This window comes from Janthinobacterium sp. C22, assembly GCF_057919405.1.
On the sequence record NZ_CP193659.1, the window covers coordinates 6,338,484 to 6,393,269 of the forward strand.

The window sequence follows — 54,786 nt, forward strand, 5'->3', positions numbered from 1 at the left end:
CAGTCGAACAGCTTGACCTTGGCCGCCTCGTAGGCCGCCATGTCGCCATGGTAGTCGAGATGGTCGCGCGTCAGATTGGTAAACATGGCGACGTCGAAGTGCATGCCGGCCGCGCGTTCCTGGTCCAGGCCGATCGACGACACTTCGATGGCGACGGCCTTGGCGCCAGCATCGCGCATGGCGGCCAGTTTGCGCGCCAGCAGCACGGCGTCCGGCGTGGTGTAGCCGGTGACGTCGAATTCGATGGCGCCGCGCGGCTTGCACAGGCCCACGCCCAGAGTCCCGATGACGGACGATGGCTCGCCCAGGCGCGCCAGGGCTTGCGCCAGCCAGAGCGCGCACGATGTCTTGCCATTCGTGCCCGTCACGCCGGCGCTGAACATGGCGCGATCGGGCATGTCGTAGAAAGCATGCGCCACGGGGCCGGCCAGGCGTTTCAGGTCGCTGACCAGCAGGTGCGGCACGCTCCATGCGGCGTTCCATTCCACGGCGTCATGCACGATGGCGGCGGCGCCCTGCCCGATGGCGGCGGCGATGAAATCGGTGGCGCCCGCATAGGCGAAAAACACGTCGCCGCGCTGCACGCGGCGCGAATCGGACGTCAGCTGCCCGGACGGGGCAGCCGCTTTGATCCACAAACTGATGTCTTGTATGGTCATGAGTGACTTCACATGGCCTCCGGGCCGGCATTGGCCGGGACCACGATTTCGGTAACGGAGGAATCTGGCGGTACGTTCATCGCGCGCAGCGCGTTGGTCGCAATCGCCGCGAAAGCGGGAGCGGCGACCTGGCCGCCGTAGTGGGCCGGGCCGGTCGGTTCATCGATCATCACCGCAATGATGAAGCGCGGCGCCGACATCGGCACCATGCCCACGAAAGAGCCGATGTATTTGCGCGGCATCGCGTAGCGGCCGTTTTCCACCTTATAGGCGGTACCCGTCTTGCCGCCCACGCGGTAGCCGGCGACCTGGGCGCGCTTGGCCGAGCCGTGCGCGCCGGAGACCACCAGTTCGAGCATGGCGCGCATTTCGGCGGCCGTCTTCGGCTTGATCACCTGCTGGCCCACGGGCAGTTCATTGACCTTCTGGAACGACAGGGGAATCGTGTCGCCGTCGCGCGCGAACATCATATAAGAGCGCGCCAGCTGGATCAGCGACACGGAAATGCCGTTACCGTAGCTCATGGTCGCCTGCTCCACCGGGCGCCACGATTTATACGGACGCACGCGGCCGGCCACGGCGCCGGGGAAGCCCCATTTCGGCTGCTGGCCAAAGCCCACCTTGGTAAACATTTCCCACATTTCCTGCGACGGCATGCCCAGCGCGATCTTCGAGGTGCCGATGTTCGACGACATCTCGATGATTTCGGAGACATTGATCACGCCGTGCGGCTTGGTGTCGGTGATCGTGCGGTCGGCGATGGTGTAGCGGCCCGGGCCCGTGTCGATCAAGGTGGTCGGCTTGACGCGGCCCGTGTCGAGCGCCAGCGAGACCGTGATCGGTTTCAGGGTCGAACCGGGTTCGAAGGTATCGGTCATGACGCGGTTGCGCAGCTGCTGGCCGGTGAGCTTGCGGCGGTCGTTCGGGTCGTAGCTGGGGTAATTGGCCAGGGCCAGCACTTCGCCCGTGTGCACGTCGAGCACCACGGCGCCGCCGGCCTTGGCATTGAATTTCTCCACCGCTTCCTTCAGCTGCGTGAAGGCGATGTACTGGATCTTGCTGTCGACGGACAGGGTCAGGTCCTTGCCGTCATGCGGTTCGTGGATGAAGCCGATGTCTTCGACGATGTGGCCCAGGCGGTCCTTGATCACGCGGCGGCTGCCGGTGGTGCCGACGAGGGTTTTCTGCTGCGCCAGCTCCATGCTTTCCTGGCCCACGTCTTCCACGTTGGTAAAGCCCACCACGTGGGTCATCACTTCACCCTGTGGGTAGAAGCGCTTGTACTCCTTGCGCTCGTCGATGCCGTCGATGCCCAGCTTGGAAATCTTGTCGGCCACGTCCATCTCGACCTGGCGTTTCAGGTAAACGAAGCTGCGGTCCGAATCGAGCTTCTTGCGCAATTCGTTGACGTTCATTTCCAGCAGGCCGGCCAGCGCATTGATTTTCTCGGGAGACGCCTGCAGCACGTCGTCGGGAATGGCCCAGATGGCTTTCACGGGGACGGACGAAGCGAGCACCTGGCCGTTACGGTCGGTGATCTTGCCGCGCGTGGCGGGCAATTCCAGCGTGCGTTCATAGCGCGCCTTGCCCTGCTTTTGCAGAAACTGCGTCGACACGCCCTGCAGCCACAGGGCGCGTGCGCCCAGGCCGGCGAAAGCGAAGAACAGCAGGAACAGCACGACGCGCGAACGCCAGACGGGCAGACGCACCGCCAGTACGGGGTTCTTCGAGAATGGCACGCCTTTCGATGCCGCCACCCGGCCGTTGCTATTGCCGCCCAACTTCATTATTCGCCCTCCGTCAGGTATTGCGTACGCGCCGCCGTCAGCGGCGTCATGCTCAGGTCGCGCCGCGCGATCGATTCGATGCGTTCATGCTTGCCCAAAGTGGACTGGTCCAGCTGCAGTTGCGCCCAGTCGATGTCGAGCTGGCGCGACAGCGCTTGCGCGCGTTCCAGGTCGATCAGCAGGTGGCGCGACTGGTACTGCGCGTTCACCAGCGACAGCCCGCAGCACACCAGCAGGGCCGACAGCAGGACACACAGCTTGCCAGTCATCGGGCGCCGCCGTTTGCAGGGGCGGCCAGCGGCAGGCGCTGCGCCACGCGCATCACGGCCGAACGCGAACGGGGATTGCCCTCGACCTCGGCGTCGGACGGCTTCATCTTCGAAATCAGCTTCATTTCCGGCTGCGGCAAGTCCACCGCGCGGATCGGCAGGCGGCGGTCAGGCTGCTCCACGTTCGCCTTCGAGGCGAAGAAGCGCTTGACCATGCGGTCTTCCAGCGAATGAAAACTGATCACGGCCATGCGCGCGCCGGGCGCCAGGCAGGCATATGCCTGGTTCAGACCGATCTCGAGATCCTCGAGCTCTTTGTTAATGAAAATGCGGATTGCCTGAAAGGTGCGGGTAGCGGGGTCCTTACCCTTCTCGCGGGTCTTGACGGCGCCTGCCACGATGCCGGCAAGCTGTCGTGTGCTTGAAATTGGCTGGACTGCCCGGCCAGCAACAATCGCCTTTGCAATCTGAAAAGCAAACCGTTCTTCCCCATAATCGCGTATCACTTTCTCTAAATTCTGCTCGGTTTCCACCGCCAGCCACTCGGCCGCGGAAATGCCGCGCGTGGTATCCATGCGCATGTCCAGCGGTCCGTCGTTACGGAAGCTGAAACCGCGCGCCGCGTCGTCGACCTGCGGCGACGAGATGCCCAGGTCGAGCAGGATGCCGTCCACCTGCCGCACGCCGCGTTCGGCCAGACTGGCCGTCATGGTGGCAAAGCTGTCATGGACGATTTCAAAACGGGGGTCGCCGATCTGTTCGGCCGTGGCGATGGCTTGCAAGTCCTTGTCGAAGCCGATCAGGCGCGCGTCATCGGCCAGGCGCGACAGGATCAGGCGGCTATGCCCGCCGCGGCCAAACGTGCCGTCGACGTAAATGCCGTGCGCGCGGTCGCCCGTCAGGTCGAGCGCATCGACCGCCTCATCGAGCAGCACCGTGCGATGCTGAAATTCCGGCACCGTGAGTTGTGTCATTACGGAGCCTTAGAAAGAAAAATTGGAAAGTACATCGGGGGTGCCGGCATCGATCGCCTGCTGTTCTTTGTCGGCCAACTTGGCGGCATCCCATATTTCAAAGTGGCTGCCCATGCCGATCATCATGACTTCGCGCGCCAGTCCGACGGCGTTGCGCAATTCGGGCGAGATCAGCACGCGGCCCGCCGAGTCCAGCTCGACGTCGACGGCGTTGCCGAGGAAGATGCGCTGCCAGGCGCGCGCCGACATGGGCCAGGCGGCGATTTGCTGGCGGTGGCTTTCCCACACGGGACGGGGGAAAAACAGCAGGCAGCCATCGGGGTGTTTGGTCAGGGTCAAACGGCCTTCGCATTGGATCGCCAGCGCGTCACGGTGCTTGGCAGGGATAGACATCCTGCCTTTGGCATCGAGATTGATTGCGGACGCGCCTTGAAACACGGAAGACCTTTTTGAGCTTGGGTTGCGACGCTTGCGCATCGCGATGAAAAGGGAAAATTTCCCACAAAAACACACTTTTTCACACAGTTGCCCACTTTAGAGGAAGCAAAGATAGTGGTCAAGCGGTTTCCGATTGGCAAAACAGGAATTTTATTAATGAAATTAAGGACTTAGCGCATATCGTTGAAGGAGTCTCAAATAAAAATATATCGATAAATTAGATACTTATGAAAGATAGTGAATGTGCTACCTCATCTGCACACATGTGTTTTCCTACCGTAAACATCGAAAAAAACGAAATCGAAAAATTGAATTTTTTACAGTTAGTTGACACATGACAATACTTTCGTCATCCAGGCACAACGGTAGCCAGCCGCAGCGAAAGACTTGGTTTAAAGCAAAAAATAATCGCCCATGGCGCGTACCGGCCCTGTTTTCCGGGCCTGGCCTGATACGGGAAAACTATTTTTGCAATGCAGCAATTAATTGAAAACCGGAAACTTTAACCAATTGTCCATCTTTAGTTGTATATACAACTTTATCTCAAGCACTATATTTTTAGAAACAAAAAAAGCCCCGTTGCGGGGGCTTTTGGCGCGGCGTGCAGCGTGAAAACCGCTGCGGCCGAGACGCTCCCTGGCGAGCCAGGGAGCAGGAATTCAAGTGAAGCAGGCCGGTAGGCCGGATTTTGTTACGGCGCCTTCCCTTGCAGGTCGGCGCTATGACAGTCATTCCTCTAGGCGCCAGATTACTCGGGCGCTCAAGCTTTCTACCCGCACGCTCCGCGAGCAGCATCATCGCGTGCCTATTTGAAATTGCACCAGGTGGAGGTTACCGCGTTTCACCGTAACTTAATACGCTCGTCTCTGTGGCCCTATTCCTCGCCTTATACCTTGCGGCTTTCAGCGGACGGCCGTTAACCGTCACCCCGCTCTATGGAGTCCGGACCTTCCTCCCGCCAGCGCATTGCTGCGCCGGCCAGCGACTGTCTGGCCTGCTTCACCCGCCATTGTACCGCGCCGCAGCATGTTTCTGCAAAAGCGCGGCGTGGCCGTCGAGGGATTGTGTAATTCGGTGTCGCCATTTCAAAAGCCGGGCCAAATCGGCTCACATAGAATGGGGCAAGCTGCTTGCATGCAAGCGCATGCGCACCGCTTGCCCCATTTCTTTGCCACCCACTAGAATATAAAGAGCCGAACATGACGCAACAATCCCGTACCGGCGGCCAGATCCTGGTCGATGCCCTGCAGATCCACGGTGTCGACACCGCTTTTGGCGTGCCTGGCGAAAGCTACCTCGATGTGCTCGACGCCCTGCACGACTCGGGCATCCGCTTCATCATCAACCGCCAGGAAGGCGGCGCCGCCTTCATGGCCGAAGCCTACGGCAAGCTGACGGGCAAGCCGGGCATCTGCTTCGTCACGCGGGGACCGGGCGCCACCAACGCCTCGATCGGCGTGCACACGGCCTACCAGGACTCCACGCCGATGATCCTGTTCATCGGCCAGGTGGGCAATGATTTCATCGACCGCGAAGCGTTCCAGAAATCGACTACCGCCGCATGTATGGCCAGATGGCCAAGTGGGTGGCGCAGATCGACCGCGCCGAGCGCATCCCCGAATACCTGGCGCGCGCCTTCCAGGTCGCCACCAGCGGGCGCCCCGGCCCCGTCGTGCTGGCATTGCCGGAAGACATGCTCATTTCCATGGCGACTGTCGCCGACACGCGCGCCTACCAAGCCGTGCAGGCAGCGCCATCGGATGCCCAGCTGCAGCAGCTGCGCGCCATGCTGGCGACGGCGAAGCAGCCGCTGGTCTTGCTCGGGGGCACCACCTGGACACCGCAAGCATGCGCCGACCTGCAGCAGTTCGCGGAAAGCAATCACCTGCCCGTCGCCTGCGCCTTCCGCTTCCAGGACTTGCTCGACAATGCACACCCGAACTACATCGGCGACGTCGGCATCGGCATCAACCCGAAACTGGCCGCGCGCGTGAAAAATGCCGACCTGGTCATCGCCATCGGCCCGCGCCTGGGCGAAATGACGACGGGCGGCTACACCCTGTTCGAGTCGCCCGTGCCGCGCCAGCGCCTGGTGCACATCCATACGGATGCCGAGGAACTGGGCAGCGTCTACCAGGCCGAGCTGATGATCAACAGCGGCATGCCGCAGGTGTGCGCCATGCTGGCCACGATGGCCCCCGTCGATGCTTCCGCATGGAAACATACGCCGGCCGAAGCCAAAGCCGAGCTGGCCGCCTACCAGGAGCGCCCGCCCATCTTCCAGGATGGCCAGGCGCCGCTGGATCTGTGGCAAGTCACGCAAGAGATCATGGCGCAGGCCCCCGCTGACACCATCCTGACGAACGGCGCCGGCAATTACGCCTCGTGGGCGCACCGTTTTTATCGCTACGGCGGCATGCGCACGCAACTGGCGCCGACGAATGGCGCCATGGGCTACGGCGTGCCGTCGGGCGTGGCGGCGAAGATCGTGCATCCGGAGCGCACCGTGATCACGTTCGCCGGTGATGGCGAATACATGATGAATGGCCAGGAACTGGCCACGGCCGTGCAATACCAGGCGGGCGTCGTCATCATCATCTTCAATAACCAGATGTTCGGCACCATCCGCATGCACCAGGAGCGCGACTACCCGGGCCGCGTGTCGGGCACGACCCTGCACAACCCGGATTTCGCGGCGCTGGCGCAGGCATACGGCGCGCATGGCGCAGTGGTGAATACGACGGAAGAGTTCGCCCCTGCCCTGCAGCGGGCGCTGGCGCACGCCAGGGCGCACAACTTGCCGGCCCTGATCGAGCTGCGCTATGACGGCAACCTGATCACGCCGAACGCGACACTCGCCACCATCCGTGCGAATGCGGAAAAGGCGCAGGCGGCCCAATAGGCCTCTTGCCTAGCGAGAAATAACAAAGGCCCGGTCGATACCGGGCCTTTTTCATGTGCAAGTCACAACCGCGTCAGGCGGCGGGCGCCTCGGCGCTGTCCTGCGCTGGCGCCTGCGCCGGCGCTTCCGGCATCGGCGGGCATGGCGTGCAGTTTTTCAGCGGACGGCCGAAATCGCGCACGCGGCTCAGTTTCATCGGCATGCGCACGTTGCCGCCGCAGTAATCGCCTTCCAGGGTCAGGGTCTGGCCATCTTTGGAAAACTTGCCGACGATGGTGCGCTCTTCGCTGTCGGCGCCGGCGATGGTGAAGTCGAAGGCCCCCGTGGCGGCGTCCAGGTTGACGTCGCTGGCCACGATGGGCCAGCTCAGGGCGCCGGCCGTGAATTCATAGATGACGGAATCGGCTTCGGCAAAACGGTGCAGGGTGACGCGCTGGCCGCCGATTTCACCGCTATCCTTCTGCAGGCACAGGTCGGAGTAGACGGCCACGCCGTAGCGCTCCAGTCCGGCCGCCTTCTTGCCCTTGACGGCAGCGACAGCGGCGCCCGTGGCGCCAGCGAGCAGCAGCGCGGCCAGCATGGCGGCCAGGCGCGGCGAGGTGAATGGATACATGGCATTCCTTTACTTGAGTAACGGCGCCATTATAACTGGCGCCGCCCATGCAAAAACGCGCCGCCAGGACTAGCCTGGAGACGCGTTTCCTTGCCTATCAGCATCCCCGAAGGGATGCCGGCAGCGGTACTAAGCTTCGCTTGCGCGAATATTAGAACGAGTGACGAACGCCAACGTTGAAGGCTTTGTCGCCCGTACCAACATTGCTGTTGTTACCAACGGTGTAGCCAGCGTTGTTTTTGTTCTTGATTTTAGCGTACGAAGCGTAGGTGCTGGTGCGCTTCGACAGAGCGTACGAGTAGCCCAGTGCCCATTGATCAGCGTCAGCATTGGCGTTGGTTTTGTCGTTCGTGCGGATGAACGAAGCCATTACGGTGCCAGCTGGGCCAACAGGTACGGTTGCGCCGACCAGGATGTTGTTGCTGTCGGTGCTGTAGCCAGCCGAAGTGTAGTTAAACGCGTTCACATTGCCGTTGTTGCGGATGGCGCTGTTGTTGCCTTTGTTCACGCCATAAGCGACGTAAGCTTTTGCAACTGCGAAGTCGTAGTTAGCTGCAGCCAGGTAGTTACGGCCGCTGCCGGTTTCGGTCAGCGCGGTGTCGTTGCTGGTGTTGTTGTAAGCGATACGAGCGTTCAGAGGACCGTTCGAGTAGCCAGCCGACGCGCCGATTTTGCGGCCGATTTTGTTCGACTCAGCGTTTTCGCCGAAGGTGTAAGCCACGTCAGCGTCAAAGCCGTTGAAGTTTGGCGAGGTGTACAGCACGGTGTTGCTGGTGCGGGTGTTCGCTGGGAACAAGTTTTTAGCGGAACCAGCGTAGCCAGCTGCGAATGGATCAGCAACTTTCGACAGGGTGTTGTACCAAGGGGTGTATTGACGACCCAGGGTCAGGGTACCGGTCGTTTTGCTGCTCAGACCAACGTAAGCTTGACGATTGAACAAGGTACCTGCAACGTCTTGTTGACCGTTGTCAACGCCGAAGCCCGATTCCAGAACGAACAGAGCCGACAGGCCGCTGCCCAGATCTTCGGTGCCTTTGAAGCCGATACGGGAAGCCGAAGCAATGCCGCTGTCCAGTTTGTTAACGTTGCCGTTAACACCGCCGCGCTCGCTGACGAAACCAGCGTCAACGGTACCGTAGATAACAACGCTCGATTGAGCTTGGGCTACGCCAGTGGCTGCTGCCAGAACTGCCAGGGTGATCAGAGTTTTTTTCATTGCGATTTCCTTTAATTTTTGAAGCAAAAAGTAATACAGCCTATGCATCTCGAGCTGCGCTCTAACAGAGCGCTTTTTATGAGTGAGGGCAAGGTCTCCACCTGCCACATTGCTGTTCCGGTCAGGGGAACATTCATATCGGTATCGGCACGCTATTGCACCGATAAGCTTGAAGGCTGCATAACGACCGTCATTCGTGCGCCGGTTCGGTGCTCAAAGGGCACCGGAAGCGGCACTATAACGACCGTTTCACATTCCATCAAGTTCCAACATGTTACTTCCGGTACCAGGCCGGGGGCTTTTTCAGGCATCCCGACCATCGCCAACCGTACTACGCGACAGAGCCAGTGCCCCTTGCCAACCAATGCATTGGCCTGATTGACCATTCCATCATAGCGCATGGCATGCTGGCACCCGTTGTATTAGTGCAACAGTATCAGGCGAGTGATTAAAACGTCAACATGCTTTACCCATCATTTTCCCTCGAATATTTACGCGACAAAGCGCACAATTTGTCAGGCGATAATGGATAAACGGGACGAAGCATACACGGCATCGCCAATGTTTGCTGCCGAACGCCCAAAAACGGGAATTCATGCGCCCGCTTTTGGTGCGTTGCCGCATTATTCAGGGGCGTAGGCGCCATTTTCGACGTCGGCGCGCGCGTCAGGAAAATAGGCAAAGTGACAATACAATTACTGACTTTCCGGTAATTTAAATTGCTCACATAGAAATGTTTTCCATGTTTTCCAGCCAACGCCGCAGCGCGCCGATTTGAACGGATGAGGACGACTCTTGCTTGCAAATTGCACATCAGTTGAAACAATTTCTTACAATGTTGCCTTCTCAATATTTTGACATATTTGTGTCCAAAAAACGACACTTTGATTGAAATCAAGTTTTCGTCAGCCCCATTCCGCACAATTTACTTTTTCTTTTTCGCATTTTTTGCTTAAAAGCATCAAGAAAAATGCTAGTTCCGGCTTGCGCGCCGGAGCAGGCGCATGAAAGGGCCCAGCAACGGCAGTTTTTCATACAATTCTTCCGCCGCATCCCAATAATCGCGGTGTACGACCACCCGTCCCTGCGCATCGAAGCGCACATGCGTTGCGCCACGAATGCACTGTTCGCCAGATACCAGGCGTTTCATGCGGAAATGAAACTCCCATGTCAGGAACGCCTGCTCCCCCTGCCCCAGGCTTTCCAGCACGACAAACCGGGGCGCATCGACTTGCACGAACATGTGTTCGAAGATGGCCAGGATGGCGGCATGGCCCACCACTTCGTTGAACGGGTCCTTGAAGCGGGCGTCCGGCGCGTACACGGCGCCCAGCTGGGCCAGGCTTTCCAGGCTCAGGTGCTCGTAAAACGCCACCAGGCGCGCCAGCGGGCCGTCCATGGTTGCGTTCATAGGCCCGTCACCTTGCGGATCAGCCAAAAATAGGCGCGGTACGGCAACAGCCGCGCCAGGCGCATGGTATTCGTGAAGCGTTTGGGGAAATGGATGTGGAACTGGCCCCGTTCGATGCCGTCGAGCATGGCGGCGGCCGCGTCCTGCGCCGTCATCAGCGCAGGCATGGTGAAATCGTTGCCCGCCGTCAGCGGCGTGGCGACAAAACCAGGGTTGATTTGATACACGTCAATCCCCCACCCATGCAAATCCAGATACAGCGATTCCGTCAGATTGATCAGCGCCGCCTTGCTGGCGCCATACGCGAGCGCCTTGGGCAAGCCGCCATAGCCGGCCACCGAGCCGACGATGCCGATGCCGCCGCTGCCCTGGCGCAACAGCCACGGCAGGGCCTGCTCCAGGCAATTGAAGACGCCGCCCACGTTCAGGGCCAGCAAGCCCTGCGCCGCTTCCAGGTCGAAACTGTCGGCGCGCATGGCCTGATAGCCGCCCGCCACGACCAGGATCAGGTCGATATGCGTCCACTGCTGCTGCAATGCCACGCAGACGGCCCGCACTTGCGCATGCTGGGTGATATCGAGCGGCAAGGCCTGCGCCAGCGGCTGTCCCTCGCACAGTTGCTCCAGGCTGGCGCGGTGGCGGGCCGACAGGGCCACGCAGGCGCCCTGCTGCAGCAGCAAGGTGGCACAGGCGGCGCCGATGCCGCTCGACGCGCCGATGATCCACACGCGCTTGCCGGCCCAGCTGGTGATCTTGCGATTCATGGGGCCGCCTGTGGACGCTTGCTGAACGATAAAGTGACGGCGCCCAGGCTGAAGCCGAACTTGCTCATGGCGGCGCGGTTGAGCATGACCTTGTCATCCATCAGGAACATCCAGTCCTCGAAGTCGACGTGGTAGACCGTGCCATCGACGGGCAACGCCAGCACGTATTGCCAGCGCAGCGCATTGCCGGCCACTTCGCCGACGGCTTCCCCGATCACGTCGGGCGCCGTGCCGATAAAGCGTCCGGGCGCCGTCTTGCGCAAGGTCCACACGCGCCGTTGCCGGCTACCATCCGCATACGTGAAATCCTCGTCCAGGGTGCCGATCTCGCCCGCCCAGCTGGCCCGCATCACCACGGTGAAGCGTTTCACGACCTTGCCGGAGCGGTCCTGGAAGATGCCATGCGCGTCCAGCGTGCCGTTGAAGTACTGCTGCAGATCCAGCTTGGGTGTTTCCTGCGCGTACGTGGCAGGCGTGGGCGGCGTGGAGCAGGCGGCCAGCGCCAGCAGCAAGGCGGCCGCCATGCCGCGTGCATACAATGTCATGAGGCGCATGCGTGGTTCTCCCGATGTTCGCTATATATGTTGCAAGGGCGTCCGCCACAGCAGCAGCGCCGCCAGCAGTTTCAAGGCGCAAGGCAGCAAGGCGTACGCGGCAGACAAGGCCGGCAAGCCTTTGCTGCCGCCCGGCACATAGCCGAGCCAGCCCAGCAGGGGCAAGGCGATGCCGGCCGCCAGCGCCAGGCTCATTTGCACGCCCCAGTTCCACCAGCCGAAATACGCCGCCTCGTGCCGCCCGGCATGACCGGCCGCGCCGATCAACCCTGCCAGCAGGGCCGGCGGCAAGGCCAGGTCGGCGCCCAGCGCCAGGCCCGACAGCAGGCAGATGGCGGCAAAGCCCCAGGCGGCGCCCGCGCCCAGGCCATATGCCCAGACAAACACGGCCGCGGCCAGCAGCATGGCGCCGCCCCAGGCGCGCGCCTCGCCAAAGCGGCGCGCCAGCGCCACCCACACGGGCATCGAGGCGGCCGCCGCGCAAAAATAGACGATCAGGAACGGCCCCGCGTAATGGCCCAGGCGCAAGTAGTCGCCGGCAAAGAACAGGAACAGGGTGGCGGGAATGGCGGCCGCCACGCCATTGACGAGCAAAACAGAGAACAGCCAGCGGAACGCGCGCTGGCGAAACGGCAGCTTCCAGCCATTGCCGGAAACCGCTTCCCCGGCGCTGCGCAACGCGGGACGCGGCGCGCGCGCCAGCAGCAGCGCACCCGCCGCCAGCAGGCAGAAGGCAAAGGCCAGCGACAAGCCGTCATAGCCAAGCACGGAAGTCAGCCCGGCCGCCAGGACCACGCCGAGCAAGCCGCAGCCTTCGCGCACGGCCGCCACGCGCGCCCGCTGCGTGGGCGCCTGGGTGAGCGCCGCGCCCCAGCTCTGGTGCGCGATGCCGGCCAGGCCATAGGCGGCATACACGAGCAGCAAGGCTGCCAGGAACCAGGCCAGGGTGGCCGCCTCCTGCATGGACGGCGGATGGAACAGGGCGCCAAAGCCCAGCAGCAGCAAGGGCAGCGCGGCGCCGACATACACGGCATACGCGCGCCCGCCGCGCGCCATCCAGGCGCCGAGGGCAGGGTCGATGAAGGCGGCGGCGATGCGGGCCGCCAGCAGCACGGCGCCGATCTGCGCCAGGTCTAGACTGCTGCGCTGCGCATAGAACGGCGCCACATAGATATAGATGGGCAGCGCCAGCATGGCCAGCGGCAAGCCGAACAGGCCATAACTGAACAGGGCAGGCAAGCTCAACGCGCTGGCCCCGGCGTTCATGGCAGCGGCGCCGCACTCTGCAGCAAGGCCGCGCGCAGCTTGGGCGCCGTCGATTCGGGCGCCAGCCAGATGGCAAAAAAGGCGCGCGCGAAATCGCCATCGCTCACGTCGGCCAGCACCTTGCCGTCGAGGTAAAGCGCACGCCGGGCGCGATGCCGGCCCGGTAGGCGCCCGCGATGCGCTGGCCTTCCTTCACATCCGGGAAGATGCGCTGCATGCTGCCCAGCCACGCCAGGCGCTGCTCCGGCGTGCCGGCGCCGATTTTCTGCATCTGTTCATAGCTGGCCTCGGCGATCTTCTTGCCGTCGAGCGAACGCGCGTAGCGCAATTCCAGCACGAAAGGCGCCGTTGCCGACGCCGCGCCCTGATAACCGTTCGCGCCCACCCACAATTGCGCCCGATAAATACGCATGCCGAACCACGTGTATTCGCCCTCCCCCGCCAGCCGGGCTTCGGGCACGTCGGCGGCGACAAAGGCCGGCGGCGCGGCCGCGGCGCCCAACATGGTCAATGACAGCACAACGGTGGCAAGCAGGCGGCGCATGGTCAGTCCTTCACCAGGGTAAATTGCATCACATCCGTGTTGTGCGCCTGAAAGGCGGCCTCGCAATACGCGAGGTAAAACTCCCAGGTCAGCAGGAAACGGCCATCGAAACCCTGTTTTTCCAGGGCCGTGCGCTGGGCCAGGAAGCTGGCGCGCCACTGGCGCAGGGTTTCCGCGTAATCGAGGCCAAAGCGGAAGGCGTCTTCCACGCGCAAGCCCTGCACCTCGGCGGCGCGGCGGAACTCGGCCGGCGACGGCAGCATGCCGCCCGGGAAGATGTACTGTTGAATGAAATCCGTGCTCTTGCTGTAGCGCTCGAACAATTCGTCGGCGATGACAATGGTCTGGATACAGGCCCGTCCGCCCGGCTTCAGGTTGCGCGCCACGCAGGCGAAATAGCCGGGCCAGTAGCGTTGCCCCACGGCTTCGAACATCTCGATCGAGGCGATGGCGTCGTACTGGCCATCGCTGTCGCGGTAATCGCACAGCTGCAAGTCGGCCTGCGCCGCCAGCCCCGCGTCCCGCAGGCGCTGGCGCGCATACGCCAGCTGCTCGGTCGACAAGGTCAGCCCCGTCACGTGGGCGCCGTAATCGCGCGCCGCCGTTTCCGCGAAACCGCCCCAGCCGCAGCCGATTTCCAGCACCTTGGCGCCTGGCGGCAGCTGCAGCTGATCCGCGATGCGCGCGTATTTCGCCCCTTGCGCCTGTTCCAGGCTGGCGCCCTCGCTGAACAGGGCGCTCGAATACGTCATCGACGGGTCCAGCCACAGCTGATAGAAGGCGTTGCCGATGTCGTAATGGGCGTGGATATTCTTCTTGCTGCCGGCGCGCGAATTGCGGTTGAGCAAATGCCGCAGCTTGTAGACCAGGTTGCCCCACCAGTTGCCATAGATCAAGGACTCGATCTGCGCGCGGTTGCGTATCATCAATTCGATCAAACCCGGCAAATTGTCCGTGCGCCAGTCGCCGGCGATAAACGTTTCCGCAAAGCCGATATCGCCCGAGCGCAGGACGGCGGAACACAGGCGCCAGTTGTGCAAGTCCAGGGTGACGGGGTGGCTGCCATCGCCGTACAGCAGGATACTGCCATCCGGCGTGCGCAGACGCAGGGCGCCATATTGTAATTTTTGCAGCAGGCGCACGATCATGCGCGCGCTGGCGGGCATGTCCAGATGCACATGCCCATGCAAATGGGTGGAACTGCTGCGCGCATGCAGGCCGGTCGGCAGGGAATCGGAGCTCATCGGGACACCTTTTCTTGTGGAGGGTGGGGTTTGCTGAAAAACGGCACGCGGCGCAGCCACAGGCGCAAGGCTTGCCAATGGATGCGCGCCATCACGCCAAACGTCATCAATGGGTAGCGCAGCAGCGCCCAGGCGATGGCGCCATCGCGCAGCGGCTGCGCCGTGCCGGACAAGCTCGTCTGCAGAATCGGCCCGTCGAGGTCGTCGTAATCGACCCGGGCCAGGTGGCGCTCACCATCGTGTTCGCTGTTGCGCAGGAAACGGAAGCGGTAATGCCCTTCCACCTTGCAAAATGGCGAGACATGGAAAATTTTGCTGGCCTGCAATTCGCTGCCATAGGCGATGGACCCGCCTTGCTCGAGCAAATACAGGTGGCGCTCGCCGAAGGTGTTGCGCACGTCGCAGACCACGGCGCGCAGCGCGCCGTCCGGACGGTGGCAAAACCAGAAACTGACGGGATTGAAGACATAGCCGAACAGACGCGGCATGGTTTGCAGCCAGATTTCGCCGCCCGCGTCCAGCACGCCATGCTGGCGCAGCAAGCCATCGATCCAGTCCAGCAGCGGCGTCGCGCCATCGCCATGGTCGCTGTCGCGGAAGGACAGCACATTGGCGCCGTTGCGCGAGATCCAGCGTGCCGGGAAATCCTGCATCCCCATGCTGCGCAAGGGCAGGCGCAGATAAAACATGCCGTAAGCAAAGGCATGCGCGCGCGGGCGCAGGCGCGCATGGCGCACCCGCCCCAGGCACAGCTGGGGCTGCGGCCGGGCCGGCTGCGTGGGATCACGCGGCATGGCCAAGCTCCGCCGCCGCCATGTCATTGAGCACTTGCGCCACGGCCAGGCCCGACTTCAAGCCGTCCTCGTGGAAACCATAGCCCGTCCAGGCGCCCGCGAACCACGTATGCTGCGCGCCCTGAAAACCGGCCAGGCGCGCCTGGGCGGCAATGGCCGCGCCATCGAACACGGGGTGGGCATACGAAAACTCGTCGAGGATGGATGCCGGGTCCGGTTCATCGAGGGGATTGAGCGAAACGATGACGGGCGTGGCAAAGGGCAAGGGCTGCAGCTGGTTCAGCAAATAATGCACGCACACTTGCGGCGCCTCCCCTTCTTCGGCCGGCCTGCCCTGGTAATTCCAGGCCGACCAGGCGCGGCGCCGCCGCGGCAGACAGGACGCATCCGTGTGCAGCACGGCCCGGTTCGGCTGGTAGCGCACGGCTTCGAGCACGGAGCGCTCGTCGTCGCGGATGTCCGCCAGCAGCGCCAGCGACTGGTCGCTGTGGCAAGCGAGCACCACGTGATCGGCGTGCTCGACGCCAGCGGCCGTGTGCAGCTCGATCATGCGCGCGCCGCCGTGGGACTGGCGGCGCACGGCCAGCACGGGACAGGCCAGGCGCTGCTGCGGAATGCCTGCCAGCAGTTTCTCCACGTACACGCGCGAACCGCCCCGCACCGTGCGCCACTGGGGCCGGTCGCTCACTTGCAGCAAGCCGTGGTTGTGGCAAAAACGGATGAAGGTGGCCAGCGGAAAGGCCAGCATCTGACGCGCCGGGCACGACCAGATGCAGGCGGCCATCGGCAGCAGATACCAGTGGCGGAATTCCTCGCCATAACCGTGCAGGTCGAGGAATTCGCCCAGCGACATGGCCGGCGCCGGCACGCTGGCCGTGGCCAGGGCGCTGGCCTGGCGGTTGAAGCGCAGGATATCGCGCAGCATGCGCAGGAAGGCGGGGCGCAGCAGATTGCTGCGCTGGGTGAATACGGTATCGAAATTGGCGCCCGCCCATTCCAGCACGCGGGCATCGGGGGCAGTACCCAGAGGCATCTTCACGGAAAACGACATGTCGCTGTCGGCCGCCTCGACACCGAGTTCCTCAAACAACCGCACCAGGTGCGGATAGGTGGCGTGGTTGAACACGAGAAAACCCGTGTCGACGCCATGCGTGACGCCATCGAGCGTGACATCGACCGTGTGACTGTGGCCGCCAAAGTAGTCGCCCGCTTCATACAAGGTGACGTCCTGGCCCGCCTGCGCCAGGCGATAGGCACACGACAATCCTGCAATTCCTGCTCCGACGACGGCAATTTTCATGAGTACACCTGTATTAAGTTTGTCCTGGACAAAATGAGCCTCATGGATAATCGATGAAATATTGATTTATGTCAATGAGCGCTCTCAGCCGCACATAAACTTATACGCAAGCAATTTCCAATCGGATTCAGCGATTTGGTCCGGGGCGGCGGAAGGCGTAAAATGCATGCCACGTTCTTCCGCAAGCGAGCAAAGCCCCTGGTATGGATACTGACCTGCAACCTACTTCCGCCTTCAGCATCAGCGATGTCGAACGCGACACCGGGCTGGCCAAGGAAACCTTGCGTGTCTGGGAACGCCGCTACGCCTTTCCCCAGCCCCAGCGCGACGCCTTTGGCGAGCGCAGCTACCCGGCCGAGCAAGTGCAGAAATTGCGCATGGTCAAGCGCCTGCTGGACCTCGGCTTTCGTCCGGGCAAGATCATGCAGCACAGCACCGTGCAACTGCAGCAGCTGGCCAGTGCCGGCAGCGCGGCGCCGGCGGCGCCGGCACCGCAGCTCGAGCATTACCTGTCCCTCTGCCGTGGCCACCAGATGGCGGAACTGGGTGAGGCCCTGCGCCAGGCGCTGGCCGTGCTGGGCTTGAAAAGCTTCACCATCGACGTCATCGCGCCCCTGACGGGCCTGGTGGGCGAAGCGTGGGCCTGCGGCGAACTGGCCGTGTATGAAGAGCATCTGTACAGCGAAACCTTGCAGACGGTGATGCGCCATGCCATCTTTTCCCTGCCGCAAGCAAGCAGCCCGTCCATGCGCACGCCGCGCATCGTCCTCAGCACCTTGCCGCAGGAGCGGCATGGCCTGGGCCTGCTGATGGCCGAGGCGCTGTGCGCGGCGGCGGGCGCCCATTGCATGTCATTGGGGGTGGAAACGCCGCTGACGGACATCGTCGCGGCCGCCCGCGCGCAGCGGGCCGACATCGTGGCGCTGTCGTTTTCCAGCGCCAGCAAGCAGCGGCAGACGCGCGACAGCCTGCAGCAGCTGCATGCAAGCTTGCCACCAAGCATGGAGTTGTGGGCCGGCGGACGCAGTCCCGTGCTGTACAAGCAGCCGCCCTCGTTCCTGCATGTGCTGGACTTGCGGCAAGTCGACGAAAGCATCGCCGACTGGCGCCGCCGCCACCAGGCGCTGGCCCTGCAAACCCATTGATCCGGCTGGAAAGCGCGGCAACTGCGGCGATCTCCGTGGATAGCCGCGCAATGTTGCCAATCGAACAGTAAAGCATGAAGGGCCGGGCGCGCTCTGGTAGAATAGCCCGTAACACAGTGTCCGGCGCCGCCGGGCCTTAGGTCAGCACCCGCCACCACACATCCATGTTTAGTTTCTTCAAGAAAAACCCATCGCTCCCGAGGCTGCGCCAGCCGAGCCCCTCGTCCTTCCCGCCACGCCGCCTGCACCGCAGCCTGCCGCTGCGCCCCTGAGCGGCGCGCCGGCCGAGCTCGTGCCCGTGATCGTGGCCGCCGAACCCGAGAAAAATCGTGGATGACGCGCCTGAAGGCGGGCCTATCGAAAACCTCGACCACTTTATCCGTGCTGTTCGTCGGCGCGAAGATCGACGACGCCCTGTACGAAGAGCTGGAAGCGGCGCTGCTGATGTCCGACGCCGGCATCGACGCCACCGAATTCCTGCTCACGGAATTGAAGAAAAAGGTCAAGGAAGACAAGCTGCTGGACGCGGCCGCCGTCAAGGCCGCCCTGAAAGTGCTGCTGATCGAGCTACTGAGCCCGCTGGAAAAACGCTTCGAGCTGGGCCGCCACAAGCCGCTGGTGATGATGATTTCCGGCGTGAATGGCGCCGGCAAGACCACCACCATCGGCAAGCTGGCCAAGCACATGCAGTCGAACAACCAGTCCGTGCTGCTGGCCGCGGGCGACACCTTCCGCGCCGCCGCGCGCGAGCAGCTGATGGTCTGGGGCGAGCGCAACAACGTCACCGTCATTTCGCAGGAATCGGGTGACCCGGCCGCCGTGGCCTACGATTCCGTGCAATCGGCAAAGGCGCGCGGCATCGACGTGGTCATGGTCGACACGGCCGGCCGCTTGCCGACGCAGTTACACCTGATGGAAGAATTGAAGAAAATCAAGCGCGTGATCGGCAAGGGCATGGAGGGCGCGCCGCATGAAACCCTGCTCGTCATCGACGGCAACACGGGCCAGAATGCCCTCACGCAAGTGAAGGCCTTCGACGATGCCCTGCAATTGAGCGGCCTGGTGATCACCAAGCTGGACGGCACCGCCAAGGGCGGCGTGCTGGCGGCGATTGCCCGCGTGCGCCCCGTGCCCGTGTATTTCATCGGCATCGGTGAGAAAATTGAGGACTTGCAGCCCTTCGTGGCTGCCGAATTTGTCGAAGCGCTGCTCGGATAAGCCCATACATGATTGAATTTCAGCACGTCTCCAAGCAATACTCCGCCGACGCCGTGGCGCTCAGCGACATTTCGCTCAATATTGCCAAAGGCGAGCTGGTCTTCCTGGCCGGCCCGTCCGGCGCCGGCAAGTCCACCTTGCTGAAGATGATCGCCGCCATGGAACGGCCCACGTCGGGCAAGCTGATCGTCAATGGCCAGGACATGGCGAAGATCAAGCCGGCCGGCGTGCCCTTTCTGCGCCGCAACATGGGCCTGATCTTCCAGCAGCAAAAACTGCTGAACGACCGCTCCATCCTGGCCAACGTCATGCTGCCGCTGCTCGTCGTCGGCGCGCACAAAGTGGCGGCCGAGCAGCGCGCGCGCGCCGCGCTCGACAAGGTGGGACTGCTGGACCGTGCCATGGCGCGCCCGCTGTCGCTGTCGGGCGGCGAACAGCAGCGCGTCTCGATCGCGCGCGCCATCGTCAACCGGCCGCAGATCATCCTGGCCGACGAACCGACGGCCAACCTGGACCGCGCCAGCGCCAACAAGGTGCTCGACGCCCTCAAAGCATTTCACTCGGTGGGCGTGACCTGCCTCATTTCCAGCCATGACGAACAGATGCTCGACGCCGCCGCCCGCGTGATCCACCTGAAGAACGGCCAGCTGGTCGCCATCGACAAGGCCACGCAGGCGCCCGTCTTCGCCCCGCCCGATCCCGATTTCGCCCCCTCCCCCGATGCGGACGACGCGCAGGGAGAACAGGCATGAGAGGCTGGTTCCGTCAACACCGCTTCGCGCTCGGTTCGGCGCTGATTCACTTGCGCAAGTCGCCGGGCGGCTTTCTCTTGAACGTGCTCGTCGTCGCCATCGCCCTGTCGCTGCCGTTCGCCGGCTTGACCATGCTCGACAATGTGCGCCCCATGTCGGAACAGATGTCGGTCGACCCGGAAATCAGCGTCTTCCTGAAGATCGACACGCCGCGCGAGCAAGCCGTGGCCCTGGCCAGCGCCATGCGCAAGATCGTCGGCGAGCAAAAGGCGAAGATCGTCTTCATCCCGCGCGAACAGGCGCTCGACACGCTAAAAAACAAGAACGGCCTGGCCGACGTGCTGAGCACCCTGGGCGACAATCCCCTGCCCGACAGCTATGTACTGAAACTCGACGCCTTCAGCAGCGCCCGCGAAGCGCAGGACGTCGATGCCGTGGCGGAACAATTGCGCCACTTGCCAGGCGTGGAATCGGCGCAAGTCGATTCGGCCTGGGTCAAGCGACTGGCGGCCCTGCTGGGCGTGCTGCGCCTGGTGCTGCTGTTGCTGGCGATCACTTTGGGCGTGGCCGTGATCGCCGTGGTCTTCAATACCATCCGCCTGCAGGTGATGCAGCAGCGCGATGAAATCAGCATCTCGAAACTGATCGGCGCCACCGATACTTTCATCCACCGCCCCTTCTATTACACGGGCGCCCTGCTGGGCCTGTGCGCCGGCGCGCTGGCGCTGGGCGCCGTGGCGCTGGCCTTGCAGCCGCTCAATACCGCAATTGCCGAGTTTGCGCGCCTGTACGCGTCCGAATTCCAGCTGGTGCCGCTGGCGCCGCTGCCGATGGCCGGCTTGCTGGCCGTCAGCGCCGGCCTGGGCCTGATCGGCGCCTTCCTCTGCGTGCAGCGCCACCTGGCGCGCCTGAACTGACCTTCCTTTCCATGGCGGCGCCTGCGGTGCCGCCATGCGCCTCGCCATCCCCATCTGCTGTTATCTTGATATTAAGCAAGTATTCTTAAGGTTCGCTTCAGCCAGAGGCCGTAGACTGGCTACGTTGTCGTAAAGCGCTATATCGCGCTGTTCAGAGATATATATCAAGCATTAAATCACCATAGCATTTAGGCTATCAGGACGATTAAATGTGCTGATTGGCACTCTCAAGCAGAGAGTGCTAATATAGGGACATACCAACAGCAGAACCGCCATGGACGCCAGATGAAGATGGTGCCGCGGTCTGCAAAGTGCAAGACCGAATACGCAAAACAGAACAGACGATAAGGCCACGTCGTGTGATGTGGCCAACTGGAACACAGCAAGACTACGAGGGAGAAAACATGACTATGATGTCCGCAACATCCGCATTGGTTCCGACCAAAAGTAATGCGCTGGGCCTCGGGTTCACTGGCAATCTGGGCAATATCGACGCCTATATCTCGGCCGTGAACCGTCTGCCCATGTTGACCCACGACGAAGAAATTTCGCTGGCGAAACGCCTGCGCGAAAAAATGACCTGGCCGCCGCGCAAGAGCTGGTGCTGTCGCACCTGCGCCTGGTGGTCTCGATTGCCCGCGGCTATCTGGGCTATGGCTTGCCGCACGCCGACCTGATTCAGGAAGGCAATATCGGCTTGATGAAAGCCGTGAAACGTTTCGATCCGGACCAGGGCGTGCGCCTGGTGTCGTACGCCATGCACTGGGTGAAAGCCGAGATGCATGAGTATATCCTGAAAAACTGGCGCCTGGTCAAGGTCGCGACGACGAAGGCGCAGCGCAAGCTGTTCTTCAATCTGCGCAGCCACAAGACGGGCCTGGACGCGATGACGCCGAAGCAGATCGATGCGCTGGCCAAGCTGCTCGACGTGAAGCGCGAAGAAGTGATCGAGATGGAAACGCGCTTGAGCGGCCGCGACATCGCGCTGGAATCGCCGACCGACGATGAAGACGACAAGTTTTCGCCGATCGCCTACCTGTCGTCGGAGCAAAGCGAGCCGACCAAGGTGCTGGAAGCGGAACAAGTGACGCGCCTGCAATCGGAAGGCCTGGAAACGGCCTTGAGCAAGCTCGATGCCCGTTCGCGCCGCATCATCGAAGCGCGCTGGCTGGCCAACGACGACGGTTCCGGCGCCACCCTGCACGCCTTGGCGGAAGAGTTCGGCGTATCGGCCGAGCGCATCCGCCAGATCGAAGTGGCGGCGCTGAAGAAAATGAAGGGCGCCCTGGCGGCCTACGTGTAATCGAAAGCAATGCCGCAATGCAAAAGGCGCCGCAAGGCGCCTTTTAGTCTTCTAAATGATATTTATCAACAGATAAACATTGTCAGCCCTTATGCTGCAGCCAAGCCCTTGGTGATCAGCTCGGCGACGAGTTCATTCAGATCCGCGCCGCGTTCCTTGGCCAGGGTCTGCAATTGCAACACCAGATCGCTGTTCAGCTTGACGGCGAACGGCACCAGGCCCAGGGCCTGATCGCGCTTGCGCTGCTCGCGGCGGTCGACGACCACCGCTTCCTTACCGAATGCACCGGCGCCGGGAACATTCATCTTTCCCATCAGTTTCTTGGCATCGCTTTTGGCCAGGTCGGTTTTTTCATGGTTGTTTCCTGATTTTCAAAACAGCCATTCTACGCAGTAATCGGCGCGCCGCGTGGCCGGCGCGTCAATTCATCGGCAGCGCGCCAATGGTGCGCCCAAAAAATATCATTTTGTTATTATCATTTTTATCCCATGCGTGGATGCCACGCCGGGGAAGCTCTACCTGAAAGGAAAAAACATGCATTACCTCCATGACTCCTATCGTCGCTTGCTTTTACCCATCTTCATCGCCTGCCTGGCCGTGCTGGCGGGCTGCGGCGCGGCCGGCAGCGCAGGCGACGCGGAAAACACGCCGCGCAGCGTCACCCACGTGCTCTCGCCGGGCGAACAGGTCGCCATCACGGCCACCGATACCCTGAAACTCGAGCGCGTCAACGACAGCCGCTGCCGCAAGGGCGCCGTGTGCGTGTGGAAAGGCTACGTCAGCTACAGTTTCAGTTTGCTCAACAGCGCGGGCGCCACCGATATCGTCTTGTCCGAGTCCATGCCCGGCGCCGCCAGCTCCGTGACCGTCAACCACCTGACGTTCACCCTGCTCGACGTCGATCCGGCCACGCCGCCCGCCCTCAACGCGGCCGCGCCCACCTACCGGGTCAAGGTGAAAATCACGCAGGGCGCCCTGCCCCGCTAAGCGTCAGGCATCGTGGCGCTGGCGGCTGTCGGTCGGCGCCTGTTGCCGCTCCAGCATGCCGTAATCGCGCACCACGCCGGCGATGCGCAGCCGGTAGTCGTCGAACACGCCGTGCCGGCCGGCCGACTGCGCCGCGCGGTGCGCTTCCAGCTGCCGCCACTGCGCCAGCGCCGCTTCGTCGCGAAAGAAGGACAGCGACAGCAGTTTGCCTGGATCGCTCAGGCTGCTGAAGCGCTCGATGGAAATGAAACCCTCGACCTCATCGAGCAGGGGACGCAGCGCGGCGGCCAGGTCCAGATACTGCCGGCGCCCTTCCGCGCTGGGCCAGACTTCAAAAATCACGGCGATCATGCTATTTCTCCAGCGCTGAAGACAGGGATGCGGGCATTCTGCGAAGGCCGGTACGACCAGGCCAGCGGCATGTCTTCCAGTCCGTCGGCCCACGCCTGCAGGCAAGCCGTGGTGATGGTCTGCGCGATGGACTGCCCCGGACAGGCGTGGCGGCCATGGCCAAAGCCTGCCTCCGCCTGGCCGGCGCCGGCCAGCACGACGGCGATCATCTGCCCGGCCGGCACGCGTACGCCGTGCAGTTCCACGGCATCGGCCGTGTAGCGGCGCGTGTTGTGGACCGAGGGATCATGCCGGCTGATCTCGCGCAGCAGGGCCGGCCATCGCTCGGGCGCGGCGCGCAGTTGCGCGTGCAAGGCCGGCTGCGCGCGCAAGGCCACGACGGCATTGCCCAGCAAGCCGGCCGTGGCGTCGCAGGTCTGCGACAGCAAGCCTACGAGGTTGGCCAGCACGCCGCCCGATGCCGGCCAGCCCCTGGCATCCGCCTCTGCCACGATAGCGGCCAGCAAGCTGCCGGGCAACGCCTGTCCCTCGCGCAGCAACACGCTAAAACTTTGCAACAGAGCATCGGCCGCTTGCTGCGCGCCAGCCAATTGTTCCCCATTGCTCAGCGGCGACAAACAGGCGACAAAGTCGCGCGTCCAGGCGGCCAGTGCCGGCCATTGCGTTGGCGCAAAGCCCAGCAAGTCCGCCATGACAAACAGGGGCAGCTCAAAAATCGCTTCGTTCAGCTGGACGGCGCTGCCGGGAACGCGGCCGCCGGCAATCTGCATCACCCGTCCATGCCGGCGCGCCAGATCCACTTGGCCCAGCGCACGCGCCAGCACCTGTTTCGGCACGGCATGCCGCTCGCCATCATTCATGCGTACCAGTTCGGCAAAGATCGCGCCGCATGGCGTGCCTGCCAGTTTGAGCGGCACGGCCTGCCCCGGCGGCCGCACGCGGCAAGCGGGATGCCCGAGGACGGCCCGCACGCCAACGGCTCCCGTTGCCAGCCAGCAATCGAGCGGCGCCTCGAAACGCAGCGGCGGGCCTTCCGCCAGGCGGCGATAGTAGTCATACGGCGCCGCGTGGGTGACGGCGGAAAAAGGGTCGGCGGGCGGCATGCGCATTCCATTGCAGTGAAGTGGGGACACGAGTATGCTGGTCCTTCCACCACAACACTTCGCCCACGGACGAATCATGGATGACAAACTTCCCTCGGCCGACATGGGCCTGGCGCAACTGGCCGGCGCCATCGCCGAACCGGCCCGCGCGCGGATGCTGTGCAGCCTGCTCGATGGCCATGCGCGCACAGCCACGGAATTGGCCACCTTGGCCGAGGTGGGCGCCTCGACGGCCAGCGCCCATCTGAGCCGCTTGCGCGAGGATGGCTTGCTGTCGATGCTGGCGCAGGGCAAGCACCGCTATTACCGCCTGGCCAGCGTGGAGGTGGCGCGGGCGCTGGAAGCGCTGCTGGTGGTGGCCGGCGTGCCCGCAACACCCTTTACGCCCACCACGCCGGACCGCTTGCGCCATGCGCGCACCTGCTACGACCACATGGCCGGCACGGTCGCCGTCGCCATGCACGACCAGTTGCGCGCGCAAGGCTGGCTGCTCGACGATGGCGGCGAAGGCGAATATCGCCTGTCGGAAGCGGGCGCAGCCGGCATGGCGGCGCTGGGCATCGACGTGCCGCAACTGCACAAGCAGCGCCGCCGCTTCGCCTGTGCCTGCCTGGACTGGAGCGAACGGCGCGCCCACGTGGGCGGGGCGCTGGGGGCGGCCCTGCTGCAGCTGGCCCTGCGCCGGCGCTGGGCCGAGCGCGAACTCGACAGCCGTGCCCTGCGCATCGCACCGGACGGCGAGCGGCGCCTGCTGGCGGCCCTGGGTGCAACATGATCGCCTTCGAAGGTTTGTCCAAACACTACGGCACCTTCGAGGCCGTCAAGCCGCTGACCTTGCAGGTGGGCAAAGGAGAGGTTTTCGGCTTCCTGGGTCCGAACGGGGCCGGCAAGACCACCACCATCCGCATGCTGATGGGCATCCTCGTGCCCAGCGCCGGCCGCGTGCTGGTCGATGACCTCGATTGCCACCGCGATGGCGCCGCCGTCAAGCGCAAGGTGGGCTACCTGCCCGACACCCCCATCTTTTACGATTATTTACGCGGACGTGAAATCCTGCAATTCGTGGCCGAAATGCATGGTTTTTCGCGCGCGGAAGCGGCCGATCGCGCCGCGCGCCTGTTGACGGAATTCGGCCTGGACGAGGCGGCCGAAGACTTTGCCGTCAATTACTCGCTGGGCATGAAGAAAAACTGGGCCTGGCCTGCGCGCTGATCCATGATCCGGCCGTGCTGATCCTCGACGAGCCGATCAACGGTCTCGATCCGCGCGCCTCGCGCGACGTGCAGGAACGGCTGTTACGCATCGCCGCCGCCGGCACCACCATCTTCGTGTCCACGCATTTGCTGGACATGGCGCAAAAGCTGTGCAGCCGGGTCGCCATCATCCACCGGGGTGCCCTGGTGGCCACGGGCAGCCTGGATGAGATTCGCCGGCAACTTTCCAGCGATGGCAGCCTGGAAGACCTGTTCTTGCAACTTACCGACGACACCGCATGACACCGGCGCCGCCCACCGCCTGGCGCGCCGTCTGGCTGCTGACGCGTTTGCGCCTGCAGCGCCTGCTCAACGTCAGCGGCCGTGGCCTTTCCTTCACGAAAAACAATAAAAGCCGCCCCGCCACGCCCGGCAAGCGCGGCGGGCGCTGGCTGCCGGGCGCGCTGCTGCTCGTGCCCATGCTGTTTTCCTTCGGCAGCATCGCCCGCCATGGCGTACTGAACATGCATTGCCTGCTGGACCAGGTGGCCGCCTGCCAGGCGCGCGGCAGCCTGTACACGGACAGCCACCTGCTCGACTCCGTCATCGCGCAATTGATGGCCACGCCGTTCAGCGCGGCGCTGATCGGCGGGCTGACCCTGCAGCTGGCGCTGCTGTGGCTGGTCAGCGTCCTGCTACCGCTGGGCATGGGAGAGCTATCGAAGCCGGACTGGGACCTGGAATGGCTGGTCACCCTGCCTATCGAGAAAAGCACCGTGCTGTGGGCGCGCGTGCTCGAACGCACGCTCGTTAACCCGGCCGGCTTGCTGGCCCTGTGGCCCAGCACGACCATGATCGCCTGGTATGCGGGCCAGGGCTGGCTGTCCCCCGTGACGGCGCTGCTCGCCAGCCTGGTCCTGCTGACCCTGGCCGCCATGCTGCGCACCCTCGTCGACACGGGCTTGCGCCTGTCGCTCAATCCATCCCAGCTGGGCAACCTGCAAGCCGTGATTTCGCTGGCCGGTCTGTTGCCCATGTATATGGGCATGTCCTTCGGCATGGGCACGGGCGGCTTCGCGTATGCATGGGCGGCCGCCATGCCCGCCTGGAGCGGCTGGACGCCGCCGGGCCTGCTGGTACGGCTGCTCAGTGCCGAGGGTATCGCCGCCTTGCTGCCTGCCTCCCTGCTGCTGGCGCAAGTGCTGCTATTGATGGGGCTGGGCATGGCCATCCTGCGCCGCCAGCTGCGCCACGGCGTCGTGGGCGCGGGCCAGCGCGAAGGCACGCGCAAGCCGGCACTGGCGCCATCGGCCTCACGCCGGTGGCGCCCGCGCCTCGGCACGGCGATCCAGCGGCGCGAACTGACGTTACTCTTGCGCGACCGCAATTTTCTCGTGCAAACCCTGTTGCTGCCCCTGCTGATCCTCGGCGGCCAGGCGGTATTCTCGGGCCAGGCGCGCGACCTGCACGCGCTGCTGGCCAACCCCGTCCTGCTGGCCTCCACCGGCTTTTTCCTCGGCAGCTACGTGCTGATGATGTCGGCCTTCCAGACCCTGAACAAGGAAGGCGGCGCGCTGTGGCTGCTGTACACGTTTCCCGTTTCCGTCGAGCAGGCGCTGCGGCAAAAGGCGCAGCTGTGGGCCCTGCTGGCCCTGTTGTATCCAGTCACCCTGTTCGGCGCGGCGCTGGCCTGGCTGCCCGCCTGGTCGTGGCAAACGGGCAGTCTGATGCTGCTGGCGCTGGCCGGCGTTCCCCTGTACGCGGCAATCGCCGTGGCACTGGGCGTGTTTGCCAGCGACCCGCTGGCCACCGAGGCAACGGCAAAGGTGCGCCCAGCCTATATGTACCTGTATCTGCTGTTGACCGGCCTGTACATTGCCGCGCTGGCCGCCGGCAGCGCCGTGCAGCAACTGGTGTTTGTCATGCTGACGGTGGCCCTGGTCGTAGCCCTGTGGCAAAAGGCGCGCGACGCGCTGCCCTACCTGCTCGATCCCGCCGCCTCGCCGCCGGCCACGGTCTCGGCGGCCGACGGCCTGATCGCCGCCATGCTGTTCTTTATTCTGCAAACCCTGCTGTTGATCCTGCTCAAGGACCAGGTGGCCGGCGTGCTCACGTATGTGCTGCTGCGCCTCGTGTATTCGCGCGCCGGGACGACGGGCGTGCCGCGCATCGGACAGGGCCGCCAGCCGTGGTGCTGGGGAGGCGCGGGCGCCTGTATCGCGGCGCTGGCCGGCATCGGCTGCGCGGCCTTGTTGCCGCCGGCCGCTTCGCCATTGATCCAGATCAATGGCAACGGACTATGGCTGGCGGGACTGACGCTGCTGGCCGCGCCCCTGTGCGAGGAATTCCTCTTCCGCGGCTTGCTGCAGGGCGGCTTGCGCCGCTCACTGCCGGCCTGGCAGGCGGTCGGCACCGGCGCCGCGCTGTTTGCCATGATGCATCCGCCCGCCGCCATGCTGCCCGCCTTCGTGCTGGGCCTGTGCGCGGGCCTCGCGTACGAGCGCAGCGGCGCGCTGCTGGCGCCCATGCTGGTACACGCCGGCTACAGCGCCGCCCTCCTCGCGTATCAGCTGCATACGTAATCACCGGCAAATTTGCTAGAATCGCACACGTTTCCGTCCGTATCCCAACCAATGACTACGCACAGATCGCGCATGAATCCACGCTTGTTTGCCCCCTTGATCCTCGTTGCGCTGCTGAGCGGCTGCACGGTACTCGCCCTGCGCCCCAACCGCGGCGTCGAAAACCGCACGTTCACCGTGCAGGAAACACCGCGCCTGCGCATCGACGCGCCCAAGGCGCGCATCCAGAACCCGATGCCCAACGACCACTTCATCGGCATCGCCCTGTCCGGCGGCGGCAGCCGCGCGGCCAATTTCTCGGCCGCCTCGCTGGAGCAGCTGGAGCAGTTCGGCCTCGTCAGCGGCGCCTCGGCCATCTCCGGCGTTTCGGGCGGCGCCATCGCGGGCGGCTACTATGCGCTGCATGGCAAGCGGACGGATTGGCCTTTGCTGCGCAGCAAACTGAAAACGGATTTCTTCGGCCAGACCATTTTGAAACCGGCCAACCTGACGACGATGTTGCTCACGAACAAGACGCGCACATCCTTCCTGTCCGACGTGTTCGACGATGTACTGTACGACAAGAAAACCTACGAGGACTTGCCGCACGACGGCCCCATCTTCCTGGCCAACGCGACGGATGCCACCGATGGCGGCAAGCGCGTGGTGTTTTCCTATGAGTATTTCTACAGCACCCTGCATTCGCCGATCCAGGATATCCGCCTGGCCACGGCAGTGGCCACCTCGGCCGCCTTTCCCGGCGTGTTCGATTCCGTCACCTTCGAGCGTTTCCGTCCGAAAAACAGTTTCGTGCCGGAACTCGGTTCCGAGTCGCGCGAATCGCCGTCCTACGTGCACCTGTTCGACGGCGGCGCGGCCGACAACCTGGGCGTGGAAACCCTGTGGGACGTGGCCCTGACGCAGCTGTACGGCAACGACATGGCCGTCGTGCCGCCGCGCCTGAACAGCAAGCCCTTCATCCTCATTTCCATCGATGCCAACGCACCCAATTCCAGCGCCGTCTTCGAAAAGATGTCGGACGAGCGCCAGCCGCTGGACCGCATCTTCAACAAGAATATCTATGATGCCGTCGACGCCCTGTTTTCGCGCCAGCGCAAGGAAAACCTCGTCAAGATGGGCTTTGGCCAAGCCCGCTTCGATACCATCACGCATGAAAACTTTGGCGACTTGAGCCAGAAATTCGTCAAGGGCAAGCGCACGTCGGCCTTTGCCATTCCCGTGCTGTGCCGTCCCCACCTGGGCCAGTACCGCTGCGAGGTCGATGCGGCCGATCCCCTGCCGGGCCAGATCCGCACGCGGCTGGAAGGCTTTGCCTGGCATATTTCCATCGACCAGATCGCCTCGCTGGCGCTGCGCCTGTCCAGCGGCGATGCGCAAATCGACGGCGCGCGCAAGGAAGAGCGCGCCGCCCTCGTCAAGCTGCAACGCCTGGCCACGCAGACGAAAACCCATCTGAAACTGACGGGTCCGGAAAACTGCAGCCCGGACGTCCTGCAATCGGCCCTGTACAGCGCCGCGCGCGTGCTGATCCTCGACGACGAGGAATCACGCTTCGCCCTGTGCGATTACATGCTGGCGGGCCAGCTGATCAATGACGACACCGTCTGCAAGCAGCGCTATGTGCACGCCGTGCCCCGCTTCGCCATCGAAAGCGAAGATTTGCAGTACCGCAACCTGAGTTCGGACGGCAATTCCGTGAACGTGCCGATACGCTGCAAGAAGTGAGCGCGCACAAAAAAGCCCGCACGATCGCTCGTACGGGCTTTAGCGCAAGGATTCCTGGCGCCCGGTTGATTTAGATCAATCGACCTTAAATCAAGCGACTACGCCTGCGCATGTAGCTGCGGCTTAACGCACCCTCCAGTTCCTGCTCCGTCTTATGCTGGTTCACCGTGTACAGGGCCCACAGGGCCGCCGGCGCCCAGCCGATCACAGTGCACTGCAAGATCAAGGCGGCGGCACCGGCCAGCGGGCGCCCCAGCATGAAAAACGTGAGACACGGAAGTAGCAAGGCTATCAGCAATCGCATCACGACATACTCTCCTTCAAAATAGAGCAGCGGACAAGGGCCGGTATCCGGTCCGTCCCCCGCCCGCTGCGTACTGCTCCTTATAGATGCACTGAGATTTGGGGCATCAGGTCGTCAAAGGTGCGACCGTTGCCGTTTTCTCCGATGGCGTGCATCTTCCATTCGCCGTTATGGCGGTACAGCTTGGCCATGATCTGTGCCGTGTGGGAACCTTGCACAGACAGGTTGAAACGCGCGACTTCCTGGTTATTGCTCGCATTCAAGATGCGGCAATAGGCATTTTCCACCTGCGAGAAGTTCTGGCCAGTAAAGCTGTTGACGGTGAAGACCAGGCTTTTCACGTGCGCCGGCACCTTCGACAGATCGACATTGATCTGTTCGTCGTCGCCATCGCCCGCGCCCGTGCGGTTGTCGCCCGTGTGGACAATGCTGCCGTCCTTGCTTTTCAGCTGGCGGAACCAGACGATATCGGACGTGCCCTTGTTCTCGTCGAACATGACGCACGACGCGTCCAGGTCGACGGCTTCCGTCTTCGAACCGAAACCGAGGAAACCCTTGGTCTTGGCCGCATCCCAGCCCAGGCCCATGGTGATACGGGTCAGGGTGGTACCAGCTTCTTTGTCCAGAGAAATCTTCTGGCCCTTGCTCAAATTGACAGACATACGCATAGCTCCTGTTTGGTTGGTTGCATCAAGTACTCTTACGCCGGCTTACTTTGCGTCCAGGCAAGGAAGGCCGCGCGGTTGCGCGAGCACACGAGGATTTTCCCCGTGCCTGAAAACTTCAGCACCATGCCTTCGCCGCTGGTCTGGCTATTGATCAAATTACCCAGAAAGCCCCCGCTGCTGCCGGTCGTGATGGAAATTTCGTATTGCAGGCGGTTGTCCCAGCACACGACGTGCGAGTTATCGATCACCACGTCCTTGCCAGGCGTCACTTCCAGTTCCGACATCGCGCCAAAACCGGACACCGCCAACTGGCCGCTGCCTGCCGTCTCGGTGATGAAAAAACCACCGCTCTGGGCAAACAGCGCATTGCCAAGGCTTTGCGTGCGCACCTTCAATTCCACGCCAGAGCTGGCCGCCACGAAGGCGCCGTCGCTGATCATGTATTGCTGGGCGCCAACCTCGAGCACCCGCATCGCGCCGGGCAAGGTGGGCGACAGCAGACAGTCGCCGTCGCCCCGCATGGCCTCGATATGCTGCTGAAAGAACGATTCGCCGTTGGCAAAGGTGCGCATCAGCGCGGCGCCTATGCCGCCCGTCATCTTGCCTTTCAGCTCAAGATTGGTTTCCATCATCACCATCGCATCGGATTCGCAATAAATCTTCTCGCCCTTGGCCAGCGATACATGCAGAAACGGGTCGACGTCCCCTGTTACATTAAAAACCGGCATTCAACTGTTCCTTCCTCAACTAGATAATGATGGGGCGCTCCACACAGTAGACCGCCTTTACTGCAGAGTAACGGTGCCGCACAAAACCGTAGCGAGCGGATGTGATTTGTGGCCGAGAAGCGCAACCGTACTTTAGTACGGGGGCGCCGAGCCGGTGAGCATCGCCGGCCGCAAAGCGCACCGCGCAGTAGGTTTGGTGTGGCTACCTTATACGCCGACGCCGAACGAGGCAGCCAAAGGACCTAAACCGCCTTTATATCCCTGGCCGATGGCCTTGAATTTCCAATCGCCGCCATTGCGGTAGATTTCGCCGAAGACCATCGCCGTTTCCGCCGAGCCGTCTTCCGACAGGTCGAAGCGGGCGATTTCCGTGTTGCCGTTGGCATTCACGCAACGCACGTATGCCTTCGATACCATACCAAAGTTTTGCTTGCGCGCCTCGGCATCGTGAATCGTGACGCAGACGGCGATCTTGTCGATCTCGGCTGGCACCGTGGCCAGGTCGACGACGACGGTTTCATCGTCGCCATCGCCGGCGCCCGTGGTGTTGTCGCCCGAGTGGGTGACGGAACCGTCGCTCGACTTCAGGTTGTTGTAGAAAATCATGTCGACGTCGGCACGAACCTTGCCGTCGGCCTTCAGCAGGAACACGGAACCGTCGATGTCGAACGCGGCGCCGTCGGTGGCGCGGGCATCCCAGCCCAGGCCGATGATCATCTTCGAAATGCCAGGGGCTTCCTTGCTCAGGTTGACGTTGCCGCCTTTTTGCAGACTGATTGCCATGATGTATTTCTCCTATGTGGGTTGTATATGACCAGACACCTGGCGTCCTCCACCGGCCTGACTCCCCAGGCCGGCGGCGACGCTTGCTGCAACTTGCCGACAAACGGGTGTAGTCGTTTGCCGCGCATTCTTTACACTGCCTTGACCGCTTCCAGCGCTTCCGTCGGGCCTTCTTCGAGGGCCATCCTGCGCTTGTAGCGGATCGACGACCACAGCGAGGCGAGAATGAAGGCCACGCCGATCAGACCCGTGAAGATCTCGGGAATGTGGAACTTCATGCTGACCAACATGATCACGGCCAGGATACCGATCGCATAGTGCGCGCCGTGCTCCAGATAAACGAACTCGTCGAGCGTGCCCTTGCGCACCAGGAACACCGTCATCGAGCGCACGAACATCGCGCCGATAGCCAGGCCCAGCATGATGATCACGACATCCTTGGTGATGGCAAACGCGCCGATCACGCCGTCAAAGCTGAACGAGGCGTCGAGCACTTCCAGGTACAGGAAGCCGCCAATACCGCCGCGCTTGATGATGTCGCCCATGTTGCCGTCGCCGTTGTCGCCTTCCAGCAAACCGCTGATCACATCGACGCCCACGTAGGTCAGGATGCCCCACAGGCCGGCCGTCAGGACCACCAGTTTCTGGCCTTCTTCGATCATCGACAGGCTGACCATCAGCGTACCCAGGGCGATCATCACGGAAATCGACGAGATCTTGCCCAGTGCGCCCAGTTTTTCTTCAATCCGGCCCAGCCAGTGCGTTTCTTTCTCCGAATCCAGCAGGAAGTTCAGGAACACCAGCAGCAGGAAGATGCCGCCGAAAGCCGCCACTTCCGCGTGGTGATTCGTCAGGTGCATCGAATACTGTTCCGGATTGCTCAGTGCCAGATTCCATACCTCCATCAAGCCCAGGTCCGCCGCTTGCGCCACGATGACCAGCGGGAACAGCAGACGCATGCCGAAGACGGCGATGATGATGCCCACGCCGAGGAACAGGTTCTGCCAGAACTTGTCCCAGTTCTTCAGCACCGAGGCGTTGACCACTGCGTTGTCGAACGACAGCGAGACTTCCATCACGCCGAGGATCACCGCGATACCGAGCGCCGCCAGCATCGTCTGCACGCCACCGTGCGTGTAACCCCACCAGGCGGAAATGCCCAGGCAGATAAATGTCACTAGAAATGACACTCTGAAATGTTTCATCGATAGTTCCCCGTTATCCAAATTCAATGGAACGTAGTATAGAGACGTGTGACACATTTAAAAATAGAAGATAATGGAAGTATTACTTCGTAAAAACAGAAGATAGAGGGTGCAGCGATGAAAACCACGGGATTCAACTACCGCCATTTGTATTTCTTTTGGGTCGTCGCCAAGGAAGGCGGCGTGACGCGCGCGGCTGAACGGCTGGGACTGGCAGTGCAAACCATCAGCACCCAGCTGGCCCTGCTGGAAAAGGAACTGGGCCGCTCCCTGCTGCAGCCGCAGGGACGGCGTCTGGTGCCGACCGAAGCGGGCCGCCTGGCGCTCGGCTATGCGGACCAGATCTTTTTGCTGGGCGAACAGATGCAGGATGCGCTGGCCGACACGGACGCGGAAAAGATGCGCCTGACGGTGGGTATTTCCGATTCCCTGCCGAAACTGATGGCCTACCGCATGCTCGACGCCACGCGCAGCCTGGACCAGCCCGTCAAGCTCGTGTGCCTGGAAGATGAATTCGAATCCTTGCTGGCCGACCTGGCCCTGCACAAGCTGGACCTGGTCTTGACGGACCGCGCCGTGCCGGCCGGCGCCAGCCTGCGCGTCTCCAGCCATCTATGGGGAGAGAGCGCCATGAAGCTGTTCGCCATCCCTGCGCTGGCCGCACAGTACCGCGGCAATTTCCCGCACAGCCTGCACGGCGCGCCGTTTCTGCTGCCCGCGCGCAACAATGCCCTGCGCGGGCGCATCGACGAATGGATGGTGCAGCAAGGCGTGCGCCCCGACGTGGTGGGCGAATTCGAGGACAACGCCATGCTCAACGCCTTTGGCCGCAAGGGCCTGGGCCTGTTCTTCGCCTCGGCCAGCCTGGCGGCCGACATCGAGGAGCAATTCGGCGCCGTGCTGGTGGGTGACGCCTCGTCCCTGCGCGAGCAGTTTTATGTGATTTCCAACGAGCGCAAGATCATGCATCCGGCGCTCGATGTCATTTTGGCCGCCATCCAGGGCCAGCCAAAGATTCACAAGGAAACCTGATAAATCCATTCGAAAATAACGTTTGAATAATCAATCAAAAGCGATTGTAATGAAGCCTGAGACAAACACGCACCCGTCCCTCGCTGGAAAGGCGCGATCACCATAAAAAAACAGGAGCGGCACCATGTCCACGGCAGGCAAGACGATCGATATTCCCGATCTCATCAATAACAACAGGATCGGCTCCTTCCAGATCGGCATGCTGATCCTGTGCGGGCTGTGCGTCATCATGGATGGCTTCGACGTGCAGGCGATGGGGTACGTGGCGCCCGCCATCATTGCCGACTGGCATGTCAGCAAGGCCAACCTGGGCCCCGTGTTTGGCGCGGGCTTGCTGGGCATGCTGGTCGGCTCGCTCGTCTTCAGCATCACGGCCGACAAATTCGGCCGCCGTCCCGTGCTGATCGGCTCGACCATCTTCTTTTCGCTGTGCATGCTGGTCACGCCGCTGGCAACGACCATCGAGCAATTGCAGCTGATCCGTTTTATCACGGGCCTGGGCCTGGGCGCCGTGATGCCGAACGCCATGGCGCTGGCCGGCGAATACAGCCCCCTGCGCAAGAAAGTCACCTTGATGATGCTGGTCTCGTGCGGCTTTACCCTGGGCGCCGTGCTGGGCGGATTATTGTCCGCCGCGCTGATTCCCGCCTTCGGCTGGCAATCCGTGTTTTACGTGGGCGGCGTGGTGCCGCTGGTGATCGGCGTGCTGATGTTCTTCCTGCTGCCGGAATCGATGCAATTCCTGGTATTGAAGAAACGCAAGCTGGATAAAGTCGCCAAGTGGCTCAAGCGCATCGATCCCACCGTCACCATCACGGCTGACACGCAATACCTCGTGCACGAGAAGGAACACAAGGGTGCGCCCGTGCTGCAATTGTTTACGGGCGGCCGCGCGAAGATGACGATTCTGTTGTGGGTCATCAACTTCATGAACTTGCTCAATTTATATTTCCTGTCCAACTGGCTGCCGACGATCGCCAGGGAAGCGGGCCTGTCGACGGCCAACGCCGTGCTGGCCGGCACGGCCCTGCAAGTGGGCGGCACCATCGGCACCCTCGTCATGGGCCAGCTGATCGACCGCTCCAGCTTCCGCCGCATCCTGCTGCCATGCTTCCTGGTCGCTGCCGTGGCCATTGCCCTGATCGGCCGTCCGGACGTGTCGCTGGCCTTCCTCTTCATCACCATCTTCATCGCGGGTTTCTGCGTGGTGGGCGGCCAGCCGGCCGTCAACGCCCTGGCGGCCAGCTACTACCCGACCACCTTGCGCTCGACGGGCATCGGCTGGAGCCTGGGCGTGGGCCGCATCGGCTCCATCATCGGTCCCGTGCTCGGCGGCGAGCTGATCCGCCTGAACTGGCCCAACAGCACGATCTTCCTCGTCGTCGCCATCCCCGCCATCGTCTCGGCCGTCATGGTCTTCGCCATGCGCGGCGGGCCGCAAACGGCCGCCAAAGCGTAATGCCACCGTCCGCGCGCCCGCCTGCACAGGCGGGGCGCGCGGCAAAATTAGGCTATGCCGGCCTTCGTCGTTTAAGATGACGTTTTAACAGCCCATCTTTTGCGCCCCCATGCACAATGTCTTGCTAGTCCTGCTCGCCCTCTTCCTGGTCGCGCTGAACGGTTTTTTTGTTGCCGCCGAGTTTGGCATCGTCACCTTGCGGCGCACGCGCATCCGCGCCATCGCCAAGACACAGGGACTGCGGGGCCGCATCCTGGCCAAGGTACATGGCCAGCTGGACGCCTACCTGTCCGCCTGCCAGCTGGGCATCACGCTGGCGTCGCTGGGCCTGGGCTGGGTCGGCGAACCGGCGTTCGCCGGCCTGCTGGAACCGCTGTTCGGCGCCGTCGGCGTCACCTCGCAAGAGCTGATCCACGGCGTGTCCTTCGTCGTCGCCTTCAGCGTGATTTCCTTCCTGCATATCGTCGTGGGCGAACTGGCGCCCAAATCGATGGCTATCCGCAACCCGGAAGCCGTCGGCCTGTGGAGCGCGATTCCCCTGTACGGCTTTTACTGGACCATGTATCCGGCCATCTACCTGCTCAACGCCAGCGCCAACTGGGTGCTGCGCATGGCGGGCCTGTCCGGCAAGGGCGGCCACGATGCCCATTACTCGTCCGAAGAACTGAAACTGATCCTGCGCACCAGCCAGCCCGGCGAAAAGTTTACGCGCGACGAGCGCAACATCCTGGCGCAATCGCTTGATTTCGAACAGATGACGGTGTCGGACCTGATGCGCCCGATCAATGAAGTGATCGCCCTGCACGCCTCGAACACACTGGAAGAAAACCTCGACACGGTGCTGCGCAACCGTTTCAGCCGCTACCCGTATTTCGACACGAATGAAGACGACGTGTTGGGCGTGGTACACCTCAAGGATCTGTTCTTTGCCCAGCAGGCGGGCAAACCGATCACCTCGCTCACGCCGTTTTTGCGTCCCGTCGACATCATTTCCGCGCGCACGCCGGCCCTGGAACTGTTCCGGCGCTTTCGCGACGGCGCGCCGCACTTCGCCCTGATCGGCGAGAAGGGCAAGCGTCCGCTGGGTTTCATTACGCTCGATAACTTGCTCGGCGCCATGGTCGGTGAAATCCGCGACGAATTCCGCCGCAATGAAAACGACTGGCTCAAGCAAAGCGACGGCACCCTGATCGGCAAGGCCAGCCTGCCCATCTTCTCGCTCGAACGCATCCTCGGCATCGATATCGAAAACGAGGAACTGGGGCTGGACGACGTGGAATCGGTGGGCGGCTTGATCATGGTCAAGCTGGGAGACATACCGAAGCAGGGCCAGCGCATCACCTTCGTCGACTTCGACATCGTCGTCAAGAAGATGAACGGGCCCCGCATCGTGCTGATCAAGGTGATCCCGAAGCAGGAACGCGACCTCGACGCGGACTTACGCGATTAGTCTTTTTCAAGGTAAGCGTATCCTTGCCCTGCGGCACGGTGGTCTCGCCCACCGTCCACGTTTGTAGCAAGCTGTACAGCACAGCCAGCAGGGTCGGGCCGATAAAGATGCCGACGAAGCCGAAGGCCAGCACACCGCCCAGCACGCCCAGCAGCACCAGCAAAAACGGCAGGCTGCTGCCGCGGCTGATCAGCATGGGTTTGACCACGTTGTCCACGCCGCTGATCAGCAGCGCGCCCCACACCAGCATGAAAATGCCCCAGCCCGTCTGGCCGTCTGAAAACAGCCAGATGGCGGCGCCGCCCCAGATCAGCGGTGGGCCGACGGGGATCAGCGAAAAGATGAAGGTGGCCACGCCCAGCAGCGCGACGGCCGGCACGCCGGCGATCAGGAAGCCCAACACGGCCACCAGGGCCTGCGCCAGCGCCGTGCCCAGCAAGCCGTACATGACGCCGCGCACGGTGCGGCTGATGGTCAGTCCCACGCCCGGTGCGCTGTCGCCGATGATGCGGCCGGCGCCCGTCATCAAGGCACGGCTCAGCTGCTGGCCGTCGCGGTAAAGGAAGAAGCTGACGAACACGGCCAGGCTGGTCTGCGCCAGGCCCGTGCCCAGCAGGATGCCGCCGGAAGCGAGGAAGTGGCGCGCCGGTTCCAGCATGGTCTTACCCAAATTCAATAATTCCTCGCGGTCGTCCAGCAGCCGGCGCACATAGCCGTCGATGGTTTCGCCCACCACGGGAATGCTGGCCAGCCAGGCGGGCGGATGCAAGCCGCCCGTTTCCAGCGCCGTGCGCAACTGTTCATAGATGCGCGAGACATTGTCGGCCAGGTTGTAGGTGACGAGGGCCAGCGGCAGCACGATGACCAGGATCAATGACAGGGTCATGATGGCGGCCGCCCAGTTGCGCCGGCCTTTCAGCCGGTCGAGCAGCAGCAGGTACAGGGGCCAGCTGGAAATGCCCACACAGGCGGCAAACAGCATGGCGGCGAGGAAGGGCCGCAAGACGAAAAAGCAGCCGATCAGCAAGAAGATGATGGCTGCCAGGCGGGCGTGCGGCTCGAAACGTTTATCCATGTACTGCGTATCCTGAAGATGGCGCCCGGGGGCGCGACCGGATCAGGATAGCAGAAGTTTAAGATCGTGCGCGATGGCGGCAGGCTTTTCGCCGTGGCGCACGAACAGGCGGATCTTGCCTTCGCGGTCGAACACATAGGTGCCGGCCGTGTGGTCCACCGTGTAGCTGCTGTCCGTTTCGCCTTCCACCTTGGCGTAATACACCTTGAATTCCGTGGCCACCTTGGCCGTCGCGGCCGCATCGCCATACAGGCCCACGAAGCGCTTGTCGAAAGCGGGCACGTACTGCGCCAGCAATTGCTGCGTGTCGCGCTCGGGGTCGACCGTGACGAACAGCACCTGCACCTGGTCCGCCTGCGGCCCCATTTCCCGCATCACCTGCGCCATGTCGGCCATGGTGGTGGGGCACACGTCCGGGCATTGCGTGTAGCCGAAGAACATCAGCACCAGCTTGCCCTTGTAGTCCGCCAGGGTGCGCGGCTGGCCCGTGTGGTCCGTCAGCGCGAATTCGCGCGCGTAGCCCAGGCCCGTCACGTCCGTATTCTTGAATGCCAGCTTGGGCGCGGCAGGCTTGCCGCAGCCGGCGAGGACGACGGCCAGCGCGGCCGCCAGCAACAGAGTCAGGTATTTTTTCATGTTCCGAGGGGAATGTAATGGTCGACCAGCAAAGCCGCGAACAGCAATGCAAGATAGACGATGGAATACGTAAAAGCTTTGCGCGCGATCAAGTCCGTGTAGTGGCGGTACATCTTCCATGCATAGTACAGGAAGCCGGCATTGAGCAGCACGGCCGAGGCCAGGTAGATCAGGCCGCTCATGCGCACGGCGTACGGCAGCAAGGTGGTGGCGGCCAGCGCGATCGAATACAGCCACACGTGGAATTGCGTAAATTGCATGCCGTGCGTGACGGGCAGCATGGGCAGGCCCGAGCGCGCGTAATCGTCGCGGCGGTACATGGCCAGCGCCCAGAAGTGCGGCGGCGTCCAGACGAAAATGATCAGGACCAGCAGCCAGGCCTGCATCGGCACGTCGTTGGCGACGGCCGCCCAGCCCAGCGCGGGCGGCATGGCGCCGGACAGGCCGCCGATGACGATGTTTTGCGGCGTGGCCGGTTTCAGCACCATGGTGTAGATCAGGGCATAGCCGACAAACGTGACAAAGGTCAGCCACATGGTCAGCGGATTGACGAGATGATACAGGATCGCCATGCCCAGGCCGCCGATCACCAGCGCGAACACCACCGTCTGTTTCACCGTGATGTCGCCCATGGCCATCGGGCGGCGCGCCGTGCGGGCCATGCGCGCATCGATTTCGCGCTCGGCCAGGCAATTGACGGCAAACGCGGCGCCGGCCAGCAGCCAGATGCCGACGGTGCCGAACACCACCGCGTGCCAGTCGGGCAACTCCTCGCTGGCCAGGAACATGCCGATGACGGCGCAAAACACGGCCAGCTGCGTCACGCGGGGCTTGGTCAGCGCCCAGTACTGGGCGATGCGGGGGAAGGTTTACGGCTGATGGTCTGAGTAGTCATTTATGCGGTACGGGAAGAACTGGCTGGTGCCGGGGGCACTGGCGCGGAGGCGCAAGCGCGCTTGGCATTGCGCGCTACATCGAGTTGGAATTTAGCCTTGTAGTTTAACATGGTCAGCAATAACACGAGCAGCGCGGCCCCGCCGTTATGCAGGACGGCGATCGACAGCGGCCAGCTCAGGTAAATCGTCGCCAGACCCGTGGCCGCCTGCAGGGCCAGCACCAGCGCCACCCAGCGGGCCGTGCCGCGCAGGGATGGCAGCTTCCATGCGCGCCACACCGTATAGCCGACGCCGGCCAGCACGATGAAGGCGAAGTTGCGGTGCACCCAGTGGATGGCCGTCAGCGCCGAAAACGGCAAATAGTGGCCGGCGGCCGTCTTGCCCAGCTCGCGCCACAGATGGAAACCGTGTTCAAAATCCATCTCGGGAATGACCTTGCCGCCGCACAGGGGGAAATCCGTGCAGGCCAGGGTGGCGTAGTTGGTGCTCACCCAGCCGCCCAGCGCGATCTGCAGCGTCAGCAGCGCGAGCGAAAAAATCGCCAGCGCGCGCACGGGGCGCAGCACGGACTCTTCCGCATCGGCACGCAGCAAGGGTTGTACGGCATGGTCCTGGCGCCCGCCCAGCCACGTCAGCATGGCCAGCAGCCCCATGCCCAACAGCAAGTGGATGGTGACGATCACCGGTTGCAGCTTCAAGGTGACGGTCCAGGCGCCGAACGCGCCCTGCAGGCAGACGAACAGGAACAGCGCCGTCGGCAGCGCGGGCGCGAATTCCGCGCGCTTGCTCTTTCTCCACTGGCGCCACGCCTGCACCATCATCGCCACGATCAGCACGCCGATGGCCATGGCCAGGTAGCGGTGCGTCATTTCGATCCACGCCTTCACCACCGTCACGGGACCCGTCGGCATCAGGGTTTCCGCCGCCACGATATGCTCGTGCGCCAGGAAAGGATTGGCCGAGCCATAGCAGCCGGGCCAGTCAGGGCAGCCCAGGCCGGAATCGGACAGGCGTGTAAAACCGCCGAACATGATCAGGTCGACCGTCAGGAAGACGGCGATCCACACGAGCTTGCGGTATTTATTGGCGTCCGCGGACACCCAGACCATGGTCAGCGGCAGCAGCGCCACCAGCAGACCCGTCAAGCCCAGCTGGGCCAGCGCGGAGAGATGCATCGTCGGCATGCGTTCCCCTTAACCGATCGCCGAAGCTTTAAGCAGCTTGGCGATGTCTTTCTTGATCTTGTTCGGGTCTGCGTCTTTCGGGAAGCGCATCATCAGATTGCCCAGCGGGTCGATCAAATATAAATGGTCGCTGGTCTTGCCGCCCGGCTCCACCGGCAGCCACGCCTTCAGGGCGTCGTTATTGACGCGCAGCATGCTGGTGCCGTCGAATTCGCGCATCACGAGCGTGTCGAGCGGCTGGCCATCCGTCACCAGCCAGACCCGCTCCAGGCGTTCGCGCTCCTTGCCTTGCATCAAACGCAGTTGTTGCATGTCAAACAATTGCTTCTTGCATGCTTCCTGGCAATCGGACGGCCCTGTCTGCAACAGCACCCACTTGCCCTTGAACTGGGCCAGCGGTGCGGCCTTGCCGTCCAGTTCCGTCACCTGCAACTGGGCTTCCGGTATCGGGTACAAACGCGGGTCGATCAGGGCGCCATAGTTGTTGCGGCCCGTGGGCTTGATGATGTAATACGTGAAATACGAGGCGATGATGGGAAACGCGCACACGGCCACGACGGCCAGCAGTTTCCACCGTCCCGTATTCTGTGCCTGCTTGTTGCTGCTGTCTTGCGTTGCTTCAGGGTTGTTTGTTTGCACGTCGAAATCCTGTAAAGACAAAAAATAGAAAGGCCATCAGTGCCAGTGCATACCACTGGAATGCATAGCCGCGGTGCTTGTCGGCCCCCAGATCGGGCGCCGGCCAGTCGCGCACGGGAAGCTGGCTGGACGCTGGCGGATCAACTGCATCGACTGTTTGTTCGAGGATAAAAGGCTGCAGGGACAGGCCGCTGGCCTGCGCCAGTTGGCCGATATCGGCATTTTGCACGATGGCGTGCGGTGCCAGGGCCGGCGCCGTGCCCAGTTCCATCACATGGCCCGCGTTCAGGCGCGCGATGCCCGTAATGGTGACGGTGCCGGCCGGCGTGGCGTAATCGGGAATGCGCGTGCGCTCGGCATTGTTGCGCGGCAACCAGCCCTGCGCCACCAGCACGTGCATGGCGGAACCGTCGATTTGAAATGGCGTGAGCACGTGGAAACCGGCCTGGCCCTTGTACGGGCGGTTGTCCAGATAGACCGTCCAGGCGGGCACGAAACGGCCCGTGACGGTAACGCGCCGATATTCGATCGCTTGCGCATCGGCCGGCAGCAGCGGTGCGGCCGTCAAGGCCAGCGGCGCGGCCCGGTTGCCAGCTTCCAGCCGGGCGGCGCGCGCGAGTTTTTCATCGCCACGGCGCTGCTGCCATTGCGCCAAAGAGACCCCCAGCACCACCAGTAGCAGCATTACAACAAATGGAATCCATCTAAAATGGAAGCGGATACGCATTACAATGAAACCTCCTCAAGCCTGGCGCTACCATCCATGAAAATCCTCGTTGCCATCGCCTTCATCCTGATCCTGGGCAGCCTGGGCTCGGCCCTGTTCTTCCTCATGCGCGACAAGGGCAAGAGCAACCGCACCGTGCAGGCGCTGGCCCTGCGCGTGGGCTTGTCGATCACCCTGTTTTTGCTGATCCTGCTGGCGCATCATCTGGGCTACATCCAGCCGACGGGAATTCATTAAGGCCCGGCATTGCCTGATTGGCAAATTCTTCACGCTAAGAAAAAAGCCGTACCCAGGATGTCCCGGTACGGCTTTTTTATGCTGCAGGCCGCCTAACAACCACGCGCGCCCTGCCCCGCCATTATAACCAATACACGACCACGTACAGGCCCAGCCAGACGACGTCGACGAAGTGCCAGTACCAGGCGGCGCCTTCGAAGCCGAAGTGGTGCTCGGGCGTGAAGTGGCCTTTCAGCACGCGGTACAGGATGACGGACAGCATGATGGCGCCCAGGGTCACGTGGAAGCCGTGGAAGCCCGTCAGCATGAAGAAGGTGGCGCCGTAGATGCCCGACGTCAATTTCAAGTTCAGCTCGCTGTAGGCGTGCACGTACTCATACACCTGGAAGCCCATGAAGATGGCGCCCAGCAAGATCGTGGCGAACAGGAACAGGGCCGTCATGCCGCGGTGGCCGGCGCGCAGCGCGTGGTGGGAAATCGTCAACGTGACACCCGACAGCAGCAGCAGGGCCGTGTTGATGGTCGGAATCCAGAACGGCGTCATCGTGGTGAATTCCTGCACCGTGCCGGCCGGGCCCGTATTGCCCCAGTGGGCGGCGAAATCGGGCCAGATCACCTTGTGGTCGAGGTCGGCCAGCCAAGGCATGGAGATGCTGCGCGCATAGAACAGGGCGCCGAAGAAGGCGGCGAAGAACATGACTTCCGAAAAGATGAACCAGCTCATGCTCCAGCGGAAGGAGTGGTCGATGCGCTCGCTGTACAGGCCCTGCTCCGATTCGCTGATGGCGTCGCCGAACCAGAAATACAGCACCAGCAGGATGCCGGCCAGGCCCAGATAGTTGACGTAGGGCCCCCAGGAGACGTCGTTGACCCAGGCCGAGGCGCCGATCATGGTCAGCAGCAGGCTGGCGCCGCCCAGCATGGGCCAGCGCGACGGGCCGGGCACGAAATAATAGGGTACGGCGGCGTGGTTGGAACTCATCATCATCTCCTCAAAAACTTGTAGGGTGGTTTTTTTGTAATTTATAAAACGACGAATTTAACAATTGAAATCAGGATGCCGATCAGGCAAGCCACCACCAGGAAGCCGGCGATGACGATGTGCACGGGATTGAGCTTGGCCGAATCCGTGTCGAAATCGCTCTTGCGGCGCAGACCCGTGAATGACCACACGACGGCCCGCAGCGAATACAGGAACGACGCTTTTTCCGGTTTGGCGGATTCGCCCATGGCACTCTCCTATTGGACGGCCGGCGTCTGAGCCTGGCTCAGACCGGCAATCTCGAAAAACGTGTACGACAGGGTGATGGTCTTCACCTCTTTCGGCAGGGCCGGATCGAGGAAGAACACCACCGGCATCTGCCGCGCTTCCTTCGGTTTCAAGGTCTGCTGCTTGAAGCAGAAGCACTCGACCTTCTTGAAGTGCGGCGTGGCGCTCTGCGGCGCGTAGCTGGGGATGGCTTGCGCGTTGACGACGCGGTTTTGCGTATTGACCACTTCATACATGACGGTCACCAATTCGCCCGGATGCACCTGCATGCTCGACACGGTCGGGCGGAAACGCCAAGGCCCTTGCGCATTGCCGTCGAACTCGACGGTGATGCTGCGCGTCGTATCGACTTGCGTATTGTTGTCGTAGGCCACCGTGCCATCCTTCTGCGTCAGCACGTTAATGCCCATCACTTCGCAAATCTGCTTGTAGACGGGAATCAGGGCATAGCCAAAGCCAAACATCAGGATGGCAATGACGATCAGCTTGCCCAGCATCTTGCGGTTCAGGCCGCGTGTTTCCTGTTGGTGGGGCGTCGTCACGTCAGAGCCACATGCGCTTGACGAACACGGACAGGAAGAAGAAGGCCGCCAGGGCGGCCAAGATCAGCCCGGTACGCAGGTTGTTCGGTTTTTTACGCTCAGTTTTCACTTCGGTCATGACAGGCACTTTATTCAAGACGGGCCGCGCAACACGCCGGCCCGGGATACCTCACTTCACTGTCGGCGGCGTTTCAAACGTGTGGAAAGGCGCCGGGCTCGGCACGGTCCATTCCAGGCCTTCCGCGCCTTCCCATGGTTTCGCCGGGGCAGCCTTGCCGCCGCGGATGGTCGGCAAGACGACGAAGAACAGGAAGTACACCTGCATCAGGCCGAAACCGAAGCCGCCGATCGAGGCGATCATATTAAAGTCCGTGAACTGCGCCGGATAGTCGGCGTAGCGGCGCGGCATGCCGGCCAGGCCCAGGAAGTGCATCGGGAAGAAGGTCACGTTGAACGTGATCAGGGACAGCCAGAAGTGGATCTTGCCGCGCGTCTCGTTATACATATGGCCCGTCCATTTCGGCGACCAGTAGTAGAAACCGGCGAACAGGGCAAACAGCGAACCGGCCACCAGCACGTAGTGGAAGTGCGCCACCACATAATAGGTATCCTGCAGCTGGATGTCGATCGGCGTCACGGCCAGGATCAGGCCCGTGAAGCCGCCCATGGTAAACACGAAGATGAAGCCCACCGAGAACAGCATCGGCGTTTCGAACGTCATCGAGCCCTTCCACATCGTGGCGATCCAGTTGAACACTTTCACGCCCGTCGGCACGGCGATCAGCATGGTCGCGTACATGAAGAACAGCTGGCTGGTCACCGGCATGCCGGTGGTAAACATGTGGTGCGCCCAGACGATGAAGGACAAAATCGCGATGGAAGCGGTAGCGTAGACCATCGAGGCATAGCCGAACAATGGCTTGCGGGCAAACGCGGGCAGGATCTGCGAGACGATGCCGAAGGCCGGCAGAATCATGATGTAGACCTCGGGATGGCCGAAGAACCAGAAGATGTGCTGGTACATGACGGGGTCGCCGCCGCCTGCCGCATTAAAGAACGAGGTGCCGAAATGGCGGTCCGTCAGGGTCATGGTGATCGCGCCAGCCAGCACCGGCATGACGGCGATCAACAAATAGGCGGTAATGAGCCAGGTCCAGCAGAACATCGGCATCTTCATCAGGGTCATGCCAGGGGCGCGCATGTTCAGGATGGTGACGATGATGTTGATCGAGCCCATGATGGACGAGGCGCCCATCAGGTGCATGGCAAAAATGGCCATGTCCATGCCGGGGCCCATCTGCGTCGACAACGGCGCATACAGGGTCCAGCCGGCAGCCGTGGCGCCGCCCGGCACGAGGAAGGACGTGGCCAGCAGGATGGCGGCCGGCGGCAGCAGCCAGAACGAGAAATTGTTCATGCGGGCAAACGCCATGTCGGACGCGCCCACTTGCAGCGGGATCATCCAGTTGGCATAGCCGACGAAGGCCGGCATGATGGCGCCAAACACCATCACCAGGCCGTGCATGGTGGTCAGTTGGTTGAAGAATTCTGGGTGAAAGAATTGCAAGCCTGGATGAAACAGTTCCGTGCGGATCATCAGGGCCAGCACGCCGCCCGACAGCAGCATGATGAATGAGAACCACAGGTACAGGGTACCGATATCCTTGTGGTTGGTGGCAAACAGCCAGCGGCGGTAGCCGGTCGGGTGGTCGTGGGCATGGTCGTGATCGTGACCGGCGTGGTCCAAGGTGCTCGTGCTAGTACTCATATGCGGCTCCTAATTACTTGCGTGCAGCCACGATTTCGGCTGGTTGAACGATGTTCTCTGCGGCCTTGTTCGACCAGGAATTGCGCGTGTAAGTGATCACTGCGGCGATTTCCGTGTCGGACAGCTGTTTCCATGCTGGCATTTCAGCGGGATACTTGCCGCTCTTTTGCCCGTTCAGCAAGACGTGGATCTGATCGGCTTTCGGGCCGTTCACCACGGCCGAGCCGTCCAGCGGCGCAAACGCCCCCGGTACGCCCTTGCCCGTCGCCTGGTGGCAGACCACGCAGTTGGCCGCATACACTTTCTCGCCCTTGACCTTCAATTCGTCGATGGTCCACACCTTGCTTGGATCATCAGCCAATGCGGCCATTTCCTTTTGTTTTACATCAACCCAGGCCTTGTAGTCGTCGGCGGAGACGACCTTGACGACGATGGGCATGAACGCGTGTTCCTTGCCGCACAGCTCGGCGCAATTGCCGCGGAAGGTGCCGATATGGTCGGCCTTGAACCAGGTGTCGCGCACGAAGCCGGGAATCGCATCCTGCTTGACGCCGAAGGCGGGCACGGACCAGGCGTGGATGACGTCGTTGGCCGTCAGCACCACGCGGATCTTCTTGTTGACCGGCACCACGACTTCATTGTCGACTTCGATCAGGTAGTTTTCGCCACGTTTTTCCGTCGGCGGCGCGCCAGGCGCACCCACTTGCGAGCGCGGCGTGGCCAGGTTGGAGAGGAAGGAAATGCCTTCGCCCTCGCCTTTCAGGTAGTCGTAGCCCCATTTCCACTGCATGCCGGTGGCCTTGATGGTGATGTCGGCGTTCGAGGTGTCCTTCATGCCGACCACGGTGCGCGTGGCAGGCAGGGCCATGCCGATGACGATCAGGAAAGGCACGACGGTCCAGGCGATCTCGACGGTGGTGCTTTCGTGGAAGGTGGCCGGCTTGTGGCCCAGGGACTTGCGGTGCTTGAAGATGGAATAGAACATGACGCCGAACACGGCCACGAAGATCACCAGGCAGATGATCATCATCAGGGTGTGCAAATCGTAGATTTCATGGGCGATCTGTGTCGCCGGCGGTTGCAGATTCATTTCGAACGGCACGGGACCGCCGGTGCCGGGATAGGTGCCGGCAGCCGGTGCCGCCGTGGCCCATCGCCCGATGCCAAACGCTGTCAAAGACAGCCCGAGCAGCAACGATTGAAGTCGCTTTGCATGTGTCATGTTTTCCCCAACCACCCAAAAATAATGATATTTTAAACGGCTGCGGATTTCTCCGTACTGGACCGCTGCCGCTCCTCCATGAAAGCAACACGGCCGGAATGCGGCCATGTGCATCAAGCACCAGCGAATTCCATGCTGGCTGCGGCGGCAAAAACGGCGGCGCGCAACCATGCTGGAACCCTGTTTTTCTTCCCCACCTGGAAATGGCCTCGTGTGGAAGATGGTTACTATACTAATGCAGTAACTTCGAATAAGTCTCGCTTTGTTTTTTTATTTTGTATGCAGCCCTTGTTTTTTTCAATTAACAAGCTGACAAACAATCAACGATTATAATCAAGTAAACTTGAATCCATCAAGCAATAATCGGCTTTGTGCGCGCCCTTCTCATGGCCGCCGCGCGCTTTGCAACGCTTGCCGCGATGGCAACGCGCGAATGGCGACCAAGTGTCGGTTTCTTTGGCCTTTTATTTAGGTTTTCGGGGCAAGTCAAAACGGATGATGGCCTCGCCATTGCGCGTCACGCGCGGCGCCGGACGGAAGGCGTGACCATAGATCACCTCGAAACTCAGGCCCAGCTTGCCGTCGGGACGGCGCGCCTTTTCCAGCGCGGCCAGCATGCGCTGCCAGGCCGCCTTGCCCATCAGGCCGCGCCGGCGCGTGGTCAGCGGGTTGCCGCCAAAGGCGCGCACGTCCGCCAGCAATTTTTCCGCCGTGTCGTAGGTGACGGTGATGATCTCCATGTCCAGCACGGGCGTGGAAAAGCCCGTCTCGACCAGCATGTCGCCAAAGTCGTGCATGTCGACAAAAGGCAAGGCGTGCGGGTATAAATCCGCCTCGGCAAACGCGTCGCGCACTTCGCGGAAGGTGTCGGGGCCGAAGCAGGAAAACATCAGCAAGCCATCGAGGCGCAGCGCGCGCCGCCATTCGGCGAATACGCGGTCGGGCTGGGCATGCCAGTGCAGCGCCAGATTCGACCACACGAGGTCGATGCTGCCCTGCGCCAGCGGCAGGTCGCCCAGGTCGCCGCACAACAAATCCACGCCCGCCTTGGCCGGCAGCAACTTGCTGAGGAACTGGTTCAGGCTGGCCAGTTTCGACGCGGGCGCGCGCGCCGCCTGCATCATCGCTTGCGCTGCATCGAGACCGATAATCTGCGCGGCGGGATAATCCTTTTGCAACTGCGCCAGGTCCGCGCCCGGACCGCAGCCGGCGTCAAGCACGCGATGCGGCGTGATTTTCACCAGCTCCAGGCGCTCGTGCATGCGTGCCGACACTTCGCGGCGCAGGAAATCCGACGGCGCGACGCGCGCGGGACGGGAAAAGAAATCGCGTACTTGCACCGCATCGATGGGCGCACTCATTTTGGGTGGATTGGCGGGAACTGGCATGTTGAAACCGGTGAGGTGAGATAATGTCGGCAGTGTACATGGAACGACGCCATCGCGATGCGGACCGCCACCCCGCCCCGCCTTGAGGCCGCCTGGCTGGCGCTGCGACTGTGGCTGGGCGCCACGCTGCTGCCGGCCCAGTGCGCGCTGTGCGGCATCGGCGGCCCGCAAGTGCTGTGTTCGCCCTGCCGCGCGCAATATCTGGGGCAAGGACGCGGGCAACTGCGCCACCGCTGCCGCCAGTGCGCCAATCCGCTCGCGGACATCGACGTGGCCACGCTGTGCGGGCGCTGTTTGCGCCAGCGGCCCGCGTATGACGCCACCGTCACGGCGTTCGACTATGCGGCGCCCGTCGACCAGTTGCTGCTGCAGCTGAAATTCGGCGCGCGCCTGGCGCTGGCGCCCCCGTTGGCCGAACTGCTGCATGTTGCCATTCAGCAACAGCAGGAGTGGCAGGCGCCGCAGCTGCTGTGCCCGGTGCCCTTGGGCCCGGTCCGGCTGGCCGAGCGGGGTTTTAATCAGGCGCTGGAAATCGCGCGCCCGCTGGCGCGCCTGCTGGACGTGCCTTTGCAGCCCCGGCTGGCGCTGCGGGTGCGCGAAACGCGGGCGCAAAGCGGCGTGGCGCCGCAGGAACGGCAAGCCAACCTGGCGCACGCGTTCGCCATCGCGCCGGACCATGCGCCGTTATTACCAGGATGCCATGTCGGCATTGTCGACGACGTGATGAGCAGCGGCCATACCGTCAACGCCCTGGCCGCCGCCTGCAAGCGCGCGGGGGCGGCCAGGGTCAGCATATTGGTCGTGGCGCGCACGCCGCCGCATTAGATGAGCGACATATTAGATACTAGATACAGATAGACCCAAGGAGAGCATTTTGTTTCACGTTGTTTTGGTAGAACCTGAAATCCCGCCCAACACGGGCAACGTCATCCGCCTGTGCGCGAACACGGGCGCGCAGCTGCACCTGGTCGAACCGCTGGGCTTTCCCCTCGACGATGCCAAGATGAAGCGCGCCGGCCTCGATTACCACGATTACGCGAAGATGAAGGTGCACAAGAATTGGGCGGCGTTCCTGGCCGACACCCAGCCCGATCCGACCCGCATGTTCGCCATGACCACGCGCGGCTCGCGCCCGTTCGGCGACGTGGCCTTCCTGCCGGGCGACGTGTTCGTGTTCGGCTCGGAAACGAAAGGCCTCGATCCGGCCCTGCGCGACGGTTTTCCCGCCGAGCAACGCATCCGTTTGCCCATGCGCCCCGACAACCGCAGTTTGAATTTATCGAATACGGTGGCCGTCGTCGTGTATGAGGCGTGGCGCCAACACGGCTACCAGGGCGGCGCGTAGGTCGGATTAGGCCCAAGAGGCCGTAATCCGACAACATTGTTGGCGTTAGTGGTGTTGTCGGCTTACGCGGGGCCTTACCCCACTAATCCGACCTACGCGTTTGCATACGGCAATCAGCGCAGCGCCAGCTGCGCCGCGCCGCTAATGTCGTCCAGCATCACCAACTGCGTGCGCAGGTCGCGCGTGGCGGCCAGCTTGCCGTTCACGTACAGATTCGTCTTGACGCCGTACACGCCTTGCGACACGCCGGCCGGCAAGGTCAGCTCGAACGAGTTCTCGAAGCGCCCGCCCGATTTGTTGTTGCTGGCCAGGGCTTTCGAGCCGGACTTGAAGGGCTGGCCTTGCGGGTCGAGCACTACCAGCTCTTCGCGCACGTCGTTGACGCTTTGCGCGCTGCCATTGACCAGCTCCACCACGGAGTTGACCTTGAACGGCTGGCCGCGCTTGACGGTCGACGCGCTCAGCTGCGGCGTGTACGACACCACTTGCGGCTCGCGCGGCAAGGCGCCGCGCGTGCGGATGTAGTCGCGGTCCGCCTGCGCCGCCGTCTTGGTCTGGCGCGAATTGACATTGATGGCCAGGCAACCGGCCGCCGCCAGGCCGCCGCCGATGGCCGCGCCCTTCAGCGCGCCATTCTTGCCGCCCGCCAGCGCTCCCAGCAGTGCGCCCACGGCCGCGCCGGCAGCGGCCGACGTGCCCACGCTGCACGGGTCCTCATCCGTGGCCGCCTGGGCGCCGCCTTGCGGATAGGTACTGTCCTGGCGCACGCCGTTCGGGTTCATAGTCGCCGTGGTGCAGCCGGCCAGCATGGCCGCGACGGTCAGCGCGGCGGCCGCGCGCAAGGTGGTGTGATTCAGCATGGTGACTCCCCAGATGGCTAATTGATCGTTGTTTCCGTCTGCAGCACTTGCCGTTCGCGCTCGCGGATGCGGCGCGACAGGTTGTCGATGCGCGCATTGCCCGGATCGACGCGGCGCGCGCTTTCCAGATAGGTCTTGGCCGCATCGAACTTGCCTTCCAGCAAAGAACGCTCGGCATCGCGCAGGAACGATTGCGCCATCTCGTTGCGCATGGCCGCGCCGCTATCGACGGGCGACGTTTCCAGAGGACGGCGTTCGGCCGCCGCTGGACGTTCGACCACGCGCGCGGGCGCCGGTTCCTGCTGTGCCGGCATTGCTGCCGGCGCCGGGGCCGGCGACGGGGCAGAAACGGGCGCCGCCATCGACAGCGCCTGCACGTCGGCCTTCAGCTGCGGCAATTCCACCGCTTCGCGGTCGATCGCTTCCAGCCTGGCGATGCCATTGCGCGCTGCCGTCGCATCCTTGCCATCGAGCGCCTGGCGCACGCCGACCAGCACGGACGCGGCTGCCGCCTGCTGGCGCGCCAGCTGCTTGCGCAAGGAATCCACGCTGGCAGCGCCCGCGCAATCGATGTCGAGCCCGGCAATGCCCCTGGCGGCGCTTTGCAATTGATGGCCGTCAATATTGCGCTCGATGGCGCGCACGCCGCGCTGGCAACTGCCCGATGCGGCGCCGGCCTTGCCGATCGCCGCCTGCAGATCATCGGCCTTGGCGCTGGACTTGCCCGTGCACACATTCTTCGCCGTCGCCAGCTTCTGGCGGGCGCCGTCCAGGCTGCCATTCGCCACCAGTTTCAAGCCACTGTCGATGGCGTCGTTGCACGCCGATTCGCTCTTGCCGCCCGGCTTGCCATTCATGTAGACGATGACGACCGCCAGCGCGACGGCGCCGCCCAGCCAGCGCAGCCACTTGCGCGGCGGCGGGACTGTCGGTGCAGGCGCCGGTGGAGGCACAGGCACGGGCTTCGGCGCAGCTGGCGGCGGCACCGGGATCGGAGCCGGTGCCGGTGCCGGCTTGGGCGGCGCTTTCGGCGCAGGCGCCGGTGTCACCGGCTGGGGCGGCGGCTTGGGCGCCACAGGCGGCGATACTGGCACAGGCGGCGGAACAGGCGCTGGTACAGGCGCTTGCACGGGCAGCGGCGGCGGCACGGCCGCGGCTGGCTTGGCTGCGCCAGCCTGCGCCTGACCGCAGTACGGGCAATGGCTGACAACGGTCCACAGGCCCGTCTTGCATTTGTTACAGATATCCAAAACTAATCCTTCATTCCAACGTCATTCCAGCACTCCAGCACTCAACCCAAGGGCGGCGGCATCAACGGTGGCGGCGCGCTGAGGAACAGGGGCGCCAGCTCGGGGAACTGGGCCAGTTCGGCCCAGGCCGGCAAGCCGGCGCGCCACACCTTGGTGGTGCCGGGTACGACCTGCCCTGCCTGCACGTACTGCACGATCTGCTGGGCCGTGAACGGTCCCTGCTGCTGGCCGTTTATGCCCAGGAAATACTGGTATTCCACCAGGGCGGCGGCATGCCGCCCAGCGGTGGCGGCGCCATGCCGAAGGCCGGCGCCACGCCAGCGGCCGGCGCGCTGGCCGGGCGCAGCAATTGCTCGAGCCGCCCCGCTTCCAGCATTTCGCCCTTGATCGCGTATTTCAGGCGCGGCTGGCCGTCCGCTTCCGGCTCGCGCACTTCCCAGTCGTAGGCGTCGCCGTCGGAGTCGCCGATGACGTTCGCCCACTCCTTCAGGCGTCCCAGCAGGGCTTGCACCGTGCGGTCGAGCTCATCGCTGGCCATGCCCTTGCGGCGCGCCGACTCGCGCAGGCGCGCGCCCACTTCGGCGGAAATGGCGCTGCCAAAGCCGACGTACGGCAGTTGCGAGCCATCGGCCTGCGCCACCAGCTTGGGCGCATACACGGTGCGTTCATAGTATTTTGCCAGCGCCGCCAGGGCCGCCGTCTGCACGGCGTCAAGCGCCGTCAATTTTTCCTCGATGCGCAGGGCGATATTTTTCTCGTACGAGGCGGGCATGCCGTTCTGGCGGATGGCCCGTTCGTTGCCGATGCGGCGCAGGTCGCCCGGTTCGACGGCGAACTGGTACTGGCCCGGCGGCACAACTCTGCCCGTGTGGCGCGTCAGCACGCCCAGCATGATCGCTTGCAGGAACTCGCCGAAATCCTCGGCCAGGCGTTTCATTTCATCGGTATTCGGCGCGATCGGGTGCGTGAATTGCGTCGGATCGATATGCGTGTGGGTCGGCGCCTTGTCGTTGTCGCCTTCCTTGCGGTAGCTGGTGCGCCAGCCTTCCAGGCCCCGCAGCACCGTCATCGGTACGCCGGCCAGCTCGCAATAGCAGACGGCGCGCCCGCGGATGCCCGTCTCGACGATTTCCAGCTGGCTCACCGTAATGCCCACCTGGGTCGGCACGCACGATTCGAGCTCGGCACCGAACTTCGCCTTGAAGGCGGCCGCGTTGGCCACGCCGATCACGCACTTGAACTGGTCCGACACGACCGTGAAATCGCCCGCCATATTGGCGTCGATCCACGGCATGGAGCAGGCCAGCAGCTTGCGGAAGCGGTCCAGGCGTTCGGACACGTCCATCTGTTCCAATGCCTCGAACAGGGGGTCGGGCGTGCTCGTCGCCCCTTCCGCCAGGCCCGCCGTGGCGATCATGTTCTCCGCCATGCGCGTGACCTTGGCCAGGATCAAGCCGCGCTGCGCCGGTTCGCCCAGCATGGGGAACAGGGCTTTCGAGCCGCCCATGTCCTTGAATGCTTCATCGGCCCACTGGCGCAAGGTGGCCGCCGTGGGCAGCGCAATGTCTTTTTCCGTGACGGGAATGACGATCAGGGTCGCGTGTTCCTTGTCCAGGTCCTTTTGCAGGATGGTATTGGCCGTTTTCAATTCCGCCAGCATGGCCAGCACGCCTTCGCGGCCCGTTTGCAGCTCGCCCACCAGGCCATTCCACTGCGCGCGGCCTTGCGCATCGACGCCGATCCGGTTGCCCAGCCAGCGCGACAGTTCGCCCAGCAGGATGACGGACTCGTCCGCCGCCTTGGCCCGCAGATGGAATTTCAGCGCGTTCGCCATTTCCGTGCGCAGATGGTCCATCACCACGCCCGCCTGCTTTTCGCCATTGCTGAGGAAGCCGAAGGTGCTGCGCGTCTGCTCCAGGTTGTTCAGCAGGCGCTCATATTCGCGCGAGCGCACAGCTTCCTTGATTTCGCGGTAGCGCTCGGCATTCGCGCCGATCTGCGCCGTCAGGCCGCTGCCCGGCGCCTCGATGCGGTCCTTGATCTGTTCCACCAGCGACAACACGTATTCCAGGCCGCCGAATTCCTTATTATCCAGATAGCCGTACAG

At 62.9% G+C, this 54,786-nt stretch carries 57 protein-coding genes, 1 other RNA gene and 3 pseudogenes (2 of these 61 running past the window's edge); 19 read left to right on the forward strand and 42 right to left on the reverse strand.

Features of this window, described 5'->3' with window-relative positions:
* The 6 genes from ACRHIG_RS29695 to rnpB form a co-directional block, all read right to left on the reverse strand.
* Window positions 1-659 carry the 5' portion of a UDP-N-acetylmuramoyl-L-alanyl-D-glutamate--2,6-diaminopimelate ligase gene (locus tag ACRHIG_RS29695; protein WP_489628831.1) on the reverse strand. The gene continues 850 nt to the left of window position 1, outside the view, so only the first 659 of its 1,509 coding nucleotides appear in the window; it begins with the start codon at window positions 657-659; its stop codon lies beyond the left edge, outside the window.
* Window positions 660-667: 8 nt separating this feature from the next.
* Window positions 668-2,446, reverse strand: a complete 1,779-nt coding sequence (locus ACRHIG_RS29700) for a peptidoglycan D,D-transpeptidase FtsI family protein (protein WP_152254313.1) — start codon at window positions 2,444-2,446, stop codon at window positions 668-670.
* The gene (gene ftsL, locus ACRHIG_RS29705; RefSeq protein WP_326458273.1) at window positions 2,446-2,715 is read right to left on the reverse strand and encodes a cell division protein FtsL; all 270 of its coding nucleotides are present in this window, start codon (window positions 2,713-2,715) and stop codon (window positions 2,446-2,448) included. Before ftsL ends, ACRHIG_RS29700 begins: the two co-directional genes overlap by 1 nt.
* Window positions 2,712-3,689 carry a 16S rRNA (cytosine(1402)-N(4))-methyltransferase RsmH gene (gene rsmH, locus ACRHIG_RS29710; protein ID WP_489628832.1) on the reverse strand — a complete coding sequence of 326 codons (978 nt, stop codon included), beginning with the start codon at window positions 3,687-3,689 and terminating at the stop codon, window positions 2,712-2,714. The genes ftsL and rsmH overlap by 4 nt, the downstream gene beginning before the upstream one ends.
* A 9-nt stretch (window positions 3,690-3,698) precedes the next feature.
* Window positions 3,699-4,127, reverse strand: coding sequence for a division/cell wall cluster transcriptional repressor MraZ (mraZ, locus tag ACRHIG_RS29715; protein WP_034748899.1), 429 nt, complete (start codon window positions 4,125-4,127; stop codon window positions 3,699-3,701).
* A 661-nt stretch (window positions 4,128-4,788) separates the two neighbouring features.
* Window positions 4,789-5,128: RNase P RNA component class A (gene rnpB, locus ACRHIG_RS29720), an RNA gene on the reverse strand.
* Window positions 5,129-5,326: 198 nt separating this feature from the next.
* On the opposite strand from rnpB, the pseudogene ACRHIG_RS29725 reads away from it, so the two are divergent.
* A pseudogene (locus ACRHIG_RS29725) lies at window positions 5,327-7,029 on the forward strand (thiamine pyrophosphate-binding protein).
* Between the two features lie 73 nt (window positions 7,030-7,102).
* Here ACRHIG_RS29725 and ACRHIG_RS29730 read toward each other — a convergent pair.
* The 11 genes from ACRHIG_RS29730 to ACRHIG_RS29780 all read right to left on the reverse strand — a co-directional run bounded on the left by ACRHIG_RS29730 (window position 7,103) and on the right by ACRHIG_RS29780 (window position 16,735).
* The gene (locus ACRHIG_RS29730) at window positions 7,103-7,642 is read right to left on the reverse strand and encodes a hypothetical protein (RefSeq protein ID WP_475413886.1); all 540 of its coding nucleotides are present in this window, start codon (window positions 7,640-7,642) and stop codon (window positions 7,103-7,105) included.
* Between the two features lie 151 nt (window positions 7,643-7,793).
* On the reverse strand, window positions 7,794-8,858 hold the full coding sequence (locus tag ACRHIG_RS29735) for a porin (protein ID WP_475413885.1): 1,065 nt from the start codon (window positions 8,856-8,858) through the stop codon (window positions 7,794-7,796).
* A 973-nt stretch (window positions 8,859-9,831) separates the two neighbouring features.
* Entirely contained in the window at window positions 9,832-10,269 is a 438-nt protein-coding gene (locus ACRHIG_RS29740) for a nuclear transport factor 2 family protein (RefSeq protein ID WP_489628833.1), read from the reverse strand.
* Complete coding sequence (locus tag ACRHIG_RS29745; RefSeq protein WP_489628834.1) at window positions 10,266-11,033, reverse strand: SDR family NAD(P)-dependent oxidoreductase; 768 nt, start codon at window positions 11,031-11,033, stop codon at window positions 10,266-10,268. The genes ACRHIG_RS29740 and ACRHIG_RS29745 overlap by 4 nt, the downstream gene beginning before the upstream one ends.
* The gene (locus ACRHIG_RS29750; protein ID WP_475413882.1) at window positions 11,030-11,587 is read right to left on the reverse strand and encodes a DUF3833 domain-containing protein; all 558 of its coding nucleotides are present in this window, start codon (window positions 11,585-11,587) and stop codon (window positions 11,030-11,032) included. The genes ACRHIG_RS29745 and ACRHIG_RS29750 overlap by 4 nt, the downstream gene beginning before the upstream one ends.
* 21 nt (window positions 11,588-11,608) lie before the next feature.
* On the reverse strand, window positions 11,609-12,853 hold the full coding sequence (locus ACRHIG_RS29755) for an MFS transporter (RefSeq protein WP_489628835.1): 1,245 nt from the start codon (window positions 12,851-12,853) through the stop codon (window positions 11,609-11,611).
* Window positions 12,850-12,972: a hypothetical protein gene (locus ACRHIG_RS29760; RefSeq protein WP_489628836.1), complete on the reverse strand. Its 123-nt coding sequence runs from the start codon at window positions 12,970-12,972 to the stop codon at window positions 12,850-12,852. Before ACRHIG_RS29760 ends, ACRHIG_RS29755 begins: the two co-directional genes overlap by 4 nt.
* Window positions 12,957-13,397, reverse strand: coding sequence for a chalcone isomerase family protein (locus ACRHIG_RS29765; RefSeq protein ID WP_489628837.1), 441 nt, complete (start codon window positions 13,395-13,397; stop codon window positions 12,957-12,959). The genes ACRHIG_RS29760 and ACRHIG_RS29765 overlap by 16 nt, the downstream gene beginning before the upstream one ends.
* A 2-nt stretch (window positions 13,398-13,399) precedes the next feature.
* Entirely contained in the window at window positions 13,400-14,641 is a 1,242-nt protein-coding gene (locus tag ACRHIG_RS29770) for a class I SAM-dependent methyltransferase (protein WP_489628838.1), read from the reverse strand.
* Window positions 14,638-15,435 carry a DUF1365 domain-containing protein gene (locus ACRHIG_RS29775; RefSeq protein WP_489628839.1) on the reverse strand — a complete coding sequence of 266 codons (798 nt, stop codon included), beginning with the start codon at window positions 15,433-15,435 and terminating at the stop codon, window positions 14,638-14,640. The genes ACRHIG_RS29770 and ACRHIG_RS29775 overlap by 4 nt, the downstream gene beginning before the upstream one ends.
* A complete protein-coding gene (locus tag ACRHIG_RS29780) occupies window positions 15,425-16,735 on the reverse strand; it encodes an NAD(P)/FAD-dependent oxidoreductase (protein WP_489628840.1) in 1,311 nt (436 codons plus the stop codon). Before ACRHIG_RS29780 ends, ACRHIG_RS29775 begins: the two co-directional genes overlap by 11 nt.
* A gap of 203 nt (window positions 16,736-16,938) precedes the next feature.
* Between ACRHIG_RS29780 and ACRHIG_RS29785 the strand changes: the two genes are divergently transcribed.
* The 5 genes and pseudogenes from ACRHIG_RS29785 to rpoH all read left to right on the forward strand — a co-directional run bounded on the left by ACRHIG_RS29785 (window position 16,939) and on the right by rpoH (window position 22,070).
* Window positions 16,939-17,880: a MerR family transcriptional regulator gene (locus ACRHIG_RS29785; protein ID WP_489628841.1), complete on the forward strand. Its 942-nt coding sequence runs from the start codon at window positions 16,939-16,941 to the stop codon at window positions 17,878-17,880.
* Between the two features lie 164 nt (window positions 17,881-18,044).
* A pseudogene (gene ftsY / locus ACRHIG_RS29790) lies at window positions 18,045-19,098 on the forward strand (signal recognition particle-docking protein FtsY).
* 8 nt (window positions 19,099-19,106) lie between these two features.
* Window positions 19,107-19,850 carry a cell division ATP-binding protein FtsE gene (locus ACRHIG_RS29795; protein WP_475413874.1) on the forward strand — a complete coding sequence of 248 codons (744 nt, stop codon included), beginning with the start codon at window positions 19,107-19,109 and terminating at the stop codon, window positions 19,848-19,850.
* The gene (gene ftsX / locus ACRHIG_RS29800) at window positions 19,847-20,767 is read left to right on the forward strand and encodes a permease-like cell division protein FtsX (protein ID WP_489628842.1); all 921 of its coding nucleotides are present in this window, start codon (window positions 19,847-19,849) and stop codon (window positions 20,765-20,767) included. Before ACRHIG_RS29795 ends, ftsX begins: the two co-directional genes overlap by 4 nt.
* Before the next feature lie 410 nt (window positions 20,768-21,177).
* Window positions 21,178-22,070 (forward strand): annotated as a pseudogene (gene rpoH / locus ACRHIG_RS29805) (RNA polymerase sigma factor RpoH).
* Window positions 22,071-22,159: 89 nt separating this feature from the next.
* Here rpoH and ACRHIG_RS29810 read toward each other — a convergent pair.
* Window positions 22,160-22,384 (reverse strand): hypothetical protein, encoded by a 225-nt coding sequence (locus tag ACRHIG_RS29810; RefSeq protein ID WP_489628843.1) that lies wholly within the window; start codon window positions 22,382-22,384, stop codon window positions 22,160-22,162.
* A gap of 220 nt (window positions 22,385-22,604) precedes the next feature.
* Between ACRHIG_RS29810 and ACRHIG_RS29815 the strand changes: the two genes are divergently transcribed.
* Window positions 22,605-23,057 (forward strand): hypothetical protein, encoded by a 453-nt coding sequence (locus ACRHIG_RS29815; protein WP_475414699.1) that lies wholly within the window; start codon window positions 22,605-22,607, stop codon window positions 23,055-23,057.
* A 3-nt stretch (window positions 23,058-23,060) separates the two neighbouring features.
* On the opposite strand, the gene ACRHIG_RS29820 is transcribed toward ACRHIG_RS29815, so the two are convergent.
* Together ACRHIG_RS29820 and ACRHIG_RS29825 are read right to left on the reverse strand one after the other, a co-directional pair.
* On the reverse strand, window positions 23,061-23,408 hold the full coding sequence (locus ACRHIG_RS29820; RefSeq protein WP_489628844.1) for an antibiotic biosynthesis monooxygenase family protein: 348 nt from the start codon (window positions 23,406-23,408) through the stop codon (window positions 23,061-23,063).
* On the reverse strand, window positions 23,405-24,511 hold the full coding sequence (locus ACRHIG_RS29825; RefSeq protein ID WP_489628845.1) for a cytochrome P450: 1,107 nt from the start codon (window positions 24,509-24,511) through the stop codon (window positions 23,405-23,407). Before ACRHIG_RS29825 ends, ACRHIG_RS29820 begins: the two co-directional genes overlap by 4 nt.
* Before the next feature lie 76 nt (window positions 24,512-24,587).
* Here ACRHIG_RS29825 and ACRHIG_RS29830 point away from each other — a divergent pair, with 76 nt between their 5' ends.
* The 5 genes from ACRHIG_RS29830 to ACRHIG_RS29850 all read left to right on the forward strand — a co-directional run bounded on the left by ACRHIG_RS29830 (window position 24,588) and on the right by ACRHIG_RS29850 (window position 30,011).
* Window positions 24,588-25,286 carry an ArsR/SmtB family transcription factor gene (locus ACRHIG_RS29830; protein WP_489628846.1) on the forward strand — a complete coding sequence of 233 codons (699 nt, stop codon included), beginning with the start codon at window positions 24,588-24,590 and terminating at the stop codon, window positions 25,284-25,286.
* Entirely contained in the window at window positions 25,283-25,723 is a 441-nt protein-coding gene (locus ACRHIG_RS29835; RefSeq protein WP_489628847.1) for an ABC transporter ATP-binding protein, read from the forward strand. The genes ACRHIG_RS29830 and ACRHIG_RS29835 overlap by 4 nt, the downstream gene beginning before the upstream one ends.
* Before the next feature lie 14 nt (window positions 25,724-25,737).
* The gene (locus tag ACRHIG_RS29840) at window positions 25,738-26,007 is read left to right on the forward strand and encodes an ATP-binding cassette domain-containing protein (RefSeq protein WP_489628848.1); all 270 of its coding nucleotides are present in this window, start codon (window positions 25,738-25,740) and stop codon (window positions 26,005-26,007) included.
* Window positions 26,004-28,286, forward strand: coding sequence for a CPBP family intramembrane glutamic endopeptidase (locus tag ACRHIG_RS29845; protein ID WP_489628849.1), 2,283 nt, complete (start codon window positions 26,004-26,006; stop codon window positions 28,284-28,286). Before ACRHIG_RS29840 ends, ACRHIG_RS29845 begins: the two co-directional genes overlap by 4 nt.
* A gap of 72 nt (window positions 28,287-28,358) precedes the next feature.
* On the forward strand, window positions 28,359-30,011 hold the full coding sequence (locus ACRHIG_RS29850) for a patatin-like phospholipase family protein (RefSeq protein ID WP_475414693.1): 1,653 nt from the start codon (window positions 28,359-28,361) through the stop codon (window positions 30,009-30,011).
* An 85-nt stretch (window positions 30,012-30,096) separates the two neighbouring features.
* Here the strand turns inward: ACRHIG_RS29850 and ACRHIG_RS29855 are convergent, their stop codons facing one another.
* The 5 genes from ACRHIG_RS29855 to ACRHIG_RS29875 all read right to left on the reverse strand — a co-directional run bounded on the left by ACRHIG_RS29855 (window position 30,097) and on the right by ACRHIG_RS29875 (window position 33,699).
* Window positions 30,097-30,315: a hypothetical protein gene (locus ACRHIG_RS29855; RefSeq protein ID WP_034784905.1), complete on the reverse strand. Its 219-nt coding sequence runs from the start codon at window positions 30,313-30,315 to the stop codon at window positions 30,097-30,099.
* Window positions 30,316-30,395: 80 nt separating this feature from the next.
* Window positions 30,396-30,977 (reverse strand): TerD family protein, encoded by a 582-nt coding sequence (locus ACRHIG_RS29860; protein WP_070290121.1) that lies wholly within the window; start codon window positions 30,975-30,977, stop codon window positions 30,396-30,398.
* Window positions 30,978-31,015: 38 nt separating this feature from the next.
* Entirely contained in the window at window positions 31,016-31,711 is a 696-nt protein-coding gene (locus tag ACRHIG_RS29865; RefSeq protein ID WP_475414692.1) for a TIGR00266 family protein, read from the reverse strand.
* 207 nt (window positions 31,712-31,918) lie between these two features.
* Window positions 31,919-32,494 carry a TerD family protein gene (locus ACRHIG_RS29870; RefSeq protein WP_070222543.1) on the reverse strand — a complete coding sequence of 192 codons (576 nt, stop codon included), beginning with the start codon at window positions 32,492-32,494 and terminating at the stop codon, window positions 31,919-31,921.
* Window positions 32,495-32,625: 131 nt separating this feature from the next.
* On the reverse strand, window positions 32,626-33,699 hold the full coding sequence (locus tag ACRHIG_RS29875; protein ID WP_475414691.1) for a DUF475 domain-containing protein: 1,074 nt from the start codon (window positions 33,697-33,699) through the stop codon (window positions 32,626-32,628).
* A 117-nt stretch (window positions 33,700-33,816) separates the two neighbouring features.
* Between ACRHIG_RS29875 and nhaR the strand changes: the two genes are divergently transcribed.
* The 3 genes from nhaR to ACRHIG_RS29890 all read left to right on the forward strand — a co-directional run bounded on the left by nhaR (window position 33,817) and on the right by ACRHIG_RS29890 (window position 37,640).
* Window positions 33,817-34,731, forward strand: coding sequence for a transcriptional activator NhaR (gene nhaR / locus ACRHIG_RS29880; protein ID WP_475414690.1), 915 nt, complete (start codon window positions 33,817-33,819; stop codon window positions 34,729-34,731).
* A 124-nt stretch (window positions 34,732-34,855) separates the two neighbouring features.
* Window positions 34,856-36,190 (forward strand): MFS transporter, encoded by a 1,335-nt coding sequence (locus tag ACRHIG_RS29885; RefSeq protein WP_489628850.1) that lies wholly within the window; start codon window positions 34,856-34,858, stop codon window positions 36,188-36,190.
* A gap of 109 nt (window positions 36,191-36,299) precedes the next feature.
* Complete coding sequence (locus ACRHIG_RS29890) at window positions 36,300-37,640, forward strand: hemolysin family protein (protein ID WP_489628851.1); 1,341 nt, start codon at window positions 36,300-36,302, stop codon at window positions 37,638-37,640.
* On the opposite strand, the gene ACRHIG_RS29895 is transcribed toward ACRHIG_RS29890, so the two are convergent.
* From ACRHIG_RS29895 to ACRHIG_RS29920, 6 genes are read right to left on the reverse strand one after another with little or no spacing between them, the layout of a single operon-like run.
* On the reverse strand, window positions 37,588-38,715 hold the full coding sequence (locus ACRHIG_RS29895; protein WP_489628852.1) for an AI-2E family transporter: 1,128 nt from the start codon (window positions 38,713-38,715) through the stop codon (window positions 37,588-37,590). The genes ACRHIG_RS29890 and ACRHIG_RS29895 overlap by 53 nt on opposite strands.
* A 42-nt stretch (window positions 38,716-38,757) precedes the next feature.
* The gene (locus ACRHIG_RS29900) at window positions 38,758-39,351 is read right to left on the reverse strand and encodes an SCO family protein (RefSeq protein WP_489628853.1); all 594 of its coding nucleotides are present in this window, start codon (window positions 39,349-39,351) and stop codon (window positions 38,758-38,760) included.
* Window positions 39,348-40,208, reverse strand: coding sequence for a heme o synthase (gene cyoE, locus ACRHIG_RS29905; protein WP_489630893.1), 861 nt, complete (start codon window positions 40,206-40,208; stop codon window positions 39,348-39,350). The genes ACRHIG_RS29900 and cyoE overlap by 4 nt, the downstream gene beginning before the upstream one ends.
* Before the next feature lie 38 nt (window positions 40,209-40,246).
* On the reverse strand, window positions 40,247-41,422 hold the full coding sequence (locus tag ACRHIG_RS29910; RefSeq protein WP_475414702.1) for a COX15/CtaA family protein: 1,176 nt from the start codon (window positions 41,420-41,422) through the stop codon (window positions 40,247-40,249).
* 18 nt (window positions 41,423-41,440) lie between these two features.
* Window positions 41,441-42,070 (reverse strand): SCO family protein, encoded by a 630-nt coding sequence (locus ACRHIG_RS29915; RefSeq protein ID WP_489628854.1) that lies wholly within the window; start codon window positions 42,068-42,070, stop codon window positions 41,441-41,443.
* Window positions 42,051-42,797 carry an SURF1 family protein gene (locus ACRHIG_RS29920; RefSeq protein ID WP_489628855.1) on the reverse strand — a complete coding sequence of 249 codons (747 nt, stop codon included), beginning with the start codon at window positions 42,795-42,797 and terminating at the stop codon, window positions 42,051-42,053. Before ACRHIG_RS29920 ends, ACRHIG_RS29915 begins: the two co-directional genes overlap by 20 nt.
* 36 nt (window positions 42,798-42,833) lie before the next feature.
* Here ACRHIG_RS29920 and ACRHIG_RS29925 point away from each other — a divergent pair, with 36 nt between their 5' ends.
* A complete protein-coding gene (locus tag ACRHIG_RS29925; RefSeq protein WP_046683386.1) occupies window positions 42,834-43,034 on the forward strand; it encodes a twin transmembrane helix small protein in 201 nt (66 codons plus the stop codon).
* A gap of 121 nt (window positions 43,035-43,155) precedes the next feature.
* Here the strand turns inward: ACRHIG_RS29925 and ACRHIG_RS29930 are convergent, their stop codons facing one another.
* Genes ACRHIG_RS29930 through coxB form a run of 6 tightly spaced genes read right to left on the reverse strand, consistent with a single transcriptional unit; the run spans window position 43,156 to window position 47,836 of the window.
* Complete coding sequence (locus tag ACRHIG_RS29930) at window positions 43,156-44,016, reverse strand: cytochrome c oxidase subunit 3 (RefSeq protein ID WP_475414682.1); 861 nt, start codon at window positions 44,014-44,016, stop codon at window positions 43,156-43,158.
* Between the two features lie 41 nt (window positions 44,017-44,057).
* Window positions 44,058-44,264 carry a DUF2970 domain-containing protein gene (locus tag ACRHIG_RS29935; RefSeq protein WP_077399736.1) on the reverse strand — a complete coding sequence of 69 codons (207 nt, stop codon included), beginning with the start codon at window positions 44,262-44,264 and terminating at the stop codon, window positions 44,058-44,060.
* 9 nt (window positions 44,265-44,273) lie between these two features.
* Entirely contained in the window at window positions 44,274-44,846 is a 573-nt protein-coding gene (locus tag ACRHIG_RS29940) for a cytochrome c oxidase assembly protein (protein ID WP_489628856.1), read from the reverse strand.
* Between the two features lies 1 nt (window position 44,847).
* On the reverse strand, window positions 44,848-44,964 hold the full coding sequence (locus ACRHIG_RS29945; protein ID WP_217494223.1) for a cytochrome oxidase small assembly protein: 117 nt from the start codon (window positions 44,962-44,964) through the stop codon (window positions 44,848-44,850).
* A 51-nt stretch (window positions 44,965-45,015) separates the two neighbouring features.
* Window positions 45,016-46,614, reverse strand: coding sequence for a cytochrome c oxidase subunit I (gene ctaD / locus ACRHIG_RS29950; protein ID WP_489628857.1), 1,599 nt, complete (start codon window positions 46,612-46,614; stop codon window positions 45,016-45,018).
* A 13-nt stretch (window positions 46,615-46,627) separates the two neighbouring features.
* Window positions 46,628-47,836, reverse strand: coding sequence for a cytochrome c oxidase subunit II (gene coxB, locus ACRHIG_RS29955; RefSeq protein ID WP_058050743.1), 1,209 nt, complete (start codon window positions 47,834-47,836; stop codon window positions 46,628-46,630).
* Window positions 47,837-47,914: 78 nt separating this feature from the next.
* On the opposite strand from coxB, the gene ACRHIG_RS29960 reads away from it, so the two are divergent.
* Window positions 47,915-48,169: a hypothetical protein gene (locus ACRHIG_RS29960; RefSeq protein WP_489628858.1), complete on the forward strand. Its 255-nt coding sequence runs from the start codon at window positions 47,915-47,917 to the stop codon at window positions 48,167-48,169.
* Window positions 48,170-48,300: 131 nt separating this feature from the next.
* On the opposite strand, the gene ACRHIG_RS29965 is transcribed toward ACRHIG_RS29960, so the two are convergent.
* The gene (locus ACRHIG_RS29965) at window positions 48,301-49,197 is read right to left on the reverse strand and encodes a methyltransferase domain-containing protein (protein ID WP_489628859.1); all 897 of its coding nucleotides are present in this window, start codon (window positions 49,195-49,197) and stop codon (window positions 48,301-48,303) included.
* Between the two features lie 84 nt (window positions 49,198-49,281).
* On the opposite strand from ACRHIG_RS29965, the gene ACRHIG_RS29970 reads away from it, so the two are divergent.
* Together ACRHIG_RS29970 and trmL are read left to right on the forward strand one after the other, a co-directional pair.
* The gene (locus ACRHIG_RS29970) at window positions 49,282-50,049 is read left to right on the forward strand and encodes a phosphoribosyltransferase family protein (protein ID WP_489628860.1); all 768 of its coding nucleotides are present in this window, start codon (window positions 49,282-49,284) and stop codon (window positions 50,047-50,049) included.
* Between the two features lie 49 nt (window positions 50,050-50,098).
* Window positions 50,099-50,569 (forward strand): tRNA (uridine(34)/cytosine(34)/5-carboxymethylaminomethyluridine(34)-2'-O)-methyltransferase TrmL, encoded by a 471-nt coding sequence (gene trmL / locus ACRHIG_RS29975; protein ID WP_475414677.1) that lies wholly within the window; start codon window positions 50,099-50,101, stop codon window positions 50,567-50,569.
* Window positions 50,570-50,682: 113 nt separating this feature from the next.
* On the opposite strand, the gene ACRHIG_RS29980 is transcribed toward trmL, so the two are convergent.
* The 4 genes from ACRHIG_RS29980 to ACRHIG_RS29995 form a co-directional block, all read right to left on the reverse strand.
* Window positions 50,683-51,429, reverse strand: a complete 747-nt coding sequence (locus ACRHIG_RS29980) for a hypothetical protein (RefSeq protein ID WP_489628861.1) — start codon at window positions 51,427-51,429, stop codon at window positions 50,683-50,685.
* Between the two features lie 17 nt (window positions 51,430-51,446).
* On the reverse strand, window positions 51,447-52,388 hold the full coding sequence (locus ACRHIG_RS29985) for a hypothetical protein (protein WP_489628862.1): 942 nt from the start codon (window positions 52,386-52,388) through the stop codon (window positions 51,447-51,449).
* Window positions 52,389-52,720: 332 nt separating this feature from the next.
* Window positions 52,721-52,939 carry a DUF4339 domain-containing protein gene (locus ACRHIG_RS29990; RefSeq protein ID WP_489628863.1) on the reverse strand — a complete coding sequence of 73 codons (219 nt, stop codon included), beginning with the start codon at window positions 52,937-52,939 and terminating at the stop codon, window positions 52,721-52,723.
* Window positions 52,912-54,786, reverse strand: the 3' portion of a protein-coding gene (locus ACRHIG_RS29995; RefSeq protein WP_489628864.1) for a tubulin-like doman-containing protein. It continues 1,635 nt past the right edge of the window; 1,875 of the gene's 3,510 nt are visible here — the last part of the coding sequence; the start codon falls outside the window, past its right edge — the gene reads right to left on this strand; it ends in the stop codon at window positions 52,912-52,914. The genes ACRHIG_RS29990 and ACRHIG_RS29995 overlap by 28 nt, the downstream gene beginning before the upstream one ends.

Bases quoted from the DNA above. Each gene is read 5' to 3' on its own strand.
- ACRHIG_RS29700 (WP_152254313.1), bottom strand. From the start codon at position 2,446: ATGAAGTTGGGCGGCAATAGCAACGGCCGGGTGGCGGCATCGAAAGGC.
- ftsL (WP_326458273.1), bottom strand. From the start codon at position 2,715: ATGACTGGCAAGCTGTGTGTCCTGCTGTCGGCCCTGCTGGTGTGCTGC.
- rsmH (WP_489628832.1), bottom strand. From the start codon at position 3,689: ATGACACAACTCACGGTGCCGGAATTTCAGCATCGCACGGTGCTGCTC.
- ACRHIG_RS29730 (WP_475413886.1), bottom strand. From the start codon at position 7,642: ATGTATCCATTCACCTCGCCGCGCCTGGCCGCCATGCTGGCCGCGCTG.
- ACRHIG_RS29735 (WP_475413885.1), bottom strand. From the start codon at position 8,858: ATGAAAAAAACTCTGATCACCCTGGCAGTTCTGGCAGCAGCCACTGGC.
- ACRHIG_RS29740 (WP_489628833.1), bottom strand. From the start codon at position 10,269: ATGAACGCAACCATGGACGGCCCGCTGGCGCGCCTGGTGGCGTTTTAC.
- ACRHIG_RS29745 (WP_489628834.1), bottom strand. From the start codon at position 11,033: ATGAATCGCAAGATCACCAGCTGGGCCGGCAAGCGCGTGTGGATCATC.
- ACRHIG_RS29750 (WP_475413882.1), bottom strand. From the start codon at position 11,587: ATGCGCCTCATGACATTGTATGCACGCGGCATGGCGGCCGCCTTGCTG.
- ACRHIG_RS29755 (WP_489628835.1), bottom strand. From the start codon at position 12,853: ATGAACGCCGGGGCCAGCGCGTTGAGCTTGCCTGCCCTGTTCAGTTAT.
- ACRHIG_RS29765 (WP_489628837.1), bottom strand. From the start codon at position 13,397: ATGCGCCGCCTGCTTGCCACCGTTGTGCTGTCATTGACCATGTTGGGC.
- ACRHIG_RS29770 (WP_489628838.1), bottom strand. From the start codon at position 14,641: ATGAGCTCCGATTCCCTGCCGACCGGCCTGCATGCGCGCAGCAGTTCC.
- ACRHIG_RS29775 (WP_489628839.1), bottom strand. From the start codon at position 15,435: ATGCCGCGTGATCCCACGCAGCCGGCCCGGCCGCAGCCCCAGCTGTGC.
- ACRHIG_RS29780 (WP_489628840.1), bottom strand. From the start codon at position 16,735: ATGAAAATTGCCGTCGTCGGAGCAGGAATTGCAGGATTGTCGTGTGCC.
- ACRHIG_RS29785 (WP_489628841.1), top strand. From the start codon at position 16,939: ATGGATACTGACCTGCAACCTACTTCCGCCTTCAGCATCAGCGATGTC.
- ACRHIG_RS29795 (WP_475413874.1), top strand. From the start codon at position 19,107: ATGATTGAATTTCAGCACGTCTCCAAGCAATACTCCGCCGACGCCGTG.
- ftsX (WP_489628842.1), top strand. From the start codon at position 19,847: ATGAGAGGCTGGTTCCGTCAACACCGCTTCGCGCTCGGTTCGGCGCTG.
- ACRHIG_RS29810 (WP_489628843.1), bottom strand. From the start codon at position 22,384: ATGGGAAAGATGAATGTTCCCGGCGCCGGTGCATTCGGTAAGGAAGCG.
- ACRHIG_RS29815 (WP_475414699.1), top strand. From the start codon at position 22,605: ATGCATTACCTCCATGACTCCTATCGTCGCTTGCTTTTACCCATCTTC.
- ACRHIG_RS29820 (WP_489628844.1), bottom strand. From the start codon at position 23,408: ATGATCGCCGTGATTTTTGAAGTCTGGCCCAGCGCGGAAGGGCGCCGG.
- ACRHIG_RS29825 (WP_489628845.1), bottom strand. From the start codon at position 24,511: ATGCCGCCCGCCGACCCTTTTTCCGCCGTCACCCACGCGGCGCCGTAT.
- ACRHIG_RS29830 (WP_489628846.1), top strand. From the start codon at position 24,588: ATGGATGACAAACTTCCCTCGGCCGACATGGGCCTGGCGCAACTGGCC.
- ACRHIG_RS29835 (WP_489628847.1), top strand. From the start codon at position 25,283: ATGATCGCCTTCGAAGGTTTGTCCAAACACTACGGCACCTTCGAGGCC.
- ACRHIG_RS29845 (WP_489628849.1), top strand. From the start codon at position 26,004: ATGACACCGGCGCCGCCCACCGCCTGGCGCGCCGTCTGGCTGCTGACG.
- ACRHIG_RS29850 (WP_475414693.1), top strand. From the start codon at position 28,359: ATGAATCCACGCTTGTTTGCCCCCTTGATCCTCGTTGCGCTGCTGAGC.
- ACRHIG_RS29855 (WP_034784905.1), bottom strand. From the start codon at position 30,315: ATGCGATTGCTGATAGCCTTGCTACTTCCGTGTCTCACGTTTTTCATG.
- ACRHIG_RS29860 (WP_070290121.1), bottom strand. From the start codon at position 30,977: ATGTCTGTCAATTTGAGCAAGGGCCAGAAGATTTCTCTGGACAAAGAA.
- ACRHIG_RS29865 (WP_475414692.1), bottom strand. From the start codon at position 31,711: ATGCCGGTTTTTAATGTAACAGGGGACGTCGACCCGTTTCTGCATGTA.
- ACRHIG_RS29870 (WP_070222543.1), bottom strand. From the start codon at position 32,494: ATGGCAATCAGTCTGCAAAAAGGCGGCAACGTCAACCTGAGCAAGGAA.
- ACRHIG_RS29875 (WP_475414691.1), bottom strand. From the start codon at position 33,699: ATGAAACATTTCAGAGTGTCATTTCTAGTGACATTTATCTGCCTGGGC.
- nhaR (WP_475414690.1), top strand. From the start codon at position 33,817: ATGAAAACCACGGGATTCAACTACCGCCATTTGTATTTCTTTTGGGTC.
- ACRHIG_RS29885 (WP_489628850.1), top strand. From the start codon at position 34,856: ATGTCCACGGCAGGCAAGACGATCGATATTCCCGATCTCATCAATAAC.
- ACRHIG_RS29890 (WP_489628851.1), top strand. From the start codon at position 36,300: ATGCACAATGTCTTGCTAGTCCTGCTCGCCCTCTTCCTGGTCGCGCTG.
- ACRHIG_RS29895 (WP_489628852.1), bottom strand. From the start codon at position 38,715: ATGGATAAACGTTTCGAGCCGCACGCCCGCCTGGCAGCCATCATCTTC.
- ACRHIG_RS29900 (WP_489628853.1), bottom strand. From the start codon at position 39,351: ATGAAAAAATACCTGACTCTGTTGCTGGCGGCCGCGCTGGCCGTCGTC.
- ACRHIG_RS29910 (WP_475414702.1), bottom strand. From the start codon at position 41,422: ATGCATCTCTCCGCGCTGGCCCAGCTGGGCTTGACGGGTCTGCTGGTG.
- ACRHIG_RS29920 (WP_489628855.1), bottom strand. From the start codon at position 42,797: ATGCGTATCCGCTTCCATTTTAGATGGATTCCATTTGTTGTAATGCTG.
- ACRHIG_RS29925 (WP_046683386.1), top strand. From the start codon at position 42,834: ATGAAAATCCTCGTTGCCATCGCCTTCATCCTGATCCTGGGCAGCCTG.
- ACRHIG_RS29930 (WP_475414682.1), bottom strand. From the start codon at position 44,016: ATGAGTTCCAACCACGCCGCCGTACCCTATTATTTCGTGCCCGGCCCG.
- ACRHIG_RS29935 (WP_077399736.1), bottom strand. From the start codon at position 44,264: ATGGGCGAATCCGCCAAACCGGAAAAAGCGTCGTTCCTGTATTCGCTG.
- ACRHIG_RS29945 (WP_217494223.1), bottom strand. From the start codon at position 44,964: ATGACCGAAGTGAAAACTGAGCGTAAAAAACCGAACAACCTGCGTACC.
- ctaD (WP_489628857.1), bottom strand. From the start codon at position 46,614: ATGAGTACTAGCACGAGCACCTTGGACCACGCCGGTCACGATCACGAC.
- coxB (WP_058050743.1), bottom strand. From the start codon at position 47,836: ATGACACATGCAAAGCGACTTCAATCGTTGCTGCTCGGGCTGTCTTTG.
- ACRHIG_RS29960 (WP_489628858.1), top strand. From the start codon at position 47,915: ATGAAAGCAACACGGCCGGAATGCGGCCATGTGCATCAAGCACCAGCG.
- ACRHIG_RS29965 (WP_489628859.1), bottom strand. From the start codon at position 49,197: ATGAGTGCGCCCATCGATGCGGTGCAAGTACGCGATTTCTTTTCCCGT.
- ACRHIG_RS29970 (WP_489628860.1), top strand. From the start codon at position 49,282: ATGCGGACCGCCACCCCGCCCCGCCTTGAGGCCGCCTGGCTGGCGCTG.
- ACRHIG_RS29980 (WP_489628861.1), bottom strand. From the start codon at position 51,429: ATGCTGAATCACACCACCTTGCGCGCGGCCGCCGCGCTGACCGTCGCG.